General features: G+C 56.1%; 48 protein-coding genes (2 of these 48 cut by a window edge). 29 read left to right on the top strand and 19 right to left on the bottom strand.

What is annotated here, in order from left to right; genetic code table 11:
• A protein-coding gene (fucO, locus tag K6R05_RS21380) for a lactaldehyde reductase (RefSeq protein WP_161735424.1) crosses the window boundary here: on the bottom strand, positions 1-208 show its 5' end (the start). The gene continues 941 nt to the left of window position 1, outside the view; 208 of the gene's 1,149 nt are visible here — the first part of the coding sequence; its start codon is at positions 206-208; the stop codon falls past the left edge of the window.
• Between the two features lie 251 nt (positions 209-459).
• Here fucO and K6R05_RS21375 point away from each other — a divergent pair, with 251 nt between their 5' ends.
• Positions 460-2,103, top strand: a complete 1,644-nt coding sequence (locus tag K6R05_RS21375; protein ID WP_222925823.1) for a dihydroxyacetone kinase subunit DhaK — start codon at positions 460-462, stop codon at positions 2,101-2,103.
• Between the two features lie 5 nt (positions 2,104-2,108).
• Here the strand turns inward: K6R05_RS21375 and K6R05_RS21370 are convergent, their stop codons facing one another.
• Positions 2,109-2,987 (bottom strand): LysR family transcriptional regulator, encoded by an 879-nt coding sequence (locus tag K6R05_RS21370; RefSeq protein WP_222925822.1) that lies wholly within the window; start codon positions 2,985-2,987, stop codon positions 2,109-2,111.
• Between the two features lie 244 nt (positions 2,988-3,231).
• Between K6R05_RS21370 and K6R05_RS21365 the strand changes: the two genes are divergently transcribed.
• Positions 3,232-3,780 carry a YbhB/YbcL family Raf kinase inhibitor-like protein gene (locus K6R05_RS21365; RefSeq protein ID WP_222925821.1) on the top strand — a complete coding sequence of 183 codons (549 nt, stop codon included), beginning with the start codon at positions 3,232-3,234 and terminating at the stop codon, positions 3,778-3,780.
• A 52-nt stretch (positions 3,781-3,832) separates the two neighbouring features.
• Here K6R05_RS21365 and K6R05_RS21360 read toward each other — a convergent pair whose 3' ends face one another.
• Positions 3,833-4,699: an alpha/beta fold hydrolase gene (locus K6R05_RS21360; RefSeq protein WP_222925820.1), complete on the bottom strand. Its 867-nt coding sequence runs from the start codon at positions 4,697-4,699 to the stop codon at positions 3,833-3,835.
• Positions 4,700-4,876: 177 nt separating this feature from the next.
• On the opposite strand from K6R05_RS21360, the gene K6R05_RS21355 reads away from it, so the two are divergent.
• Positions 4,877-5,464 carry a CGNR zinc finger domain-containing protein gene (locus K6R05_RS21355; protein WP_222925819.1) on the top strand — a complete coding sequence of 196 codons (588 nt, stop codon included), beginning with the start codon at positions 4,877-4,879 and terminating at the stop codon, positions 5,462-5,464.
• A gap of 53 nt (positions 5,465-5,517) precedes the next feature.
• On the opposite strand, the gene proP is transcribed toward K6R05_RS21355, so the two are convergent.
• Positions 5,518-6,984: a glycine betaine/L-proline transporter ProP gene (gene proP / locus K6R05_RS21350; protein WP_095708080.1), complete on the bottom strand. Its 1,467-nt coding sequence runs from the start codon at positions 6,982-6,984 to the stop codon at positions 5,518-5,520.
• 295 nt (positions 6,985-7,279) lie between these two features.
• On the bottom strand, positions 7,280-8,473 hold the full coding sequence (locus K6R05_RS21345; protein WP_222925818.1) for an aminotransferase class I/II-fold pyridoxal phosphate-dependent enzyme: 1,194 nt from the start codon (positions 8,471-8,473) through the stop codon (positions 7,280-7,282).
• Positions 8,474-8,691: 218 nt separating this feature from the next.
• On the opposite strand from K6R05_RS21345, the gene K6R05_RS21340 reads away from it, so the two are divergent.
• The 11 genes from K6R05_RS21340 to K6R05_RS21290 all read left to right on the top strand — a co-directional run bounded on the left by K6R05_RS21340 (position 8,692) and on the right by K6R05_RS21290 (position 19,310).
• Complete coding sequence (locus K6R05_RS21340) at positions 8,692-9,504, top strand: MetQ/NlpA family ABC transporter substrate-binding protein (protein WP_222925817.1); 813 nt, start codon at positions 8,692-8,694, stop codon at positions 9,502-9,504.
• Complete coding sequence (locus K6R05_RS21335) at positions 9,501-10,526, top strand: methionine ABC transporter ATP-binding protein (RefSeq protein WP_222925816.1); 1,026 nt, start codon at positions 9,501-9,503, stop codon at positions 10,524-10,526. The genes K6R05_RS21340 and K6R05_RS21335 overlap by 4 nt, the downstream gene beginning before the upstream one ends.
• Positions 10,519-11,187, top strand: coding sequence for a methionine ABC transporter permease (locus tag K6R05_RS21330; RefSeq protein WP_222925815.1), 669 nt, complete (start codon positions 10,519-10,521; stop codon positions 11,185-11,187). The genes K6R05_RS21335 and K6R05_RS21330 overlap by 8 nt, the downstream gene beginning before the upstream one ends.
• A 3-nt stretch (positions 11,188-11,190) precedes the next feature.
• The gene (locus tag K6R05_RS21325; protein WP_222925814.1) at positions 11,191-13,506 is read left to right on the top strand and encodes a molybdopterin-dependent oxidoreductase; all 2,316 of its coding nucleotides are present in this window, start codon (positions 11,191-11,193) and stop codon (positions 13,504-13,506) included.
• A gap of 130 nt (positions 13,507-13,636) precedes the next feature.
• Positions 13,637-14,656: an isopenicillin N synthase family dioxygenase gene (locus K6R05_RS21320; RefSeq protein WP_161735443.1), complete on the top strand. Its 1,020-nt coding sequence runs from the start codon at positions 13,637-13,639 to the stop codon at positions 14,654-14,656.
• A 35-nt stretch (positions 14,657-14,691) separates the two neighbouring features.
• On the top strand, positions 14,692-15,495 hold the full coding sequence (locus K6R05_RS21315; RefSeq protein WP_033785173.1) for a MetQ/NlpA family ABC transporter substrate-binding protein: 804 nt from the start codon (positions 14,692-14,694) through the stop codon (positions 15,493-15,495).
• Positions 15,488-16,276: a methionine ABC transporter ATP-binding protein gene (locus tag K6R05_RS21310; protein ID WP_161735445.1), complete on the top strand. Its 789-nt coding sequence runs from the start codon at positions 15,488-15,490 to the stop codon at positions 16,274-16,276. Before K6R05_RS21315 ends, K6R05_RS21310 begins: the two co-directional genes overlap by 8 nt.
• Complete coding sequence (locus tag K6R05_RS21305) at positions 16,264-16,932, top strand: methionine ABC transporter permease (RefSeq protein ID WP_013196174.1); 669 nt, start codon at positions 16,264-16,266, stop codon at positions 16,930-16,932. The genes K6R05_RS21310 and K6R05_RS21305 overlap by 13 nt, the downstream gene beginning before the upstream one ends.
• A gap of 9 nt (positions 16,933-16,941) precedes the next feature.
• A complete protein-coding gene (locus K6R05_RS21300) occupies positions 16,942-18,012 on the top strand; it encodes an iron-containing alcohol dehydrogenase family protein (protein WP_161735449.1) in 1,071 nt (356 codons plus the stop codon).
• A gap of 97 nt (positions 18,013-18,109) precedes the next feature.
• On the top strand, positions 18,110-18,727 hold the full coding sequence (locus K6R05_RS21295; RefSeq protein ID WP_161735451.1) for an NAD(P)H-dependent oxidoreductase: 618 nt from the start codon (positions 18,110-18,112) through the stop codon (positions 18,725-18,727).
• Positions 18,702-19,310, top strand: coding sequence for a TetR/AcrR family transcriptional regulator (locus K6R05_RS21290; RefSeq protein ID WP_161735452.1), 609 nt, complete (start codon positions 18,702-18,704; stop codon positions 19,308-19,310). The genes K6R05_RS21295 and K6R05_RS21290 overlap by 26 nt, the downstream gene beginning before the upstream one ends.
• Before the next feature lie 85 nt (positions 19,311-19,395).
• Here K6R05_RS21290 and malG read toward each other — a convergent pair whose 3' ends face one another.
• From malG to malE, 3 genes are read right to left on the bottom strand one after another with little or no spacing between them, the layout of a single operon-like run.
• Complete coding sequence (malG, locus tag K6R05_RS21285; RefSeq protein ID WP_013196178.1) at positions 19,396-20,286, bottom strand: maltose ABC transporter permease MalG; 891 nt, start codon at positions 20,284-20,286, stop codon at positions 19,396-19,398.
• A 32-nt stretch (positions 20,287-20,318) separates the two neighbouring features.
• Positions 20,319-21,845, bottom strand: coding sequence for a maltose ABC transporter permease MalF (malF, locus tag K6R05_RS21280; protein ID WP_222925813.1), 1,527 nt, complete (start codon positions 21,843-21,845; stop codon positions 20,319-20,321).
• A 58-nt stretch (positions 21,846-21,903) separates the two neighbouring features.
• The gene (malE, locus tag K6R05_RS21275) at positions 21,904-23,094 is read right to left on the bottom strand and encodes a maltose/maltodextrin ABC transporter substrate-binding protein MalE (RefSeq protein ID WP_161735456.1); all 1,191 of its coding nucleotides are present in this window, start codon (positions 23,092-23,094) and stop codon (positions 21,904-21,906) included.
• A 362-nt stretch (positions 23,095-23,456) separates the two neighbouring features.
• On the opposite strand from malE, the gene malK reads away from it, so the two are divergent.
• The 6 genes from malK (at position 23,457) to K6R05_RS21245 (ending at position 28,267) form a co-directional block, all read left to right on the top strand.
• Positions 23,457-24,566: a maltose/maltodextrin ABC transporter ATP-binding protein MalK gene (malK, locus tag K6R05_RS21270; RefSeq protein WP_150015485.1), complete on the top strand. Its 1,110-nt coding sequence runs from the start codon at positions 23,457-23,459 to the stop codon at positions 24,564-24,566.
• 43 nt (positions 24,567-24,609) lie between these two features.
• A complete protein-coding gene (locus K6R05_RS21265; protein ID WP_222925812.1) occupies positions 24,610-25,911 on the top strand; it encodes a maltoporin in 1,302 nt (433 codons plus the stop codon).
• A gap of 98 nt (positions 25,912-26,009) precedes the next feature.
• Positions 26,010-26,942, top strand: coding sequence for a maltose operon protein MalM (gene malM / locus K6R05_RS21260; protein ID WP_222925811.1), 933 nt, complete (start codon positions 26,010-26,012; stop codon positions 26,940-26,942).
• 189 nt (positions 26,943-27,131) lie between these two features.
• Positions 27,132-27,347, top strand: coding sequence for a type II toxin-antitoxin system Phd/YefM family antitoxin (locus K6R05_RS21255; RefSeq protein WP_222925810.1), 216 nt, complete (start codon positions 27,132-27,134; stop codon positions 27,345-27,347).
• Positions 27,348-27,445: 98 nt separating this feature from the next.
• The gene (locus K6R05_RS21250) at positions 27,446-27,790 is read left to right on the top strand and encodes a type II toxin-antitoxin system PrlF family antitoxin (RefSeq protein ID WP_161736173.1); all 345 of its coding nucleotides are present in this window, start codon (positions 27,446-27,448) and stop codon (positions 27,788-27,790) included.
• Between the two features lie 6 nt (positions 27,791-27,796).
• Positions 27,797-28,267, top strand: coding sequence for a type II toxin-antitoxin system YhaV family toxin (locus tag K6R05_RS21245; RefSeq protein ID WP_222925809.1), 471 nt, complete (start codon positions 27,797-27,799; stop codon positions 28,265-28,267).
• Between the two features lie 187 nt (positions 28,268-28,454).
• Here K6R05_RS21245 and malQ read toward each other — a convergent pair whose 3' ends face one another.
• The gene (gene malQ, locus K6R05_RS21240; protein WP_222925808.1) at positions 28,455-30,521 is read right to left on the bottom strand and encodes a 4-alpha-glucanotransferase; all 2,067 of its coding nucleotides are present in this window, start codon (positions 30,519-30,521) and stop codon (positions 28,455-28,457) included.
• An 8-nt stretch (positions 30,522-30,529) separates the two neighbouring features.
• Positions 30,530-32,932, bottom strand: coding sequence for a maltodextrin phosphorylase (gene malP, locus K6R05_RS21235; protein WP_222925807.1), 2,403 nt, complete (start codon positions 32,930-32,932; stop codon positions 30,530-30,532).
• A gap of 282 nt (positions 32,933-33,214) precedes the next feature.
• Here malP and malT point away from each other — a divergent pair, with 282 nt between their 5' ends.
• The 4 genes from malT (at position 33,215) to yfiB (ending at position 38,524) form a co-directional block, all read left to right on the top strand.
• On the top strand, positions 33,215-35,917 hold the full coding sequence (gene malT / locus K6R05_RS21230) for an HTH-type transcriptional regulator MalT (protein ID WP_161736169.1): 2,703 nt from the start codon (positions 33,215-33,217) through the stop codon (positions 35,915-35,917).
• Between the two features lie 360 nt (positions 35,918-36,277).
• Positions 36,278-36,838 carry a regulatory sequestration protein YfiR gene (gene yfiR / locus K6R05_RS21225; RefSeq protein ID WP_161736168.1) on the top strand — a complete coding sequence of 187 codons (561 nt, stop codon included), beginning with the start codon at positions 36,278-36,280 and terminating at the stop codon, positions 36,836-36,838.
• A 1-nt stretch (position 36,839) separates the two neighbouring features.
• On the top strand, positions 36,840-38,048 hold the full coding sequence (dgcN, locus tag K6R05_RS21220) for a diguanylate cyclase DgcN/YfiN (protein WP_222925806.1): 1,209 nt from the start codon (positions 36,840-36,842) through the stop codon (positions 38,046-38,048).
• A 2-nt stretch (positions 38,049-38,050) separates the two neighbouring features.
• Entirely contained in the window at positions 38,051-38,524 is a 474-nt protein-coding gene (gene yfiB / locus K6R05_RS21215; RefSeq protein ID WP_222925805.1) for an outer membrane lipoprotein YfiB, read from the top strand.
• A gap of 136 nt (positions 38,525-38,660) precedes the next feature.
• Here the strand turns inward: yfiB and iolG are convergent, their stop codons facing one another.
• From iolG to K6R05_RS21195, 4 genes are all read right to left on the bottom strand, one after another.
• Complete coding sequence (iolG, locus tag K6R05_RS21210) at positions 38,661-39,671, bottom strand: bifunctional inositol 2-dehydrogenase/D-chiro-inositol 1-dehydrogenase (RefSeq protein WP_222925804.1); 1,011 nt, start codon at positions 39,669-39,671, stop codon at positions 38,661-38,663.
• Between the two features lie 9 nt (positions 39,672-39,680).
• Positions 39,681-40,508 (bottom strand): TIM barrel protein, encoded by an 828-nt coding sequence (locus K6R05_RS21205; protein WP_285088712.1) that lies wholly within the window; start codon positions 40,506-40,508, stop codon positions 39,681-39,683.
• 98 nt (positions 40,509-40,606) lie between these two features.
• Positions 40,607-42,049 (bottom strand): sugar porter family MFS transporter, encoded by a 1,443-nt coding sequence (locus tag K6R05_RS21200; RefSeq protein WP_161736163.1) that lies wholly within the window; start codon positions 42,047-42,049, stop codon positions 40,607-40,609.
• Between the two features lie 320 nt (positions 42,050-42,369).
• Positions 42,370-43,272, bottom strand: coding sequence for a LysR family transcriptional regulator (locus K6R05_RS21195; RefSeq protein ID WP_222925803.1), 903 nt, complete (start codon positions 43,270-43,272; stop codon positions 42,370-42,372).
• A gap of 100 nt (positions 43,273-43,372) precedes the next feature.
• Here K6R05_RS21195 and K6R05_RS21190 point away from each other — a divergent pair, with 100 nt between their 5' ends.
• Positions 43,373-44,440, top strand: coding sequence for an SDR family oxidoreductase (locus K6R05_RS21190; RefSeq protein ID WP_222925802.1), 1,068 nt, complete (start codon positions 43,373-43,375; stop codon positions 44,438-44,440).
• A gap of 89 nt (positions 44,441-44,529) precedes the next feature.
• Entirely contained in the window at positions 44,530-45,186 is a 657-nt protein-coding gene (locus K6R05_RS21185) for an SDR family oxidoreductase (RefSeq protein WP_222925801.1), read from the top strand.
• A gap of 384 nt (positions 45,187-45,570) precedes the next feature.
• Here the strand turns inward: K6R05_RS21185 and fumA are convergent, their stop codons facing one another.
• Together fumA and K6R05_RS21175 are read right to left on the bottom strand one after the other, a co-directional pair.
• Entirely contained in the window at positions 45,571-47,217 is a 1,647-nt protein-coding gene (gene fumA, locus K6R05_RS21180) for a class I fumarate hydratase FumA (RefSeq protein ID WP_222925866.1), read from the bottom strand.
• A 156-nt stretch (positions 47,218-47,373) separates the two neighbouring features.
• Positions 47,374-48,882 (bottom strand): anion permease, encoded by a 1,509-nt coding sequence (locus tag K6R05_RS21175; RefSeq protein ID WP_161736158.1) that lies wholly within the window; start codon positions 48,880-48,882, stop codon positions 47,374-47,376.
• Positions 48,883-49,472: 590 nt separating this feature from the next.
• Between K6R05_RS21175 and K6R05_RS21170 the strand changes: the two genes are divergently transcribed.
• On the top strand, positions 49,473-52,253 hold the full coding sequence (locus K6R05_RS21170; RefSeq protein ID WP_161736157.1) for a flavocytochrome c: 2,781 nt from the start codon (positions 49,473-49,475) through the stop codon (positions 52,251-52,253).
• A 62-nt stretch (positions 52,254-52,315) separates the two neighbouring features.
• Positions 52,316-53,278: an FAD:protein FMN transferase gene (locus K6R05_RS21165; RefSeq protein ID WP_161736156.1), complete on the top strand. Its 963-nt coding sequence runs from the start codon at positions 52,316-52,318 to the stop codon at positions 53,276-53,278.
• Here the strand turns inward: K6R05_RS21165 and dcuR are convergent.
• The gene (dcuR, locus tag K6R05_RS21160) at positions 53,272-53,991 is read right to left on the bottom strand and encodes a two-component system response regulator DcuR (RefSeq protein WP_222925865.1); all 720 of its coding nucleotides are present in this window, start codon (positions 53,989-53,991) and stop codon (positions 53,272-53,274) included. The two genes, K6R05_RS21165 and dcuR, sit on opposite strands and share 7 nt — an antisense overlap.
• The gene (locus K6R05_RS21155) at positions 53,988-55,622 is read right to left on the bottom strand and encodes a sensor histidine kinase (protein ID WP_161736155.1); all 1,635 of its coding nucleotides are present in this window, start codon (positions 55,620-55,622) and stop codon (positions 53,988-53,990) included. The genes dcuR and K6R05_RS21155 overlap by 4 nt, the downstream gene beginning before the upstream one ends.
• Before the next feature lie 306 nt (positions 55,623-55,928).
• Here K6R05_RS21155 and mqo point away from each other — a divergent pair, with 306 nt between their 5' ends.
• Complete coding sequence (mqo, locus tag K6R05_RS21150; RefSeq protein WP_222925863.1) at positions 55,929-57,578, top strand: malate dehydrogenase (quinone); 1,650 nt, start codon at positions 55,929-55,931, stop codon at positions 57,576-57,578.
• A 71-nt stretch (positions 57,579-57,649) separates the two neighbouring features.
• Here the strand turns inward: mqo and K6R05_RS21145 are convergent, their stop codons facing one another.
• A protein-coding gene (locus K6R05_RS21145) for a VF530 family protein (RefSeq protein ID WP_222925870.1) crosses the window boundary here: on the bottom strand, positions 57,650-57,671 show its 3' end. The gene runs 290 nt beyond the window's last position; the window shows 22 of its 312 coding nt (coding positions 291-312); its start codon lies beyond the right edge, outside the window — the gene reads right to left on this strand; it ends in the stop codon at positions 57,650-57,652.

The following is a 57,671-nucleotide window of genomic DNA, read 5'->3' as shown; positions in this document are numbered from 1 at the left end:
TCGGAACGACCTCATCAAAGACCGCCCAGGCAAGCTGATGCTGTTCCAGCAGGTCAGTTACCCGCTTCAGCGCACCGGCCGCAACCAGCGCTTTGTCAGTGACAATAAGCGCTTTACGCATCCCGCGACGCTGTACCTCTTCAGGCAAATGACGTAATGCGCCAGCACCAAACCAGGCGGTTTCATTCAGAATCATACGTTGGGTCATCAAAACATCCTCTGTTAAAAATGGTTTTCTACGATCCGTTATCCGCTTTTCAGGTTCTGCGTATAACCTCTCAGTTTCAGGTAAGAACATTTGATAAAAATCAATGAATTAGTAAAAAGTACTGCGCGCAATTCATTCAGGCAGGGCTTTCGTCTGGTGGGTATGCGGTGAGAGGCGGTGGATTATGCCCATCGTCAGTTGTGTGCAACACTTCTTTATTACAAACCTGTCCGTCCATGAGGAATGAAGACATGACCCGATTCGTAATGAATAAAAATGATGAACTCGTCGACAGCGCGCTGGATGGCATGATTTACGCCAGTCCGTGGCGCAATCTGGTGCGGCTGCAGGTCGATCCCCACATTCGCATCGTGATGCGCAGAGACTGGAAAAAACAGCAGGTCGCACTGATCTCCGGTGGCGGTTCCGGCCATGAACCGGCGCACGTCGGTTTTATCGGCAAAGGAATGCTGACGGCGGCCGTCTGTGGCGATGTGTTCGCCTCACCCAGCGTTGATGCGGTTTATAACGCCATCATCAACCTTACCGGTGACGCGGGATGTCTGCTGATTGTGAAAAACTACACCGGCGATCGACTCAACTTTGGGCTGGCGGCTGAAAAAGCCCGCAAGGCAGGATTCAGCGTCAATATGGTGATTGTCGGTGATGATATAGCCTTACCGGACAATCCTCAGCCACGCGGCGTGGCAGGCACGTTGCTGGTGCATAAAGTGGCAGGCTTTGTCGCCGAACGCGGTGATGATCTGACGGCGGTAACGGAGGCCGCAGAGGCTGCCAGTCGTGCTATCGCCACCATGGGGGTAGCGCTTTCCAGCTGTCATCTGCCGGAAGAACAGACCGGCCAGCGGGTGCCCGACGGCAGCGTGGAAATGGGGCTGGGGATTCATGGTGAGCCGGGCGTTGACGTCATGCCGACTCAGAACAGTCAGCAGATTGTGCAGCATTTGCTGGAGAAGGTGATGCCTGGTCCAGACAAGGATCTGCCCTGCGCGCTGCTGGTGAATAACCTTGGCGGGATGTCTGCGCTGGAGATGAGTCTGGTCACACGTGATCTGATTGAGTCGCCGCTGAGCCGGGGAAGCTGTTATCTGATTGGCCCGGCACCGCTGATGACCGCGCTGGACATGAAAGGGTTTTCCGTTACCTGCATGACGCTGACGCCGCTGTTCGAAGCGGCGATCTGCGCCCCGGTTGAAGTGACCGGCTGGGTTCCGGCGGTTAAGATCACATCGCTTCAGCCGGTTAACGCGACCCGAGAGGCGACAGCGCATTCGGTGCAACCCTCAGAAAATCCGGTAGTCGCAGCCTTTGTTAACCGCATTTGTGAAACGCTGATCGCCAGTGAAAGCGAGCTGAATAAACTCGATGCTCAGGTGGGTGATGGTGATACCGGCTCGACCTTTGCTGCTGGCGCGCGTCAGATCCAGCGTGAATGCGCAGATAACCAGCTGCCACTGAATGTTCTGCCCGACCTGCTCGCGGTAACGGGTGAGCGACTGGCCACGGTCATGGGCGGATCCAGCGGCGTGTTGATGGCCATCTTCTTCACCGCCGCGGCGCAGCACCTGTCGGAAGGAGATGACCTGCCGGTCGCCTTACAGCAGGGTCTGGAAAAAATGAAGCAGTATGGTGGGGCTAAACCGGGCGATCGCACACTGATTGATGCGCTCCAGCCCGCTATTGAGGCGCTGGTGGCGGGCAAACCGCTGGCAGCCGCAGCGGTTGCAGCGCAGCAGGGCAGCGATGCAACAGCGAGCATGGGAAAAGCAAAGGCGGGCCGATCATCTTATCTCAACAGCGCGAACCTGAATGGCGTGCCCGATCCCGGTGCGGTTGCCGTCGCCCGCGTTTTTGCGGCATTAAAAACGCTTTAGCTCAATTACGGCGCTAAATGCGTCTGTAAAAAGGCCAGTAACTGGCGGTTTACTTCGCTGCGCTGACGGTGCTGTGGGTAAACCGCATTCAGGGAGAGTGGGGGCGGCTGGCAGCCGTCCAGCACCGTCACCAGTTCACCCCTTTGCAGGTCTGTCTCTACGATAAAAGCGGGAAGCAAGACCAGTCCGAGTCCCGCCAGGGCGGCATCACGCAGCACTTCGCCATTGTTACTCACCATGGGGCCCTGAACCGCCAGCCATTTCGCTTTGCCATTGACCTGCAGTTCCCAGCCATTCAGACCTTCCCGTCCGTAGCGCAGACAGGCGTGTTGCAGCAACTCCTCGGGCTGCTGCGGCGTGCCGGCCCGCTGCAGGTAACCGGGACTGCAGCAGATTACCCGTTTCAATTCACCCAGCGGACGGGCAATCAGCGTGGAATCTGCCAGGGTGCCGATGCGAATCGCCATATCGACGCCTTCGCCAATCACATCAACATAGCGATCCGCCAGCTCAATCTGAAACTGCAGTGCCGGATGATGACTCAGAAACTCCGCAATCAGCGGTGACAGGTGGCTCATGCCAAACGACATCGGCAGATTGATGCGGAAGGTACCGCGCAGCGCCTGCTGCTGCTCCGACACCGCCAGTTCGGCTTCCTGAATCTCATCCAGAATGCGCTGAGCATGCTGCGCAAACAGCAGACCCGCATCCGTCACTGACAGCTTGCGGGTGTTACGTATCAGCAGACGTACGCCTAACGACGCTTCCAGCGCGGCCATGCGGCGACTGACATACTGCTTCGATAACATCAGCTGCTCAGCGGCTGCAGTGAAGTTACCAGCATGTATTACGGCGATGTAAATCCGGAGATCTTCGATCTGCATAGTGTCCACTTATCGGTTACAGTGACGGGGTGTCTGGCGAAAACTCAGCCGCAGGCGTTAACTTATATCGGGTATTGGGTCACAGGGCAACGCGTCAGCACCCTCAGCCAGCGCGACAGGGATCATAGATTTACCGTTCCGTAATGTCTAAACGGGCTGTCAGCCGGGCTAATCGCGTTAAAGCCGTTATAGTAAGCAGGCAGTGATGCAATCCATCCGGAACTAACCTGATAAGGAGTGGCTGGTGAAAAAATTACTCTGCGCAACGGTGCTGGCTGTTTTGCCAATAACCACGCTGGCAGCATCGGTGTTTACGCTGCAATCACAGGATTTCAGCGATAATGCCCTACTGGATAAAAAGTTTGCCGGTGCTAATAAAAGTAATCCTTCCTGCACCGGTGAGAATATCTCTCCCGAACTCAACTGGTCTGCGATTCCGGCGGGCACCCGCAGTCTGGCCCTGCTGATGACCGATCCGGTCGGGGCCAAAGGGCTGGGCGTGACTCATATGGTGGCCTATAACATTCCGGCCAGCCGTTCGTCGTTCGCGCAGGGGGCGCTGACAAAGGGCAAGGACTACACCGGCGGAAAAAATACACCCGGGACACTGCACTATTATGGACCTTGCCCGCCTGCAGGCAGCGGCCTGCATCACTATAACTTTGTGCTGATCGCCACCGATTTGCCGGTGGGTCAGTTGAAAGCAGGGTTAACACAGGCCGAGCTGGTGGCACAGCTGAAAGGCCATGCGCTGGGCGCGGCCAGCACCGTTGGCCGCTTTAGCAATGAATGACCTGCACGTTTGCAGAGGCAGCGCTGAATAGCCTGCCTCTGCGCGCTACGGATCAGTCGCCACTGAACATCTCGCGGATGCGCGACGCAATGTGATGCGTGTGTGTCTCCAGCGCGAAGTGACCGCTGTCCAGCAGCTCGACCACCGCCTGCGGATTATCGCGCTGCCAGGCCAAGGCGCCGGGTGGAATAAAGAAAGGATCGTGTTTGCCCCAGATCACCAGCGTCGGGAGCTGCTGCTGGCGAAAGAATGCCTGAAATTCCGGATAGCGTTTGAGATTGCTGGCGTAATTGAGAAACAGGGCCTGCTGAATATCTTTGTTACCGGGGCGCTCCATCAACAGAGTATCCAGGGTATAGGTTTCCGGTGCGATCTGCTGCGGATCGCTTACCCCATGCAGATACTGCCACTTCACCCCTTCCAGCGTCAGGATAGCGTCACGGATCACCTCACCATTTGCTTCGCTGGGATCGTCCCAGTAGGCGCGAACCGGTGCCCAGGCGTCTCCCAGTCCCTCCAGATAGGCATTACCGTTTTGCGATATCAGTCCGCTGACACGATCCGGGTAGGCCAGCGCCAGCCGCAGACCTGCGGGAGCACCATAGTCGAAAACATACATTGCGTAGCGTTTCAGCCCGAGTGCATCGACAAACGCGGTCAGCGTCTGGCCGAATGCGTCGAAAGTCCATGAATAGTTACGTTCGGCGGGGACGTCAGTAAAACCAAAGCCAGGCAGATCGGGCGCGATGATATGGAACTTATCGGACAGAAGCGGGATGAGATTGCGAAACTGATGAGAAGAGGTGGGAAAACCGTGCAGCAGTAGCAACACCGGCAGTAATGGATCGCCCGCTTCTCGATAGAAAACATTAACGCCGTCGGCCTGCTGATAACGATAAGAAACAGAGTGTGTATTCATGATATTTTCCTGTAACTGGTTAAATGGCATTTATAGGGTTACAAGGGCTTATTATGCAGTGATAATGTAACCTGTCAAATTGATATTTAGTGGTTACATCAGGCCGTCTGTAACTACTCATCTGCTTTTTTATCGGTTACAGTAGCGTCAGAAGATTTCAATAATGAGGGCGACATCATGGCGGAAACGCAATCACACTCCGGCCAGGGGCCGTGGTTTCTGGCCGATCATCCGGCGCTGGATTTTATCAACACCGAAGCTATCGCAGAGGGGCGGCCATACGATTTCTGGCAAAGCGATCAGGATGTTGAAGCCTGGCTGCAACAGGCCGGACTACTAACCGACGGATCTGCGCCGCAGTATGAGCCGGGCGCGCTGGTGCAGGCCGCTCGTCAGTTACGTCAGATTGTTCGTGACGCTGTGCAGCAGCATAAAGCAGGTGAGAATGTGAGTACTGAGGCGCTGAATGTCTGGCTGGGCCAGGCAACGAGTCACCTGCAACTGAGCGTGGAGTCGGGTTCGCTGACTATCCGGCGCGTTTACGCCAGCCAGAACGTGAGGCAACGGCTGGGACAGGTTGCAGAACAGGCTGCAATGCTGCTCACGCAGGAAGATTTCAGCAGAGTCCGTGCCTGTGAACATCCCGACTGCACCCTGTGGTTTTACGATCGCACCAAAGCGCATCGCCGCCGCTGGTGCAGCATGGCGCTGTGTGGCAATCGGGCGAAAGTTGCGCGTTTCAGGGCAGTAAAATCAGGTGGGTAGAGCGTGCGTCTGCCAGATAAAAAAACACCCTGCAGAGCAGGGTGTCAGAAACGTTATTTAGCCGCGGTCGTGGCGGGCTTTTGCCGTTTACGCAGCTTATCGATCAGTCGATGCGCTTCCGCTTTGGTTGCTACCGCAGGCGATGAACCGGTCAGCGGCTGACGCGCCGTTTCCCGCACCGTCAGAATGGTCAGCAGGCCGATCACGCCTGCACCCATCATGTAGTAGGCCGGCATCATGTTGTTTTTGGTGGTATCTACCAGCCACGCGGTAATCAACGGTGTCGTACCGCCGAACAGCGACACCGACAGGTTGAAACCGATAGCCAGTGCGCTGTAACGAATATCCGTGGTAAACAGGGCAGGCAGCGTCGACGGCATGGTGCCGCTGAAGCAGGTATGCAGCACGCCCAGAATCAGCAGGCCGCCAAATACCGCCCACATATTACCGGAGCCAATCAGCATAAAGCTCGGAATGGCAAGCAGGATCAGGCCTACTGCACCAAAGCCAATCACCGGACGACGACCAATGCGATCGGTCCAGCGCCCCCACAGCAGCGTCAGCGGCATCATCACGAACATTGCCACCATCACTAGCAGCAGACCACTCAGCTCTGGCAGACCCAGCACGCCGGTCAGGTAACTCGGCATATAAGAGGTCAGCATGTAGTTAGAGACGTTGAACAGCAAAACCAGACCGATACATTTCAGCATGGGCGCACGATATTTGCTTAGCATCTGCATCAGCGTCAGACGCGGTTTACTCTGTTCCAGCGCTTCCTGCTTTTCCATGTGCTGCTGGAATGCCGGAGTCTCTTCCAGTTTCAGACGGACATAAAGGCCGAACAGACCCAGCGGCGCGGCAATAAAGAACGGCACGCGCCAGCCCCAGGACATCATCGCCTCGTTCGACATCACCGTGGTCATCACCGTGACCAGGCTGGCACCCAGAAGGTAGCCGCCAATGGTACCAAACTCCAGGAAGCTGCCCATAAAGCCACGGCGTTTGTCGGTGGAGTACTCCGCGATAAAGGTCGCTGCGCCACCATATTCACCGCCAGTCGAGAAGCCCTGAATCAGGCGTGCTACCAGCAGCAGAATCGGGGCCATAATCCCGATCGACGAATAGGCCGGGATCAGGCCGATGCAGAATGTCCCGATCGACATCATGATCATCGTCATCGCCAGCACTTTCTGGCGGCCGATGCGGTCACCCAGCGGGCCAAACACCAGGCCGCCAATCGGACGCACGAGGAAGGCCGCCGCAAACGTACCAAAGGTGGCAATCAGCTGCACCGCGTTGTTGGCATCCGGGAAAAAGACTTTGCCGATGATGACGGCAAGATAGCTGTATACGCCAAAGTCGAACCATTCCATCGCGTTACCGAGCGCCGCTGCGCCAACTGCGCGCTTCAGCATGTCGTTATCAATAACGGTAATGTCGTCAACAGTCAGCTCTTTGGGCTTCCTGTTCCAGAAATGTTTCTTTGGGTGTTCAGACGATGTGTTTCTGGTGTCCATATTCTCCTCAGGTACTTCAATGAAGGAGTCTTATAGCTTTCGCAGCCGCAAATAATGTTCAGAAGAAACCGTGGAAATGAAAGCTATAAGAAGCCGAATAATTTTTAAGTGAAGCGGCAGAAACCGCAGCCGGTAAACCTTAGACTACGAATGTAAGGTTTTGCAAGTTTTCAGCCGAAATAACTGGCTTTGCTGACAAAACTAGCACACTGCACTTAATCATGCCTGCTTACGCTCATAAACATTTGGTCATATCCCGCGTTTATGGCTCAGATGCTGTCTGGCTCAGATTTCATCAGCTACGCCTGCGCTCATTAATCAGCTTCAGGCCGTCAATACGATCCAGCGCCTGCAGCAGCTGTTCCGTGCTGGCGGTCAGGCTGATACGGATATAATCCCGCCCGGCGGGGCCAAAGCCGTGACCTGGTGCCACCAGCAGATGACACTCTCGCAGTAACAGGCTGGCGAACTCCTCGCCGGTAAAACCGGGTGGCGCAGGCAGCCAGAGGAAAAAGGTGCCCTGACGAGCGCGCACCGGCCAGTGCATCGCTGCCAGCCTGGCGAGTACCACGCGACGCCGCTGGTGATAAGGATCAGCCAGACGGTTAAGTTGCTCAGCAGAGAGCGACAAGGCGGTGATGGCGGCATCCTGCACCGCACCAGACACCGTGCTGTAGCTGTGAGTATGCAGTTTTTTAAAAGCCGTAATAATCGAGGCGTTTCCCACAGCAAAGCCCACACGCCAGCCTGCCATCAACGCGCTTTTCGACAGGGTGTAAATTTCCACCCCCCACTCTTTGCCATCGGGCTGGGCCAGCAGACTTAGCGGCTGCTCGTCCGGCTCACTGCCTAGCGTAGCGTAGGCGAAGTCATGTATCAGCGGAATAGGGTGCTGGCGGGCGAAAGCCAGCGCGTCGGCGAACAGCGCGGGCGTCGCCAGTGCGCCGGTGGGATTATGGGGATAGTTGAGCATAACCAGACCGGCGCGCGCGGTAATCTCATCCGGCACCTGAGTAAAATCGGGCAGGAAAGCGTTACGCGCCTCCAGCGGGATGCCATAAAAATCGGCACCGGCTTGGCGTGCTGCTGAGCGATAGATTGGATAACAGGGATCGGTGGAGATTAACACCTGGCCCGGGTTGAGCAGGGCGCGTGGAAAGCCGTTGACGCCAATGTGCGCGCCCTGAAACAGCGCAACTTCGGTATCGGGATTGAGCGTGACCCCATAGTGACGCTGGTAAAAGTCAGCGATAGCCTGACGCAGGGCGGGCTTTCCCCAGAAGGAGGGATACTCATGGTTTTCAGGCTGCGCCGCCGCAGCCTGAAAGGAGGCGATGACCGCAGGCGGCGTAGGCTGACGTGGGCTGCCCGATGAGAGATCGATAAGCGGTAACTGCGATGCATCCAGTTCTGCTGCCTGCTTCTCGAGTAAGCTGAAAAGATTCTCTTCCAGCCCTGCGACCAAATCTGAAGCTGCAAACTCCGCCATAACCGTCCCGCAATAAAGAGTGTGAAGCGGAAAAGAATGACACAGCCGCGTTTCATTTCTTTAGCAGAAATAACGCTGAAGATTGCCGCTATCTGGATATTCAGACTGTGGCTATCGTTAGCATAAATAAGCCAAAGTCGGGATCGGTTTTGCCTGTTCCTGATTGTAAGGGCTGTGATTAAATCGATTGCTCTCACAATAATGAATCAGGAAGTACTATGCGCATTACATCACGGGGAATTATTTTTTCACTGACGGCTGTTTCAATTTTTATCTCTGCTGCGCAAGCCGCAGACCAGAAAAAAATACGCATTGGTTTTAATCCGGGTCCCTATAAAGAGCAGTTTGAAAAAGGCGTGGCACCTCTGTTAATTAAGCAGGGCTATACGCTGGAATATAAAGATTTCAGCGATGGCATACAGGTTAATGATGCTGTGCATCGCGGCACGATTGACGCCAATATCATGCAGCATCCGGTCTATCTGAAGTCGGTTAACGATCGGCTTGGCATCGATAACGTCGGTATTGTGCAGGTGCCGACCCCGCCAATGGGACTCTATTCTGAACGCGCAAAAACGCTCACGCAGCCTACGCCAGGCAGCACGGTCTCTGTGCCGAACCAGCCCTCCAATGAGTATCGTGCGGCGCTGCTACTTCAGAGTATCGGCTGGCTGAAAATCAGCCCTGAGAGCGACGCCGCAACCTTCTCGCAGAAAAACATTACGGAGAACCCCTACAAAATCGTGCTGAAAGAGATGGATAACGCCCAGCAGGTGCGCGCACTGCCTGATGTGGATTATGGTGTCATTCAGGGTAACTTCGCGGTCTCCAGTGGCCTGAAACTCAATTCCGCGCTGAAACTGGAGGCACCAACCAGCCAGTTTATTAACGTAGTAACGGTAGCGGGTAAAAATAAGCAGGCTCATTTTGCCCGTGACATTATTGCCGGCTATCACTCGCCGGAATTCAAAGCGTATATCACCGGTAATGCGCAATATGCGGGCTATCTGTTGCCAGACTATTTCAAATGAGTCAGGCGGCTATCGCGTTTCACCAGGCCAGCAAAACCTTTGCACGTAATGGGACAGAAGTGCAGGCGCTGCAGGATATTAATCTGCGCATCAACCAGGGCGATATTTTTGGCGTTATCGGCACCAGTGGTGCCGGAAAAAGCACGCTGCTGCGCCTGATTAATCATCTGGAAACGCCGACGACCGGCACGGTAGAGGTGCAGGGTGAAGCGTTACAGGGGATCAGCAAAAAGCGGTTAATTGAAGTCAAAAAGCAGATTGGGATGATCTTTCAGCACTTTAATCTGCTCAATGCCCGCACCGTATTTCACAACGTGGCCATCCCGCTGATATTGCAGGGGCGGAGTAAAGATTTTATTGCCACCCGCGTGGCGGAACTGCTGGCGTTTGTGAACTTCAGCGACAAAGCCCACAGCTACCCGGACGAACTCTCTGGCGGTCAGAAACAGCGCGTCGGGATTGCCCGTGCGCTGGCGACCAACCCTGCCATTCTGCTGTGCGATGAGGCGACGTCGGCGCTGGATCCCCAGACCACGGTACAGATTCTGCTGCTGTTGCAGGAAATCAATCAGCGTTATGGCATCACCATTGTGCTGATCACCCACGAGATGTCAGTGGTGCAGAAAATCTGCAACCGGATGGCGGTAATGGCCCACGGGCGCATTGTTGAACAGGGCGATGTCCTGACGCTGTTCGCCGAACCGCAGCAGGCGGTGAGCGCCAGCTTTGTGCAGTCGGTCATTCACGATCGCCTGCCACAGCAGACGCTTGAATTGCTCAGCGAGCATCCGGCAGCCGACGCGTTACGGCTGGAGTTTGTCGGCAGCACGGCACAGCAGCCGGTGATCAATCAGCTGATCCGCAACTATGAGGTGGAGGTGAATATTCTGTTCGCCAGCATGACGGAGGTGCAGCGCACCATTCTGGGTTTCATGATTGTGCAGATCAAAGGCGAACCCGCGCAGCGCGAGGCGGCGATTCAGTTTCTCACCGCGACCGGAGTAAAAATCAGTGATGTCTGAACTCTTTGAAACGGCTGTAACCGGCGATCAGTTCCTGACGGCGATGCAGGACACGCTGATTATGGTGGGGCTGTCGCTGGGCTTTGGTTCGCTGCTGGGGCTGCCGCTTGGCATTATTCTGGTGGTCTGCCGTCCGGGCGGGATACAGCCCCAGCGTCTGGTGCATCAGCTATTGAACCCTGTCGTGAATATCATCCGTTCGCTGCCGTTCATTATTCTGCTGATTACTATCCTGCCGCTGACGCGCCTGCTGGTGAACACCACGATTGGCACGGCGGGGGCCATTGTACCGCTGGTGATCTTTATTGCGCCTTATATCTCGCGGCTGGTGGAAAGCGCGTTGCTGGAGGTCGACGAAGGCATTCTGGAGTCAGCCAACGCGATGGGGGCTACTACGCTGCAGACCATCTGGTATTTCATGCTGCCGGAAGCGGCTTCCTCGCTGGTGCTGGCCCTGACCACTGCCACCATCGGACTGCTGGGCGCCACGGCGATGGCGGGCACGGTGGGTGGCGGCGGCATTGGCGACCTCGCCATTACTTACGGTTATCAGCGCTTTGACGCCTTTGCCACGATTTCCACTGCGCTGGTTCTCATTGTGATTGTCCAGCTTCTGCAAACCCTGGGTACGCGTATTTCACGTCGTATCCGACGCGAGTAAACCATGAAGAAGAATGATTTAGCGGTAATGCACTGGGGCACCTATCACGTCACCACCGACGGTGACACGCTGACGTCGGTCAGGCCGGTGGCGTGGGACCGTAATCCGTCCGCTATCGGTCAGTCGCTGCCGGGCGCGGTGCAGAGTGAAACCCGGGTCAGAAATCCGGCTGTCAGGCTCGGCTATCTGCAGAACAGAAGCGCTTCACGCAGCGGACGCGGTAAAGAGCCGTTTGTCGAGGTGAGCTGGGAAGTGGCGCTGCAACTGGTGGCTGAAGAGCTGGCGCGGGTGAAAACCGGGCACGGCAATGAAGCGATCTATGCCGGTTCATATGGCTGGTCCAGCGCCGGACGATTTCATCATGCCCAGAGCCAGCTGCACCGCTTCTTTAACCACTACGGCGGCTACACCGCCAGCACCAATACCTACAGCATTGCGGCCGGTGAACGCACGCTGCCGCACATCATCGGTAATCTGGATGAGTTACAACGTCACCATACTCACTGGCCGGTACTGGCGGAGCATTGTGAGCTGTTTGTGGCGATTGGCGGATTGCCGCTGCGCAATGCGCAGGTCAATGGCGGTGGGGCTAACGATCATGCGCTGGCTCACTGGCTGACCACACTGCGGCAGAATGGCACCCGCTTTATTAACATCAGTCCGGTCAGAAACGATCTCGCCGGGGTGGCCGATGCGGAGTGGCTGGCGATAAAGCCCGGCTCCGATACGGCGTTACTACTGGCCATCGGGCAGGTATTGATTGCGGAATCCCTGTATGACGCGGCCTTTGTGGCGCGCTACACCGTAGGCTTCGATATCTATGCGGCGTATCTGTTGGGTGAACACGATGGCATCGCCAAAACGCCCGAATGGGCTGCGTCACTAACCGGGCTGGCAGCCGATCAGATTCGCGGATTAGCACGGCAGATGGCGGCTCACAAAACGATGGTCAATATTGCCTGGTCAGTGCAGCGTGCGCGGCAGGGCGAGCAGGCGTTCTGGGCCACTGTCGCCACCACTGCGCTACTGGGGCAGATTGGCACGCCCGGCGGCGGGCTGGGGTTTGGTTACGCCTCAACCAATCTGGCGGGTGCCGCCCGGCGACAGTTCTCTGGCCCCCGGCTGCCTGCCGGCCATAATGCCGTACAGCAGACTATACCGGTGGCACGTATCGCTGACATGCTGCTTAATCCCGGCGGTCTCTACGCGTTTGACGGCCAGCAGCGAACCTATCCCGACATCCGGCTGGTCTACTGGGCTGGCGGCAACGTCTTCCATCATCATCAGGATATCAACAAGCTGATACGCGCATGGCAGCAGCCGGACACCGTGATTGTGCATGAGCAGTTCTGGACGGCGCAGGCCAGATTTGCCGATATCGTCCTGCCCGCCACCACTTCGCTGGAGCGCGAGGATATCGGCAGCGCCAGCAACGACGGCTTTATTATTGCCATGCCGCAGCATCTGCCGCCGTTTGGGGCGGCAAAATCGGATTACGCCATCTTTGCTGAGCTGGCGCAGCGGCTCGGTTTTGCTGATGCCTTTACTCAGGGACGCGGTGAGCGCCAGTGGCTTGAAGCCATTTACGCAGACTCCCGGCCACGCGCAGCGGCGCAGGGCATCGAACTGCCGCCCTTTGAGGCCTTCTGGTCACAGGGCGTGGTGGAATATCCCGCGCCTGACACACCACAGATCCTCCTTAAAGCGTTTCGCGATAACCCGGAGTCGGCCCCGCTCAGCACGGTATCGGGAAAAATCGAACTCTTTTCGCAGCGGGTGGCTGACTTTGGCTATGAAGAAGCGCCCGGCTTTGCCTTCTGGTATCCGCCGGAATATCAGGCTCAGCAGCAGGAGAAGCAGCAGTGGCCGTTGCATCTGCTCTCCAGCCAGCCGCGAACCCGGCTGCACAGCCAGTACGATCATGGCCGGGTCAGCCGGGCCACCAAAATTGCCGGGCGCGAGCCGCTCTGGATGCACCCTGAGGATGCGGCTGCGCGTGGCATTGAGGAGAACAGCATCGTGAAAGTGTTTAACGGACGCGGCGCGCTGCTGGCGGGCGTTCATCTGACACAGGATATCCTGCCGGGGGTGGTGCAGATGTCGACCGGGGCCTGGTATGACCCGCTGGAACAGCAGGAGGGCAAGCCGCTGGATAAACATGGCAACCCTAATGTGCTGACCCAGGATCGCGGCAGTTCACGACTGGGCCAGGGGTGCAGCGCGCAGACCTGTTTTGTAGAGATTGCGCTTTACCACGAGACCCTGCCTGAAATCACAGCGTGGTCGCCACCGGAATTTGTGATCCCGACCACAGAGTAATCTGCGGGCGGGGACTTAAGGGGCGGTGGGATATTCCCATCCGCCGCATATCCATAGCAGGATTAGTTGGTAGTTAACGCATAACTGAAATGGCAAGGTAAAACGATTCTATGCCAACAGAGTGTTAATCATGAGTGCGTTAACCCCATCAGAATTGCCGGTCATTGATTTCGCATTATTGTCAGGTCATCAACAGCAGCAGCGACAGGTTCTGGAAAAATTAAGCCAGGCCGCGCGTGATGTCGGTTTCTTCTACTTAATTAATCACGGTATCGACCGTGAATTACTGGATGAGGTTCAGCGGGTCGCACGGACGTTTTTTGCTCTGCCGCAGGCGGACAAAACGGCGGTCGCGATGGCCAACTCACCGCATTTTCGTGGTTACAACCTGGCGGGCGTGGAAATCACCCGCAGCCAGCCCGATTATCGTGAGCAGTTCGATATTGGCGCAGAGCGCGAAGCGCTGCCCGTCACCGCCGATTCCCCGACCTGGCAACGCATGCAGGGGCCGAACCAGTGGCCTGAAGCCTTGCCTGAATTGCAGACGGTGGTGACCCGCTGGCAGCAGCAGATGACTGCCGTGGCGCTGGAGCTGCTGCGCGCCTTTGCCGAAGCGCTGAACCTGCCACGTAACGCCTTCGATAACCTTTACGGCGACTATCCCAACGAACACATCAAACTGATCCGCTATCCGGGCCGCACCGAGGGTGAATCACGCCAGGGTGTAGGTGCACACAAGGATTCGGGTTTCCTGACCATGTTATTACAGGACGACCAGCCGGGCTTGCAGGTTGAAGTGACGCCGGGCAACTGGATTGATGCCTCACCTTTGCCGGGCGCGTTTGTGGTCAACATTGGCGAACTGCTGGAGCTGGCGACCAACGGCTATCTGCGCGCGACGGTACACCGCGTGGTGTCGCCGCAGCAGAACAATGAGCGCTTATCCATCGCCTTCTTCCTTGGCGCACAGCTCGACGCCGTCGTGCCAATCTATCAGCTTCCCCCGCAGCTGGCTGAGCTGGCGCAGGGACCGAGCAGCGATCCGCTTAACCCGCTCCTGCGAGAAGTTGGCTGGAATTACCTTAAAGGCCGGCTGCGTTCGCATCCGGAAGTTGCCCAGCGTTTCTATCCCGAACACAACACCCACTAAAAACTACGACTGATAACGATAAGAGATAAATGATGATGATTAAAAAGCGCTTTCTGGTTCTGGCTGGTCTTTCACTGCTGATTGCTCAAAGTTTACAGGCGGCACCGCTGCGCGTGGCGGCCGATCCGCTGCCGCATGCGGAAATCCTTGAGTATGTCAAAACTCTGGATCCGAAACTGGATATCAAAATTGTTGAGCTGAGCGGGGGCGTGAATGCCAATGAACTGCTGGCATCCGGGGATGTCGATGCCAACTACTTCCAGCATCTGCCTTATTTAAAAGATCAGGAGAAAGCGCTGGGAAAAACCTTTGCCGTGGTCGCCAGTGTGCATATTGAGCCGCTGGGGATCTACTCGCGTAAGGTGAAATCGCTGGCAGCGTTGCCAGAGGGCGCAAGCATTGCCGTGCCGAACAACACCACCAACCTGAGCCGCGCACTCTGGCTGTTGCAGGACAAAGGGGTGATTAAACTTAACGCGCAGGGCGAGGCGGGTTCGACGCTGGTGACGCCGAAAGATATCAGTGAAAACCCGAAGAAAATTAAAATTGTTGAGATCGAATCACCGCAGCTGCCACGGTCACTGGATGACGTTGATGCCGCCATTATCAACGGCAACTATGCCCTGGAAGCGGGTCTGAATCCGGCAAAAGATGCGCTGGGGCTGGAGTCCGCGGCGCATAACCCTTACGCCAACCTGCTGGTGACCACGCCTGAACTGGCGAAAGATCCGCGAGTGATTCAGCTGGCGAAAGATCTGCGCTCGCCGCAGGTGGCAGAGTTCATCCGTAAAACCTATCAGGGCTCTGTGATTCCGGTTGCGGACCAGCAGCATGATTAAGCTCAGTCATCTCAGCAAACACTACGCTGGCGCACCTGCGCCAGCGTTAGACGATATCTCTCTGACCATCGAAGAGGGCACCATCTTTGGTATCCTGGGCCGGAGCGGGGCGGGCAAAAGTACGCTGCTGCGCTGCCTGAACCGGCTGGAGAGTCCTTCCAGCGGGCGGATTGAGATAGATGGTCAGGATCTCGCCACATTGAGCCTGGCGCAGCTGCGTCAGCAGCGCCAGCAGATGGGGATGATCTTCCAGCACTTCAATCTGCTGCATTCCCGTAACGTGCAGGACAATGTCGATCTGGCGCTGGAGATTGCGGGTGTGCCTAAGGCGGCGCGCCGCCAGCGGGTCACCTCGCTGCTGAAACTGGTGGGGCTGGAGTCCTTTGCGGCCGCCTGGCCGTCGCAGCTCTCAGGTGGACAGAAACAGCGCGTCGGCATTGCCCGCGCGCTGGCCGCCCGACCGCGTTATCTGCTGTGCGATGAGGCGACCAGCGCGCTGGACCCCGAAACCACCACCTCGATTCTCGATCTGCTGGCCGATATTCAGCAGCAGCTCAATATCACAGTTGTGTTGATTACCCATGAAATGGCGGTAGTAAAGCGTATCTGTGACGGTGCGGCGCTGCTGGAGAATGGCCAGCTGGTCGAGAGCGGAACGCTGAGCCAGATTATGGGACGCGAAGAGGGACGCCTGCGCAAAATGCTGCTGAAGGATGGCGAAGCGGACCGGGCGTTTATTGAAAAATATCAGCGAGAGGCATTAACCCGATGCGTAGCATGAGTAGCGATCGGTTTCAGGAACTGCTGTTGAACGCCACAGGCGAAACGTTATATATGGTGCTGCTGGCGGCACTCTTTACGGTAGCGATAGGTTTACCGGTGGGCGTGCTGCTGTTCCTGACCCGTCCCCAGGGCATTCTGCCTAACCGCGCGATTTCACTACTGCTCAATGCGCTGGTCAATACTGGGCGCGCGCTGCCGTTTGTGGTGCTGCTAATCGCACTGATCCCTTTTACCCGCCTGCTGGTCGGCACCACGCTCGGCAGTACCGCCGCGATTGTCCCGATTACGCTGGGCGCCTTTCCCTTTTTTGCCCGCATCGTGGAGAACGCGCTGGATGAGGTCGATCGCGGCCGCATTGAGGCGGTAGTCTCAATGGGCGGCACGTTGTGGCATATCGTCAGCCGCGTATTGCTGCCGGAAGCACTCCCTGCGCTGGTGGCGGGCATTACCCTGACTATTGTGATGCTGATTGGCTTCTCGGCGATGGCGGGTGTGGTCGGCGGCGGCGGACTAGGCGATCTGGCGATTCGCTACGGCTATCAGCGCTTCGATAACCAGATCATGGCGGCCACCATTGTGGTGCTGCTGGCGCTGGTGATGCTGATTCAGAAACTCGGTGACCGCCTGGTGCGTTCGCTGGCTTATCGGCGTTAAGGGGCAGCGATGTTTCGTGTAATGTCGCCAAAAGGCTATCTGCAACGGCCAGGACTCCGGTCTGAAGTGGGTGAGATTATCCGGCCGCTGACCTCGCATATACATATCCTCACCTCGCCGCACGCCTGGCAGGCGGTGAATCCGGCACTGACCATCAGCCTGGAACAGGCAGGCATTCGCTGGCAGCTCGACATGCTGACCGGTGAATGCACCGATGCGGCGATAGCTTCACTGCAACAGCGGGTGCAGACGCACGGAGCCACCCTGATTCTGGCCGTCGGGGGCGGGCGGGTGCTGGACTGTGCCAAAGCGGTCAATGATGCCCTGCCGGATGTGCGGCTGGTCAACTTCGCTACGCTGGCTGCCACCTGCGCAGCCTGGTCTCCGCTGGCAATTATTTATAACAAGCAGGGCGGGCATCTTCGCAGTCAGCCACTTAACGCCATGCCGGAATGGATTCTGGTGGACAGTGAAGTGATTGCCCATAGCGACGTCCGCTACCTGCGATCCGGTATTGTGGACGCGCTGGCGAAATGGTTTGAGTTTGAACCTTATCAGCGACAGACGCCGCACCGGATGGCGCTGGATCTTAAAGTCGCCGCCGCCTGGCAGGCGGTGACGGTGCTGAGACAGTGGGGTGAAACGGCGGTGGCCGATAACCTAGCGCAACAGGTCACCCCGGCGCTGGAGAAGGTGATTGAAGCCAATATTGTACTGGCAGGGCTGGCGAACAGTATTCAGGACGCAATGGCGACGCCCGGCTTTGCCCATGTTATCCACGACCGTCTGACGCACCAGCCAGAACTGCATCACTGGCTGCACGGCGAAAAGGTCGGTTTCAGCCTGCTGATCCAGTCCTGGATTGAACAGCAGGGCAAACAGGTCGAGCCGGAACTGCTGTCGCTGCTGCGCCGTTTCCACTCGCCCCTGACGCTACCTGCGGCTATCGACGCCGACACCGTGCATCAAATCGCGCAGCAAATCCACTTTCCCGCCGCCAGCCTGGCGCATCTTCCCTTTACGTTTGACCCTCATCAACTGGAGAAGGCTCTGCTGGCGACGGCCGCGTTTAAACCGTAAATGCGGTGAGTCAGAAGAACAGACGTTGCCGCTTGATAACCTACCAATAGTAACTTACCTTTAGTAGCTTAATGGCTAATCAGGTAAGGTGACAACGATGCATGCACTCATAGTGACTTCCCATCCTAATCAGGATGCGCATTCCCACCACGTGGCGGACCAGCTGGCGCAGGGCATAATCTCGACAGGGCACCACACGGTTGAAAAGGCGGATCTGGCGGCAGAAGGGTTTGATCCACGCTTCACGCTCGATGATCATCGACGTTTCAACGGTCAGGCTATGGCATCGCCCGAAGTGCTGGCGGAACAGCAGCGACTGGACCGCGCCGATGCGCTGGTACTGGTCTATCCGATTTACTGGTGGTCATTCCCGGCACAGCTCAAAGGCTGGATCGACCGGGTGTTTATCCAGGACTGGGCCTTCAGCGAACAGGATGGCCGGGTAATTAAACGCCTTGGCCATCTGCCTGTGCATCTGCTGGCCATTGGCGCGGCGGACACCCGAACCTTTGTGCGGCGCGGCTATTTCACCAGCATGCGTAATCAGATTGAAAACGGCATCTTTGACTACTGCGGTGCGCCGGTGGTGACCAGTGAGCTGTTACTGATCGGCGATGAAGGTTATCCTGAGTCGCACTATCAGCTGGCGCAGGCTCTGGGCCAGCGTCTGTTCGCCCATCAGGAAAAACATGACCGTAGAAAAAACACCCCGTAAGCGTCTGTCACGTGAGGCCCGACGCAGGCAGTTGTCAGACGTCGCGTGGCAGATAATGCAGACGGAAGGCAGCGAGGCGCTGACGCTGGCGCGGGTCGGCGACGCGGCAGGCGTCAGTAAACCGGTGGTGTATGACCATTTCACTACCCGTCATGGGCTGCTGGCGGCGTTGTATGACGATTTTGATCGCCGCCAGAGCGAGCGGATGAATGCGGCGATGGATGCCGCGCCGATGCAATTACCAGAAAAAGCGGACGTGCTCGCGGCCTGTTATGTCGATTGTGTGATGACGGAGGGGCGCGAAATACCCGAACTGCTGTCCGCGCTCAGTACCTCACCGGAACTGGCCGCCGTCAAACGCCACTATCAGCTCGATTTTATTGCCCGCTGTCAGCGCTGGCTTGCGCCTTTTGCTGGCAGCAGCGGTATTGCGGAAGCCGGCATGTGGGGGCTGCTGGGGGGCGCGGATGCCATCGCAGGCGCGGTGGCACGCGGCGATATCAGCAAGCCTGAAGGTCAGCAGGCGATAGCGGCTATGGTGATGGCGCTAGTGGCGGGCAGTCTGGCGTCAGAAGCGGATTAGGATAAAAAAGGCGGCCCGCAGGCCGCCGAATCATTCAACCACAACAGGCGTTGTGTAAGCAGTGGCAACGTACAATGATGATCGTCTAGCCTTTCACCCCGCCCGCGGTTAATCCGCTGACCAGCCAGCGCTGTGCCAGCAGGAAAACCAGGGTGATCGGAATCGCGGAGAGCACCGCCGCCGCGGCAAAATCCCCCCACAGGTAGTTCTGCGGATTGAGGTACTGCTGCATCCCCACCGCCAGGGTATAGCTGTTGACGTCGCGCAGCAGCAGCGAGGCCACCGGCACTTCAGTTACTGCAGCGATAAACGCCAGAATAAACACCACCGCCAGAATCGGCACCGACAACGGCAGCAGCACCAGCCGGAACGCTTGCCACGGCGTTGCGCCATCCAGCGCGGCGGCCTCTTCCAGTGACCCATCGATGGTTTCGAAATAGCCCTTAATCGTCCAGACGTGTAGCGCAATGCCGCCCAGATAGGCGAAGATCACTCCACCGTGGGTATTCAGCCCGATAAAGGGCAGATACTGGCCGAGACGATCAAACAGCGCATAGAGCGCTACCAGCGACAGCACCGCCGGGAACATCTGGAAAATCAGCATCCCTTTCAGCAGGCTGGCGCGACCGGTAAAGCGCATACGGGCAAACGCATAGGCGCAGGTGGTGGAGAGCGCCACGATGCCCAGCGCGCTGATTGCCGCAATCTTGATCGAATTCCATAACCACAGCAGCACCGGGAAGGGCGGCGGTGTAACCCGTCCGTCGGCATGTTCAACGCTAAAGCCCAGCGCCAGCCGCCAGTGCTCCCAGGAAATCTGCTCCGGGATCAGGCTGCCGGTGGCAAAGTTACCGGCTCGCAGGGAAATCGCGATCACCATCAGCAGCGGAAACAGAATCGCGGCAATAAATAACAGCAGCAGCAGATGCGTGGTCAGCAGACGCAGCCGTTGCGATTTGGGTTGTACCATAGCCATAACAACTCCTTAGCGCCTGGTCCATCAGGCTATTAATCGAATTTCATCCGCGAGGCTTTAAGGTTAATCACCGCCAGCGCACCCACCAGCAGGAAGATCAGCGTGGCAATGGCGGCCGCCAGACCAAAGTCCTGCCCGCCACCGCCTTCAAAGGCGATACGCCAGGTGTAGTTCACCAGCAGGTCGGTATAACCGGCTGGTGTGGTAGTGCCCAGGCGATCCGGCCCGCCGTTGGTCAGCAGCTGCACCAGCACAAAGTTATTAAAGTTAAAGGCAAAGCTGGCAATCATCAGCGGCATCAGCGGTTTCAGCAGCAGCGGCAGCGTAATCAGGAAGAAGTTCTGTAGCGGGCCGGCACCGTCCATCGCCGAGGCTTCATAGAGGTCGTCGGGAATGGCTTTCAGCAGCCCCATGCAGAGGATCATCATGTAGGGATAGCCGAGCCAGGTGTTGACGATAATCAGCATGGTGCGTGCCAGCGTCGGATCGCTGAACCAGGCGGGTTTTACACCAAACAGCGCGCTCAGCATCACGTTGATCTCGCCAAAGCTCTGGTTAAACAGCCCCTTGAAAATCAGGATCGAGATAAAGGCCGGCACGGCATAGGGAAGAATCAGCATCACCCGATAGACCGCTTTGCCGCGCAGCGCTTCCCACTGCACCAGACAGGCCAGCACCATGCCCACAGCCACGGTCAGCACCACTGTGATCAGCGAGAAGAGCAGCGTCCAGCCAAATATCGCCAGGAACGGCTTCTGAATCCCTTCATCGGTAAAGACCCGTACGAAGTTTTTCCAGCCGGTATTCACGGTAAAGCCGGGACTCAGGGTTTCGTTGCCCCAGTTATCGTCTGCGTTGATGGCCTGATAAAAACCGGTCTGCGGATTGGCGCGGTAATGCGTGCCGCTCTGCTGATTAATCAGCTCATCCTGCGCGCCAACCCGATAAAGCGGCTGGGTACCAGAGTACTGACGCAGCGAACTCATCCGCAGCTGACGGCCATCCGGCAGCTCGGCGCGGATCTGGCTCAGCGCCTGACGGTGGGTGGTGATCACCCTGAAGGTGGCACGTTCGGCTGCAGGGAGTGCCGCGGGAGCCATTTTCAGCGTCTGATCTGCGCCAAATGTAAAGGGAGGGGAGACAAAATTATCTTTGCCATCGTTCAGCACCAGCTGCCAGCGATCACCCGCCGGGAAGAGTGAAAAATTCACCGCCTCACCCGACTGGAACGTGCGGCCCAGCAGCACCTGCTGCGCCCGCTCAAAGGTAAGCTGGTTACTGCTGCTGTAGTTGGTAAAAGCGATGGCGATAGTGCAGGCGAGGGGGAACAACACAAACAGCGCCATTCCGGCGACACCAGGATAGACATAGCGCCACGCATAGGCGCGACGGTTGGCAAAAATCCACAGTCCGGTCGCGCTGAGGATCAGCGTCAGCAGCGCAAAAAGATATTCGCCCTGCGCGTACATCAGCACCAGCAGATAGCCGACCAGCAGACAGCAGAGCGCGATGAGAACGCTTTTCAGCAGCAGACTGCGCGTTTTCGGTTTTCCTGACATGATGCGGTTTTCCTTAACGATCACTCAAGCCGGGTTGCCCCGGCTGCAAAAGGGAGAATTACTTCTTCAGACGGGCCTGGGCATCTTTTAGTGCGGCGTCAACGCTCTGACGACCGCCCAGCGCATTCAGGGTCGCTGTGCGCATCGCGTACCAGAAGGCCGCCATCTGCGGGATGTTCGGCATGATGTCGCCCTGTTTCGCGTTGCTCATGGTGGCGGCGATACGTGGATCTTTCTCCAGCGTCTGCTGATAAGATTTCAGCGCCACGGCACCCAGCGGCTTGTCTTTGTTGACCGTTTCCAGTCCGGAATCGGTCAGCAGATAGTTCTCCAGGAATTCCTTCGCCAGTTCCTTGTTTGGACTGGCGGCATTGATCCCGGCGCTCAGTACGCCGACAAAGGCTTTAGACGGTTTTCCCTTCAAGGCAGGCAATTCTGTGACGCCATAGTCGATGCCGCTCTTATCCAGATTGCCCCATGCCCACGGACCATTGATGGTCATGGCAGTCTCACCTTTGTTGAAGGCGGCTTCGGCAATGGAGTAATCGGTATCCGCATTCAGCGTTTTGGCTTTGACCTGATCGACCAGGAACTGCATGCCCGCTTTCGCCCCGGCGTTATCGACGCCGACATCCTTCACATCATAGTGCCCATCGCTCAGCTTAAAGGCGTAAGCTCCGCCAGCGGCCAGCAACGGCCAGGTGAAGTAAGGCTCCTGCAGGTTAAACATCATGGCACTTTTGCCTTTGGCGCGCAGTTGCTTGTCGAGCGCGGCCATCTCTTCCCAGGTTTTTGGCGGAGTTGGCAGCAGCTTTTTGTTGTAGATCAGTGACAGCGACTCCACTGAAATCGGATAGCCGATCAGCTTGCCGTCAAAGCGCACCGCGTCCCAGGTGAAAGGGAAGATTTTTTCGCGGAAGCTGGCATCCGGTGTCACCTCAGCCAGCAGGCCCGACTGCGCGTAGCCGCCAAAACGGTCATGCGCCCAGAAGATAATGTCCGGGCCATCGCCGGTCGCCGCGACCTGCGGATACTTCTCTTCCATTTTGTCAGGATGTTCGACCGTGACTTTGATACCGGTCTCCTGCTCAAATTTCTTACCCACTTCGGCAAGGCCGTTATACCCCTTGTCACCGTTGATCCAGATGACCAGTTTACCTTCCTCGATTTTTGCCATCGCGCTTGCTGAAAAGAGCACAGCAGAGAGGGCAGAAAGGGCCAGAATTCGTGCTCCGGTTTTCATCGTCATAAATCCATCCTGTTAGCGGAAGTGGTGAATGCTCTGTCGGCATCATTGTGCGGATCCACACCGCCATCTCATCCTCCTGCGCTCTACGCCCCTGGCGTAATCGCTGTGATCGCACGTGCAAAAAGCGCCTTAAGCGCGTGCTGAAGCGGTAAAAAATCCTGCAGGTCTGCGTCAGCGATCACAAAAAAGCGCAGCAGCGCGCGGCCTGCCGAGTCAGCCCGCATTTCTCCTCCTCCCGCCTCCTCCCCCATCAGATTGCGTCGCGGCGGAGGATGTTACTCCCTGTTTCCTCTCGCATAGTGAGCCCCGGAACCCGTCTGCCGCCCGGCAGACACGAATGTGCAGCTAAGAGGGAAGGGATCATGGCGAGCGTTGTGCTACGCAATGTCACAAAAGCCTGGGGCGATACGGTGGTGTCGAAAGATATTGATCTCACTATTCGTGAAGGGGAATTTGTTGTTTTCGTCGGCCCGTCGGGCTGTGGCAAATCGACGCTGCTGCGCATGATTGCCGGACTGGAAACCATCACCAGCGGCGAACTGTTGATCGGCGACCGGCGCATGAATGAGGTGCCGCCCGCCGAACGTGGCATCGGCATGGTGTTTCAGTCTTATGCGCTCTATCCCCACCTGTCGGTGGCGGAGAATATGTCGTTTGGCCTGAAGCTGGCCGGGGTGAAAAAAGCGGAGATCCATCAGCGCGTCAATCAGGTGGCAGAGATTCTGCAACTGGCGCACCTGCTCGATCGCCGGCCTAAAGCCCTCTCTGGCGGTCAGCGTCAGCGCGTGGCGATTGGCCGCACGCTGGTGGCGGAGCCGCGCGTCTTTCTGCTGGATGAACCGCTGTCGAACCTCGACGCGGCGCTGCGCGTCCAGATGCGCATTGAGATCTCCCGTCTGCATAAGCGCCTGAAGCGCACCATGATTTACGTCACCCACGATCAGATCGAAGCGATGACGCTGGCAGACAAGATCGTGGTGCTGGATGCCGGGCGCATTGCGCAGGTCGGCAGGCCGCTTGAGTTATATCACTATCCCGCCAACCGCTTTGTCGCCGGGTTTATTGGCTCACCCAAAATGAATTTCCTGCCGGTCAAAGTGACCGCCACCGCCATTGATCAGGTCCAGGTGCGGCTGCCGAATCAGCAGCTGGTCTGGCTGCCGGTGGACAGTGCTGGCGTCCAGGTCGGCAGCAATATGTCACTGGGTATTCGCCCGGAACATCTGCTCTCCAGCGATATCGCCGACGTCACCCTGGAAGGGGAAGTGCAGGTGGTGGAACAGCTGGGGCATGAAACACAGATTCACATCGAGATTCCCGCTATCCGTCAGAACCTGGTCTACCGCCAGGAGGACGTCGTGCTGGTAAAAGAGGGCGCCATCCTCGGTATTGGCCTGCCGCCCGAGCGTTGTCACCTGTTCCGCGAGGACGGGAGCGCGTGCCGCAGGCTGTATCAGGAGCCGGGTGTATAGCCCTGCCAAAAACAATAAAAGCAATGACCTCAGGAGATAGAAAATGTTAACTCTGCGCAAACTTCCCATTGCCGTTGCCGTCGCGGTGGGCACCCTCTCCGCCCCGACGATGGCGGTTGATTTTACCGGTTACGCCCGTTCCGGCATTGGCTGGACCGGCAGCGGTGGCGAGCAGCAATGTTTTCAGGCGACCGGCGCTCAAAGTAAGTACCGTCTGGGTAACGAGTGTGAAACCTACGCCGAACTGAAATTAGGCCAGGAAGTGTGGAAAGAGGGCGACAAAAGCTTCTATTTCGACACCAACGTGGCTTACTCCGTGGCACAGCAGAATGACTGGGAAGCGACATCCCCCGCTTTCCGCGAAGCCAACGTCAAAGGTAAAAACCTGATTGATGCGCTGCCAGGTTCAACCATCTGGGCCGGTAAGCGGTTCTATCAGCGTCACGACGTTCATATGATCGACTTCTACTACTGGGATATCTCCGGTCCGGGCGCGGGTCTGGAAGATGTCGATTTGGGCTTTGGTAAGCTCTCTTTCGCGGCAACCCGTTCGTCTGAAGCCGGCGGCTCTTATACCTTCTCCAGCGATCGTATCCGTGACTTCGCCACCAGCACTGCCAACGACGTGTTTGATGTGCGTCTGGCCGGTCTGGAAACTAATACGGATGGCGTGCTGGAACTGGGTGTCGATTACGGTCGTGCCAATGTCCGTGACGACTACCGTCTGGAGGATGGCGCGTCGAAAGATGGCTGGATGTTCACGGCTGAACATACCCAGAGCATGCTGAAGGGTTACAACAAGTTCGTGCTGCAGTACGCCACTGATGCGCTGACCTCGCAGGGCAAAGGCGTGCCGCAGGGTACCAGTCTGAATAACAATGGTGACATGTATCGTATTCTCGATCACGGCGCGATCTCGCTGGCGGAACGCTGGGACCTGATGTACGTCGCCATGTATCAGAACATCGATCTGGACAACAACCGCGGCACCGAGTGGTACACCGTGGGTGTGCGCCCGATGTACAAATGGACGCCGATTATGAGCACGTTGCTGGAACTGGGCTACGACAACGTCAAATCGCAGCAGGCTAACGAGCGCAACGGCCAGTACAAAGTGACGCTGGCGCAGCAGTGGCAGGCGGGCGACAGCATCTGGTCTCGTCCGGCACTGCGTCTGTTCGCGACCTACGCCAAATGGGATGAAAAGTGGGGTTACAACAAAGATAACTCAGGCGATCTCACCACCTTCGCCTCTGCGGACACCAGCGGCAACGGCATCCTGACTAACAGCCGTGGCAACAACGACGAAGTCACCTTCGGCGCGCAGATGGAAATCTGGTGGTAACCCTTTTCTGACAGGCGCGGCGTCGCGCCTGAGGGATCTCTTTGGTCGTGGTGTGCCATTGCCTGGTTCACATCGCGACCTGTAATAAGGTACGCATAATGAAAATGAAAAAACTGGCTGCACTCTGTCTGAGTGCGGCGCTGCTGACAGGGCACACTCTGCCTGCCCTGGCCGATGTTAATCTGGTGCCACAGGATCTCTCCGCTGCACCCGTCGTGGCACCTGAATCGCTACAACGTCTGAGCTGGCAACCGCTGGCGGCCTCTCAGACCCAGACCACGACACTTTCGAACAGCGGCCAGACGCTGAACGCGCCACACATTGCCGGGTCGGTCGCGGCCTACAGTCTGCCCGCCAATATCGGCGAACTGACGCTGACGCTGAGCAGTGAAGTGGCGAACGGTCAGGTTTTCGCGCCGAACGTGCTGGTGCTGGATGAAAACCTGCGTCCCGCGGCCTGGTTCCCCAGCCGCTACTTTACCTATCAGAAGCCGGGCGTGATGGCGGCAGATCGACTGGAAGGGGTGATGAAGCTAACCCCGGCGCTGGGTCAGCAAAAAATCTACCTGCTGGTGTTCACCACCGACAGCGATCTGACGCAAACCACCACGCTGCTCGACCCGGCCAAGGCCTACGCCCAGGGCACCGGTCATGCGGTACCGGATATCCCCGATCCCGTCGCCCGCCACAGCCGGGAAGGCACGATCAAGCTGAAGATGCAGACCAGCTCCGGCTCATCCATTCTGGTCGGGCCGCTGTTTGGTTCATCCGGCCCGAGCGCGGTGACCGTCGGCAATACCGCACCTGCGGCAGCGTACAGCGCAGCACCGGCACCCGCCGCAGCGCCCGCGCCCAAAGCCCGCGCGGAACCGATCATGAGCGACACCGAGCGTTACTTTAATCAGAAGATCACCGAGGCGGTGAACAGCGGCAATATCGACAAGGCGCTGAAACTGCTGGATGAAGCCGAGCGGCTGGGTTCCACCTCTGCGAGGCAAACCTTTATCAGTAGTGTTAAAGGCAAGGGGTGATGCTGCCCCGACGCTATTGATGTTGTTCCATCTGGTGCGCTCTGGCGCACCTTTTTTTTGTTGCAGAGATCCTGATTGCATGATTTTTTTGCGTGGTTTTACGCATTGCGTAAGTCATGCTGTGGGCAATAGCGTTTGATGAATATAGGCTAACTAAGCTGTTTCAAGGATGACTTTTCTGGAGGCTAAATGCGAAGTTACACGACAACACAGGCCCGAAAATATCTTGCTGAAATCATGGATATCGTGATGGCGCGTGAGCCTGTGATTATCACCCGCCGGGGCGGCTCTGCTGCTGTGCTTATCAGTCGCGAAGAGTTTGATGTCTGGCAGGAAATAAAACAGGGTGCCAATTTTTCAGTCGATACGGAAAAGCGTAATCAGAAGCTTTTAATGAAGACTTAGTAACAAAACATTCGCTCTTATCGCGAACAATGCATTTGCATTGCCAATGCACTTGCATTACTGTTGCGCTATCTTGTTTCTTCTAGTGAGAATCCGCAATGGGAACTCTGACTCATGCAAACATCTCTCTGCGTGCTTCATCAAAACTGACAGCCCGCAGCCAGACCACTATCCCTGCCGCAGTTCGTGATGCGATGAATCTGCAACCTGGTGAGAATATCGAATACGCTGTTCTGCCGGGCGGCAAAGTCCTTATTGCCCGTCAGGAAACGGTGACTGATGATGATCCAGTGATGGCGAGCTTTCTGAGTTTTCTTGCTGCTGACATACGCAACACGCCTGCAAATATTAAAACGCTGGATCGAGGATTATTAACTCGCATTACATCGTTGACCGAAGGTATGGACGTTGATTTGGATGCTCCACTCATGGACGATGAGTAATTAAGTATGGAAGACAGCACGGTTATAAATGGATGGCACGTTTATGTTCATCCCTGTTTTGAATCGCAGCTGATTGCGCTGACCAATGAAGTGGAGTTACTCAGGGCTAAATATCCTGAAAGTTACCAGCGAAAAGCGACGACTAAGCTTTTAGCCGCTGTGTTTAAAGTTATCAATAGTGAGATTTGCACCGATCCACATCAGGCAAAGTTTCGCCAGGGCGATACGCTGGGAGAACAAAATAAGCATTGGTTCCGTGCAAAGTTTTTGATGCAGTATCGTTTGTTCTTTAGATTCAGTGAGCAACATAAAACCATCATCCTTGCATGGATGAATGACGCTGAAACCAAACGTGCTTATGGCAGTAAGCGTGACGCCTATAAAGTATTTTCAGGAATGTTGCATAACGGCTATCCACCTGACGACTGGGCATTGCTGTTAAAGCAATCTCAGGATTGGGCGAATACAAATTCTTAAGTTGATTAAATCCTGAACAGCATCCGGTGTGTTTTTCAGATGCTCGTGCTCAGGGTGATCTTATCACTGTTGAGAGGCGCTGATTACAGTAGCAGCGTGCGAGCCGTTGCCGGCCCGCACGCTGTAATAACTGAAAATTATGTAAAACAGGCTGCGTCAGTCACGAGTCTGCGTCGCGCGTTAACTTTCAGTCGCGCAGTAGCCGCTTACGTCGTGCCGTCAGATCACGCAGCAGCGTGTCAGTGGCAGGATCGCTGAACAACGTTTCCAGCGGTACGCTCAGTTTGCGTCGCCAGTTCGGATATTCATCGCGGGTGCCCGGTATATTGACCGGCGCCGCCATATCCAGCCAGTCCTCTGGTTGCAGTCCCAACAGGGCGCTGTGACTGTCAGCCAGATAGTGCTGCATCGCCCGGTTTAATGCCTTGCTCATGCCGGTGCGACGTGCATCGCGTCCGGCACGTTTCGGCAGGGCACCAACGCGATGCAGACTCTGCAGCAGTGCCTGCTTCGCCCGCAGCCGATCCTGATATAGCCCGGCCAGCATCACCTTGTCGGGATAGAGGCCGAGTTGTGCGCCGGTGGTCAAATCATCGCTCTGCCACCAGCCACGCAGCGTCGGAAGATCGTGAGTGGTCGCCACCGCCATTGCCTGCCGTGGCCATTCGGCGGGCGGACGAAAACCATGGGCTGACTCCTGCTCAAAATAGAGCACCTTATAGGAGTAGACCCCGCCGTCCCTCAGCTTATCGACAATCGCCTCCGGCACGGTGCCGAGATCTTCGCCAATTACCATGCAGCGGTGACGCTGACTTTCCAGCGCCAGAATCGCCAGCAGATCGTCGATGGGATAGTGCACATAGGCACCGTGCATCGCGCTATCACCGGCCGGAATCCACCACAGCCGCATCAGCGCCATCACATGGTCAATACGCAGCGCGCCGCAGTGGCGCATACTGGCGCGCAGCAGGGCGATCCACGGCTCCCAGGCGCGCTGCCGCATCACCTGCGGATCCATGGGCGGCAACCCCCAGTCCTGGCCGCGCGGACCAAGAATATCGGGTGGCGCACCGATGCTGGCCTCCATGCAGTAGAGATCGCGCTCGCTCCAGGTCTCTGCGCCACCCTGCGCAACACCCACCGCCAGATCGCGGTAAAGGCCAATCGGCATCTGCTGCTGCTGGCAGATGTCCCAGCAGTCGGCAAACTGCTTCGCGGCCAGCCACTGCAGCCAGAGCCAGAAGCGCACCTGATCCTGATGTTGTTTCAAAAATGCCTGCACAGCCGGGGTGCCGGGATTCTGCAACGCCTCCGGCCAGACTGGCCAGCCCCAGCGCCCGCTATCCTGTGCCATCTGGTCGGCGTGCAGCGCATCAAACAGCGCCTGATGCTGCAGGCTTTCGCCACCCTCCCGGATAAACACATTAAACGCCTGTACCTCTGAATCGGCGGCGTCACGCTGGGTGAACTGCGACCACGCCAGGCTCAGTGCCTGAATCTTCAGCCGGGTTACCGCCGCATAATCGACCCATTCGGCCGCGCGAGCCTGCTCCAGCGCCTGCTGCGTCTCCGGCAACTGCCACCATTCCTGCGCGGTGGCGCTCTGCCGGAAGTCAGTGACCGCGCCTACATCGATGTAGAGTACATTGAGCCAGCGTCGGGACGACGGGCTGTAAGGGCTTGCGCTCTCGGGGCAGGAAGGAAAGAGCGCATGGACAGGATTAAGACCGATAAACGCGCCGCCGCGTGCGGACACCTCTGGCAGCATCCTGCGCAGATCGCCAAAGTCGCCAATGCCCCAGTTTTCCGCCGATCGCAGGGTATAGAGCTGCACGCAGGCTCCCCACAACGACTCACCCGCCAGCAGTGCAGGGGGTTCATAACAGCGGGCCGGCGCAATAATCACCCGGCACGACCACTGCTGTGCGCCCTGCTGCAGCGTCAGCTGGTGATAGCCTTCGGGCAGCGGCGGCAGATGCAGCGGCTGGGCGGGCTGGCAGCGACCTGAGCTGATCTCACCCGCCTCGCTGGTAAGATGCCAGTGGGCATTGTCGCTCAGCTGTGGCGACAGACTCAGCAGGTCGCCGCTGCGAAAAATGACTCCTGGCGGCAGCGGCGTGTTCAGCGGATGGGGAGGCTGCATCACCGCCAGCAAACGCTGGCGGGTCAGGGTCGGGATCGCCTGCGGCTTACCGTGCGCATTGATATACTCTGCGGCGATGCCTGCCAGCGAAAAATCGTCCAAAACTTTCATCGCGTTCCTTAGCGTTTCGCTTGCCAGATGCGCTGCTGGTAATCGCGGATCGCACGATCGGAGCTGAACATGCCACAGCGCGCGGTATTGAGGATGGTGGCACGGGTCCAGGCCTCCTGATCGCTCCACAGCAGTTCCACCTGCGCCTGCGCGTTCAGATAGGGCTGGAAGTCAGCCAGCACCAGATAAGGATCGCCGCCTTCCGGACCGAGGCTGTGCAGCATCGCGTCAAAGGCGTGGAGGTCACCCTGGCTGAAGGTGCCATCTTCCAGCGCCTGTAAAACCCGATTGAGCTGCGGATCTTTTTTGCGCCACTGCGCCGGGGCATAGCCATCGGCTTTTAACGCCTTCACCTGTTCCACGGTATGTCCGAAGATAAAAATGTTCTCGCTGCCGACCTGCTCAGCGATCTCAACGTTCGCCCCATCCAGTGTGCCGATGGTCAGCGCTCCGTTAAGCGCCAGCTTCATGTTACCGGTGCCGGAGGCCTCTTTACCGGCGGTAGAAATCTGTTCGGAGAGATCGGCGGCGGGAATCAGTCGCTCGGCAACGGAGACGTTGTAATCGGGAATAAACACCACTTTCAGGCGGTTGCCGATGCGCGGGTCCTGATTGATCACCCCGGCCACTTTATTGATGGCGTAGATAATGTTTTTCGCCAGCGCATAACCGGGCGCTGCTTTGGCACCAAACAGCACCACACGCGGCGCACGGTTTGCCTGCGGATCGGTGACCAGCGTCTGCCACAGCGCAATGATGTGCAGCAGGCTCAGATGCTGACGTTTGTACTCATGCAGGCGTTTGATCTGCACATCAAACAGCGCAGTGGGGTCGATTTCGATATCGGTACGGTTTTTGATCCAGCCGACCAGCGCCTGCTTATTCTGCTGCTTGATGGCGCGATATTCCGCGCGGAAGGCGGCGTCATCCGCAAAGGCTTCCAGTCCCTGCAGGGCATCAAGATCGTTCAGCCACGGCTTGTTGAGCGTTCGGGTGATCAGCGCACTTAGCGCCGGGTTGCACTGATTGATCCAGCGGCGCGGTGTGATGCCGTTGGTCACGTTATGGAATTTCTCCGGCCACAGCTGGTGATATTCCGGGAAGAGATCCTGCACCACCAGTTTCGAGTGCAGCGCCGCCACGCCGTTAACTGCAAAGCCGCTGGTAACGCAGAGGTTAGCCATCCGCAACTGGTTATTATGCACCAGCGCCAGTTTCGCCCATTTTGCTTCATCATCCGGCCAGCGCGCCGTGACAGCTGTTTTCAGCTGCGCGTTCAGGGTGTTGATAATCATCATATGGCGCGGCAGCAGGCTGCGCACCAGCCGGACATCCCAGCACTCCAGTGCTTCCGGCATCAGGGTATGGTTGGTATAGGCGAAGGTCTGTTGCGTAATCTGCCACGCGCGATCCCAGCTCAGCTGATGCTCATCCAGCAGCAGACGCATCAGTTCCGGGATTGCCAGCGTCGGATGGGTGTCATTCAGCTGGATCACTTCGTAATCGGCCAGGGTTTCGATGCTGCGTCCGGCCCGATGATGACGACGCAGAATATCAGCCAGCGCGCAGGCGCACTGGAAATATTGCTGCATCAGACGCAGCTTTTTACCGTTCTGGTGATTGTCATTGGGATAGAGCACTTTGGTCAGTTTTTCTGCATCAATGCCCTGTTGCTCCGCGCGCAGAAAGTCACCGTCATTGAAGCGACTAAGATTAAACGGCTGCGCATGTTTCGCCTGCCACAAACGCAGTGGCTGACTGATGCCATTCTCAAAACCAACGACCGGCAGATCCCAGGCTTCACCAACCAGTTCAAACGCCGGCTGCCACTGCTGCTGCCCCGCAGCGGTCAACACTTTACCGCCCAGTCCAACGCTGACGTTGAGCGCAGCATTATGGTTAAACCACGGGTAGCAATCGCGTTGCCAGTCATCCGGGCCTTCAATCTGTGCGCCCTGTTCAAAGCGCTGGCGGAACAGTCCGTACTGATAGTTCAGACCATAGCCCGTCGCAGGCTGCCCCACATTCGCCATGGAATCCAGGAAGCAGGCGGCCAGACGACCGAGGCCGCCGTTGCCCAGCGCCGGATCCGTTTCGTTTTCCAGCACGTCGGTCAGTGAAATGTTCCAGGCCGACAGCGCGTCGTTAACCGCGTCATACCAGCCCAGGTTCAGCAGGTTGTTGCCGGTCAGGCGACCGATCAGAAACTCCATCGACAGGTAGTTAACATGGCGGAGATCTGTCGGGGCCGGGCGAGCGGGTTGTGCGGCCAGCATATCGGCCAGCGCACCGCTGAGTGCCTGCCACCATTGTGCGTGGGTCATCTCCTGCGCATTGCGCAGGCCAAAACGCTGCCACTGACGGGTCAGGGCAGCGTTGAACTGAGTCGGGTTGAAATCGGGCTGTGTCATGGTTGATGTCCTGTAAAAACAGAAAATGGATCAATGTGCCGACAGTCTGCCCAGGCGAAAATCATTGCTCATCCTCCTGAAAAGAATTAGGGCAGGAGGATAGGGAGGGTGGAGAGGATGAGGCTAATCCGAAATCGTCGCAGGAGTGTGATTGCGCACGCTTTTGTAAAGTTTAATTAATGGGTTTGCTTGCATTCATCTGACGAAATGCTGAACCTGTGTAAGGAATAATTACGAAGCGTAAAATAATGATGCGCTCGACAAATGGAGAAACGTGCGCCCATGTTAATACCCGCCAAACTCAGTCGCCCGGTGCGTCTTGAAGGCACCGTAATCCGCGAGAGATTGCTGCAAAAGCTCACCGCTGCCGGTAACTATCGGCTGGTGCTGGTGACCAGTCCGGCGGGCTACGGTAAAACCACACTGGTATCGCAATGGGCGGCGGGGAAAAGCGACCTGGGCTGGGTTTCTCTGGATGAGGGCGATAATCAGCCGGAACGCTTCGCCGATTACCTGATCGCGGCACTGCAACAGGCGACGCACGGCGGCTGTCCCCGCAGTGAGCTGCTGGCGCAGAAGCGGCAATATGTGAATCTCAATGCGCTGTTTTCACAGCTCTTTATCGAGCTGGTGGAGTGGCAGCAGCCGCTTTGGCTGATTGTTGATGACTACCATCTGATCACCAACCCGGTCATTCACGACGCGATGCGCTTTTTCCTGCGTCATCAGCCTGAAAATCTGACCCTGATTCTGATGTCACGTAACCTGCCGCAGCTCGGTATCGCGAACCTGCGGGTGCGTGAGCAATTGATCGAACTGGGCAGCCAGCAGCTGGCGTTCACCCATCAGGAAGCGCGCCAGTTTTTTGACTGCCGTCTGGCGGCCCCGCTTGAAAGCGAAGAGAGCAGTCGCCTCTGTGATGATGTCGCAGGCTGGGCAACGGCGCTGCAGCTGATTGTCTTGTCGGCACGTCAGGGAGCCAGTTCGGCTCAGCATTCCGCCCGACGTCTCTCGGGCATTAATGCCAGCCATCTCGCCGACTATCTGGTGGAAGAGGTGCTGGATAACGTCGATCTGCCGACCCGCCATTTTTTATTGAAAACCGCGCTGCTGCGCTCAATGAATGATGAACTGATCGCCTGCGTGACCCGTGAAGAGAACGGTCAGATGCGGCTGGAGGAGATTGAGCGACAGGGACTGTTTCTGCAGCGTATGGACGATTCCGGCTGCTGGTTCAGCTACCATCCGCTGTTCGGCAACTTCCTGCGTCAGCGCTGTCAGTGGGAACTGGCGGCGGAGCTGCCTGCGCTGCATCGAGCCGCAGCCGAGAGCTGGATGGCGCAGGGCTTTCCGGGCGAGGCGATTCACCATGCGCTTGCCTCAGGCGACGCTACCATGCTGCGGGACGTGCTGCTGAAGCACGCCTGGACGCTGTTTAATCAGAGCGAGCTGCCGCTGCTGGAGAACTCTTTAAAAGCGCTGCCGTGGGAGATGATGCTCGACAACCCGATGCTGGTGCTATTGCAGGCGTGGCTGATGCAGACTCAGCATCGCTTTTCAGAAGTCGACAGCCTGCTGGCGCGTTTTGAGCAGGCCAGCCACTGCGAGATAGATGCGGCACTGCGCGGTGAATTTAATGCATTGCGCGCTCAGGTGGCGATCAACGATGGCAATACCGATGAAGCGGAGCGGCTGGCGAAAGTGGCGCTCGATACTCTGCCCACCAGCCGTCACTACAGCCGCATTGTGGCAACTTCGGTGCATGGCGAGGTGATGCACTGCAAAGGCGAACTGGACGACTCACTCAAGCTGATGCGGCAGACCGAACAGATGGCGCGTCGCGATGAAATATGGCACTACGCGCTCTGGAGCCTGATTCAGCAGAGCGAAATCCTGTTTGCGCAGGGCTTTTTGCAGGCCGCCTGGGAGATCCAGAGCCGCGCCTTTGTGCTGGTGGAAGAGCAGCATCTGGCACAGTTCCCGCTGCATGAGTTTCTGCTGCGCATTCGCGCTCAGCTGCTGTGGGCCTGGGGCCGTCTGGAAGAGGCGGAACAGGCGGCGCGCGAAGGCATCAAGGTGCTGAATGGTTACCAGCCGCAGCAGCAGATTCAGTGTCTGGGATTGCTGGTGCAGTGCTCGCTGGCGCGCGGCAATATTGATAATGCCCGCAGCTATCTGAACCGGCTGGAAAACCTGCTGAACAACGGCAACTGGCACAGCGACTGGATCGCCAATGCCGATAAAGTCCGGGTGATTTACTGGCAGATGACGGGCGACAGTCAGAACGCCCGCGACTGGATGCGGCAGACACCTAAACCCGCCTTCGCCAACAACCATTTTCTGCAGGGACAGTGGCGTAACATCGCCCGCGCGCAGATTCTGCTGGGTGATGTCAGCCAGGCGGAAGTGGTGCTGGAGGAGCTGAATGAGAATGCCCGCGCCCTGCGCCTGATGAGCGACTTAAACCGTAATCTGCTGCTGCTCAATCAGATCTACTGGCAGACTGACCGCAAAGCGGAGGCGCAGCGCGTGCTGATTGAGGCGCTGAAACTGGCGCGCAGCACGGGCTTTATCAGCCATTTTGTCATTGAAGGCGAGATGATGGCGCAGCAACTGCGGCAGCTGATACAGCTTAATACCCTGAATGAGCTGGACAACCACCGCGCCCGCCGCATCCTGCTGGAGATCAACAAATATCACCGTCACAAGTTCGCCCATTTCGATGAAGGTTTTGTCAGCCGGTTGCTTAACCATCCTGACGTGCCGGAGCTGATTCGCACCAGCCCGCTGACGCAGCGCGAATGGCAGGTGCTGGGGTTAATCTATTCGGGCTACAGCAACGATCAAATTGCCGGTGAGCTGGCGGTAGCGTCAACCACGATCAAAACCCATATCCGTAATCTCTATCAGAAACTGGGCGTGTCACATCGTAGCGAAGCGATGAATCAGGTGCAGTCGCTTCTGAAAATGATGGGGTATGTTTGAGGGTATTGGTTGGACAGGTTAATTGCGGAATATCGCTGGCGATGCATTATCAGCATCACGTTATTACAGGCGTCTTTATCCAGTCTGCGCCTTGAAACGAAAAGCCTGGCGAATTGCTTTACCAAAAGAGAGACGTTATCACCCACCAGAAAAAGCCGGTGAAGTAAGGTAATTCTCCGTCGGCGTTCGCTATCAGAAGCTGTTACGACCAACGAATATTCCGTGAATGAACCTGTCTGAAAGTATAAGCAGAATGATCTATAGCTAAGAAAATTCTGTGTGCAAGCGTAACCAGCGCTATGTTAATATTTGCGCGCTTATTCAGCTCTCCTGCCGTGCGTAGTATTACCGGAACGCAGTATGACCCATAAATATCACCTGCATCATAATGTCGATGTGCTGCTTCTGCTGCGCCGCATCTGCCAGCTCGCCCTGGCGCTACTTATTCTGCTGTTTCTTCATCCCCCTATTGCGCTGGCCGGGACAAAAGATGACAAAGCTAATCGTATCGTTAGCGGCATCATCAGTTTCACTCACTGGCAAAATTTAAACAGGCCGCCTGAATTATGTGTTTTTACTTCAGCACGCCATCTCTCTTTGCCGGAAAATAGCGCCGCTGCGGCCGCGACATTCACCGTTCTCTATCTTGCGGGTGCAGGTGATTCTGCAATGCATCGATGCGATGCCATTTATTTCGGCGATCAGACACCGCAGCAGCAGGTGGACATTATTGAGAAGCTGAAGGGAAGAGCGGTGCTTACCCTTGCAGAGAACAATGCGGAATGCACGCTGGGCGCCGCTTTTTGTCTGATTTTTCAACCGGACCATACGCATTTTTCCGTTAATCTCGATTCACTTGCCAGAAGCGGTGTCAGAGTGAATCCGGATGTGCTTTTGCTCTCCCGCGAGGGAAGTGAATGAAATGAAATTCGATAAACTAAAGCACGATAAATCATCCATCCGCAATAAACTGCGCAAAATAAGCACCATCAATTCGGCGGTGATATTACTGTTGTGCTGGCTGTTGCTCTCATCGACGTCGCTGCTTTTTATTAAAAATTATGAGAAACGAAACCTCGAATTAATCGGCTCGACGCTAAGTACCACGCTCACCGCGGCAACCGTTTTTGCCGATAGCTACGATGCACGTAATAAAATCGAACGGCTTGGCAATGAAGGCATGTACGCTTCTGCGAAGCTGGTTACACGGGATCAGCTGGTTCTGGTCCAGTGGAATGCACAGCGGGAACAGACGGGCTGGTTTTCGCGGTTGCTGCGTGAGTGGATTTATCACAAACCACTTAACGTTGAGATTCTTCATGCTGACGTGGCTGTTGGTACGCTAATGCTGGAAGGGACCGTAACCGGCGCGGTGAGTTTCCTTCAATACTCATTCATGATTCTCTCCATAGGGATGCTCTGCGTACTGATTATCTCGCTGATGCTGAGTGAGTTTCTGCATCGGGGTATGATTGCGACACTGCGTACCATTACCAGTTCGATTCACTATGTCATTCATTCGGGTGATTTTTCCCTGCGTATTCCGGGTGGCCCAATCAGAGAATTTCAGCTCTTTTCAGATGACCTCAACTCCCTGCTGATGGAAATGCAATCACTGAAGGCGTCGCTGATGCGTGACAATCGCTCGCTGGCAGCTAAAGCCCTGTCCGATCCGCTGACCGGTCTTGCCAACCGCAGCGCCTTCTCTGCTCGCCTGACACAGCGCCTTGACCAGCCAGACGATCACGAGCGCTTTGCGCTGTTGTTTCTGGATGGCGATCGCTTCAAGAGCATCAATGATAACTGGGGCCATGCCGCCGGGGATGAGGTATTAAAAGCGATAGGATCGCGTCTTTTATCGCTGGCGACTGAACAGGATGTAGTCGCACGATTAGGGGGCGATGAATTTGCCATGCTGGTCAACAGCCGGACGAGTGAGGCGCAGTTACAGCAGCTCATGCAGCGCATTAATGACACCATTGGGGAACGCATCCTTATTACGGATGACATGCCGGTTACAACTTCGGTGACTATTGGCTACGCCTGGTCACGACCTGGCGATACGGTTGAATCGATCCTCGAACGTGCCGATATGAATATGTACAAAAACAAGCGAATAAATAGGGCGTAAATATGAAGAAAAACCTTTCCCTGCTATTGGTTACTCTGGCGCTGGTCGGTTGTCAGTCGAAAGCGCGTTTTAGCGACGCGCAAATCGCAGCGATGAAAAGCGCCGGATTCACGCAGAACCTGGAAGGCTGGGGATTAGGCTTATCTGATAAGATCCTGTTTGGTGTAAATGAATCAGAGCTGACACCCTCGAGTAAGCTCACCATTCAGGGAATGGCGAAAAGTCTGGCGTCGACCGGTATTGAGCATGTGCGCATCGACGGGTATACCGATAATTACGGCAAGCCGGATTATAATCAGCAGCTGTCGTTGAAAAGAGCAAACGCGGTCGCGGCTCAGTGGGCGGAAGGCGCGGCGATACCGCGTGAAAATGTTATGACGCGTGGCCTGGGCATGAGTGCACCGGTTGCCAGCAACAATAGCGCGCAGGGACGTGCGCAGAACCGGCGCGTGGCTATTGTCATCACCGCGCCGTAATTATTCAGCGGCCGCGTAATTTTGCGGCCCGCATTAAACATAGCGGATCGCCTGATTACCTATAGCGGGAAGCGTCGCTGAAAAGGGGGGGCGGGATAGGGACGTGCACGGTGGGATCCACCGTGCATTTTGCCTGTCAGCAATAAAAGGCTGGTCTGGCTGGCATAGTTACCGGCACGATCCCGCCAGACGTTTGCGCCACGACGCAGGCATCGGCGGCGACGGCAGCGGCATAGCCATCCCACGCGGAGGGACCGGTCATCTCGCCGCTGATGACGTTGTTGATAAAGGCCTGTAACTCTACGTCATACGCATCAATAAAGCGCTTTTTCCAGTCCGTCAGAATGGTGGTGGAGAGCTTAGCCGCGCTGCGCAGTTGCACCGAAACCGGCTCCGGCAGGCGGGCAATGCCGCTTTCACCCACTACTTCACACTGAATGTCGTAACCATATTCACAGTTCACGAAAATTTCGACATCAATGCGTGCGCCTTTGGTAGTCTCCAGCAGCACGATCTGCGGGTCATGCAGGTGGGACGACGCCTTACGGGTTTTACGCGGGAAGATCACCTGCACGCTGGCATAGTCATCATTCAGCAGCCAGCGCAGCACATCAAGTTCGTGGATCAGCGTGTCAGTGATCGCCATGTCGGTGGTGTAGCTGTCGCCCACTTCCGGATTACGGTGCGCGCAGTGCAGCATCAGCGGCTCACCAATCTCGCCGCTGTCGATCACCGCTTTTAGTGCGCGATAGCCGCTGTCGTAAGGGCGCATAAACCCGACCTGCACCAGCTGACGTCCTGCCTTAATTTCTGCTTCCACAATGTTTATACAGCCCTGCGCGGTGACCGCCAGCGGTTTTTCGCAGAATACTGCTTTACCCGCCTCAATACAGGCCAGCACAAAGGCTTCATGCGTCGGACCCCAGGAGGTAACCAGCACCGCGTTAACCTGTGGGTCGTTGATCAGATCAATCGCATTGTCATAAATGCGCGCTTCCGGCGTCAGTTCGTCAATAATCTGCTGGCAGTTGTCACGGTTGATATCGTTGAGTGCCACCACGCGCGCATTCTGTAAAACGGTACTGCAACGGCGGATATGTTCGCGGCCGATTGCGCCGGTGCCGATAACACCAATATTAATGGTCATAATGATTCCTTACGCTGAGTGGTTTAACAGCTGGATGCTGTTGCGAATTTCGCGGGTGATGTCCGCTTCCTGCCAGCTATTCATCACGGAGGAGAACGGCTCAAAGGCGTAAAGGCCGGTGTAGCCCATCTTCTCCAGGCGTTCGACCTGCTGTTTACTGCGCAATCTGTCATCTGCGCTGAGCATGATGCGCTCTTCGTCGGTCAGTTCGCTGACCGGGCGCGGGTCGGTGACGCCGGAGAGGTGAACCAGACCGATTTGCTGAATGTCGATTTCCTGCTCAAAAGTCTGTTCGGCCTCTTCAAACAGATGATGATGAAAGGTGTCGATCAGCAAGCGGAAAGGCACGGCCGCCTCGCGGATCAGCGTCTGCGCCTGAGTCGCCGAACGCAGCGAGCTTTGCGGGAAACCCAGCGGTTCCACCAGCCCCTGAATGCCTGCCTCAGCGAACAGCGGGGCCAGGGTTTTCAGCGCGCTTTCGCTGTCGGCAGCGCTGATGGGCGTGCCGTCGTTGAGCGGGCAGAGCACCAGCGATTCGGCGCCGACGGCCTGCGCATCGCTTAACAGCTGGCGGGCGCGTTGCAGCACCTCTTCATTCAGCTGGTTGAACGGGTAGAGCGCATTGATGGTAACAATCCGGATGCCTGACTCATGCGCCAGCGCTTTTACCTCATCGCCGCTGAGATCGTCGGTAACGCGTCCGCTGGGCATATCATTGCGCAGTTCGACATTATGAATACCGAGCTGGCTGACCAGTTTAAAAAACTGCGGGATACTCAGGCTGGGCGCTATTTTACGATTAACGCAAAAGCGCGCATTGGGAATATTCAGGCTCATAACGATTTCCTTAAATTATTGGTGAGGTGCTAAGGGCGGTCGGGTCGTCATGCCTCATGACACGGGCCGTTATTTATTTAACACAGAGCATGCAAAGGTTATTTTTTGCCGTTATAAAGCGCATAGAAATAGTGCTCGACCTGCTCAAGACTTCTTCCCCGGGTCTCGGGAATAAACTTCACAACAAATACAGAGCCGCCGATGCCAATCAGGGCGAATATAAAGAAGGCACCGGCCAGACCAAACGCGGCTAATAACAGCGGGAAGGCCATGGAGATGGCGAAATTGGCGATCCACAGTGAGAAGACCGCGCCACCCATACAGATGCCACGCATCCGGGCGGGGAAGATTTCCGACAGCAGCAGCCAGGTGACCGGTGACAATGCGCCCTGCTGGAAGCAGAGAAACATCAACATGCCCGCCAGCACCAGATAAGCCCGCAGCAGGTTGACCGTGCCGTTGAGGTATTCCGGCATCAGCCAGCAGACCAGCCCGATAAAGAACAGGCAGCAGGTGCAGCCCATCTGACCGATTAATACCAGCGGGCGACGTCCCGTTTTGCCGATTAACCAGATACCCACCAGTGTCATCACTACCGAAATCACACCATTCGCAATGGTGGCAAACAGCGCGGCATCGTTGCTGAGTCCGGCTGCGGTCAGCATAGTAGGTGCGTAATACATAATGGTATTGACGCCAGTCAGCTGCTGAATCGCAGCGATGCCCACGCCCAGCAGGAAGATTTTCATCAGCCATGGCGTCGCGAGATCGCGCAGGCGGCCTTTACCTCGCTGCCGGTTCTCTTCGATGGTTTCTTCAATCTCTTCCAGTTCCCACTCCACATCTTCAGCGGCGCGGGTTTTTTCCAGCACCTCACGCGCTGCCTGACTGCGGCCTTTCATTACGTGCCAGCGCGGGGTTTCAGGCATAAATATCATGCCGATCCAGAGCAGAGCGGCGGGGACAATCGACAGCGCCAGCATCCAGCGCCAGGTATTTTCGCCGCCCCAGATATCGTTAAAGGTGGCGTTGGAGATATACGCCAGCAGCTGACCGCTGACGATCATCAGTTCCTGCAGGGTGACCAGCTGGCCACGTTTATTGGCGGGGGCGATTTCTGCGATGTAGACCGGCACGGTCGCGGCAGCACCGCCCACGGCAAAGCCCAGGAACAGGCGAGAAGCGATCATCCAGGTGACATCAGGCGCCAGCGCCGAGCCGACAGCGCCAAAAGCGAAGATCAGCGCCAGCGCAATGATGATGCGGCGTCTGCCCAGACCATCCGCCAGATGACCGGCAGCCAGCGCGCCGAAGGCGGCACCAAACAGCAGGGAGCTGGTGACCAGCCCGGTGGTAAACGGGGTAAGATGCAAATCGCCGCGCATAAACAGTAACGCGCCCGAAACCACGCCGGTGTCATAACCAAACAGCAATCCACCCAGGGTAGCAACCAGCGCAATAATCTTCACAAAAGGCTCGGTGCGGGTGGCGCTATTTGGACCGGAGGCCGGGTTCGACGAGATATAAAGTTCTTTTTCCATGAATACTCCTGGCAATAACAACAAAGACAAAACGTCAGAACATGAAGAAGCCATCACCCTACTGATATTTTTATTTCGGGTTAAATTATATTTGAAACTTAGTTTTCATTATGTGAGCTCAAGCCTTTCGCGTTTTTTATTTTGATGGGATTCCATCAAATCCCAAATAAGCCCTTTGAAGTTAAAGGGATTATTTGGGGGAATAACAGATTGGGGGTATTTCAGACGGGGCAGAACAGTCAGGAATGCACGGCGGCAAAAAGAAAATAAAAAGGGTCAGGATGAAACATCCCAACCGCAGTCAAAAAAACAGGCCGGTGTCAGCGAATGGCCAGGGCGTTTAGCGCTGATAATAGCGCGTCCACTTTTGGCAGGAACTGTTTGCGGCGTGGCCACACCACGCTCAGCGTCAGCCCGTCGGGCTGTAACTGCGGCATAATAATTTCCAGTTCACTGGCGGCCACGGCGCGCTGAATCAACCATGAGGGCATCTGCGCGACACCCAGCCCGGCAATGACTGCCTGAAGCTGTGCATCGACGTCGCCCAGCGCCAGCCGGTAGGGCACGTCGCGCCAGTGGGGCTGTCCATCTTCGGTGGTAAATAGCCAGGGTTTGGTTGTGCCATCCACACGCTCATAAAGAATGGCGGGATGGTTCAGCAGCGCTGCTTCATTTTCAGGACGGCCTTCCCGGGCCAGATAAGCGGGAGAGGCACAGAACTGCATCTTCTCGCGACCCATGTTACGCCAGCCCAGCGACGCGGGAAGGTCGGGTGCACCGCCGATCCGCACCGCCACATCCACGCCTTCCTCAAACAGGTCAACAAAGCGATCGGACAAACTCAGGCTCAGTGCCAGCTCTGGATTTTGCTGGCAGAAGGGCATCAGCAGCGGCATGACGTTGAGGCGGCCATAGGTGGTGGGCACCGCCAGACGCAGCCGGCCGGAAGGAATGGTGCGCTGAGCCGCCAGTACCGCCTCGGCTTCGGCCAGATCCTCCAGCACCCGCAGACAGGTCTGATAATAGGCGCTGCCCGCGTCGGTCAGATTCAGTCTACGCGTGGTGCGCTCCAGCAGCCGCGAGCCTAAGCGCGCTTCCAGTCGGCTGATGCTCTTGCTGACCGCCGAGCCGGTCACGTGCAGACGTTCAGCCGCGGCGGTAAAGCTGCCACACTCCACGCTGGCGACAAACGGGAGAATATCTTTAAGGCGATGATCGTGCATCGATTAGTGAACTCAGGTTGAGAATGCTGTGAATAAATGCCAGAGATAAGAACTGAATTCTCTATTAGGCTTAGCATTACGCAAAACGAGGAGAAATCAAATGAAAAAGCACGCTTTAATTGTGGGCATCAGCGGCGTTATTGGTCGCGCACTGGCAGATAAATTACAGCAGGAAGGCTGGCAGGTCAGTGGCCTGTCACGCGGACGTGGTGCCGTACCTGAAGGCGCAACCAGCCTGACAGCCGATCTGACCGATGCAGAGGCTGTCCGTGAAGCACTGAAAGAGGTAAAACCGGATGCGCTGTTTTTCAGCGTCTGGGCGCGTCAGGAAAATGAGAAAGAGAATATCCGCGTCAACGGCGGCATGGTTCGCAATGTGATTGAAGCACTCGGTGAACGCCTCAAAGGTTCGCATGTCGCGCTGGTGACCGGACTGAAGCACTATCTGGGTCCGTTTGAAGCCTACGGTAAAGGCGCCGTGCCGGTTACGCCGTTCCGTGAGGAGCAGGGGCGTCAGCCGGTCGATAACTTTTATTATGCGCAGGAAGATGAAGTGTTCGCGGGCGCAGATAAGTATGACTATCGCTGGAGCGTGCACCGTCCGCATACCATCATCGGCTATGCCGTAGGCAATGCGATGAACATGGGACAGACGCTGGCGGTTTATGCGACGCTGTGCAAAGAGAAGGGCTGGCCGTTTATCTTCCCGGGTTCGCCAGAGCAGTGGAATGGTGTCGCTGATATGACCGATGCGGGTCTGCTGGCCGAGCAATTGCATTGGGCGGCAACGTCACCAAACGCCGCTAATCAGGATTTCAACGCGGTAAATGGCGATGTGTTCCGCTGGAACTGGATGTGGCCAAAACTGGCTGACTATTTCGGTATCGAAGCTGCAGACTACCCGGCGAAGATGATGCCGCTGGAAGATCGCATGCAGGAAGCTGAGAGCGCATGGCGGGCAATAGCAGAGCAGCATCAGCTGCGTGAGGCCGATGTGACTAAGCTGGCCTCGTGGTGGCATACCGATGCCGACCTGGGTCGTCCGATGGAAGCCTTTACCGACATGAGTAAGAGCCGAAAAGCGGGCTTTACCGGTTATCGCAGTACGCTGGACTCCTTTACACAGCTGTTTGATAAGCTGAAAGCGGAAAAAGTCATCCCGAAATAAACCCAGCAGGCGCCGCATCAGGCGCCTGTTTCGTTTCTGGCAGATAGCTATACTCTGACACCTAATCAGTGAATGGAGGAGTGAATCCTATGGCGACATGTTTCATTATCGGGGCGGCAGGTAAGGTTGGCCAAAAGCTGACCCGTCAGCTGAGCAACAAAGGCCACACTGTCACGGCAATGCACCGCAAGCCGGAACAGGCTGAGTCCCTGCAGGCCGCAGGCGCTAAGCCTGTCGCGGGCGATATTCAGCAGCTGAGCGTGACGGCGCTGGCAGAGCTGATGGCCGGTCACGACGTGGCGGTCTTTACAGCGGGTGCGGGCGGTGCCGGTATCGCGCTGACCAATGCCATTGACGGTGAAGGGCTGAAGCTGGCAGTCGCCGCCGCAGAGCAGGCTGGCGTGTCGCGCTTTATGCTGGTATCCGCTTTTCCGGATGCGGGCCGCGGTAAAACGCCGTCTGAGGGATTTGAGAACTATATGCGGGTGAAACGCCTGGCGGATGTGGAACTGGTGGCGAGCAAGCTGGAGTGGGTGATCCTGCGGCCTGGCACGCTGACCGATGAGGCTGGTACGGGTCGGGTGCATGCAGATCTGGCGATCCCCTATGGTGAGATCCCGCGCGAAGATGTGGCAGCGACGCTGGTCGGTCTGATTGAGAATCCGGCGATTAAGTATCAGATTATCGAACTCACCAAAGGTGAGGTGCAGATCGATATGGCGTTGCAGCGGTTGCAGCGCGGTTAACAGGGTCCGATAGCGGCGCTTTAGTTTACCTGGGAAGGTAGGGCTGGGTTAGCGCTTTGATCGAGGCTGCTCAGGAAACGCGGTCAGATCGGAAAGACGCAAAAGCCGCCATCCATGGCACGCTCGGCCCGCGCCGTCCTGGCGCGGGACGCTTTCCTCCTCTGACCGTGTTTCCTGCGCGTTAAGCTAAGGTGTTGCTGTCAGATTTATGCTGCTTTCATTGTCGCTATGCGCCGGGCTAAAAAGTTGCTGCTGGATTTATATTGAGTCGGGATTCCGTTCCCTGCGCATGCTTACTCTTACAGCCATCCGCTCCTTAAATCTGTCAGTCCGCATCACAAAAAAGCCCCGAGACCGGGGCTTTTTTCTTATCTGACGCAGCTTTTACTTCACGCATTTCGCGCAGTGCGCGCGCTCAATGTGCTGGAAGAAGTCGTTACCTTTGTCATCGACCAGGATAAAGGCAGGGAAGTTCTCCACCTCGATTTTCCAGATCGCTTCCATTCCCAGCTCCGGATACTCCACGCATTCCAGACTTTTGATGCTCTGCTGCGCCAGCACCGCGGCCGGGCCACCGATGCTGCCCAGATAGAAGCCGCCATGTTTATGACAGGCATCCGTCACCTGCTGGCTGCGGTTGCCTTTTGCCAGCATGATTTTGCTGCCGCCGTGAGCCTGCAGCAGATCGACGTAGGAGTCCATGCGGCCTGCGGTGGTCGGGCCGAGTGAACCAGACGCATAACCTTCGGGCGTTTTGGCCGGACCGGCGTAATAGACCGGATGATCCTTGATGTACTGCGGTAATCCTTCGCCGTTATCGATGCGCTCTTTGAGTTTGGCATGAGCAATGTCACGCGCCACGATAATGGTGCCGGTCAGTGACAGGCGGGTAGAGACCGGATACGCAGAAAGCTGCGCCAGAATCTGCTCCATTGGACGGTTAAGATCAACCTGCAACACCTCACCTTCACCCTGCTGACGCAGCGCTTCCGGGATCAGGCGACCTGGGTTGGCTTCCAGCTTCTCAATCCAGATACCTTCGCGGTTAATCTTCGCTTTAATATTACGGTCAGCCGAGCAGGAGACGCCCATGCCGATCGGGCATGACGCGCCGTGACGCGGCAGACGCACCACGCGGATGTCGTGCGCGAAATATTTGCCGCCAAACTGCGCGCCAAGGCCGAGCTGCTGCGCCGCTTCCAGCAGCTCCTGCTCAAGCTGAACGTCACGGAAAGCCTGACCGTGCTCGTTGCCTTCAGTCGGTAAGCCGTCGTAATAGTGCGTCGAGGCGAGCTTAACGGTTTTCAGGGTGCTTTCAGCCGAGGTGCCGCCGATAACAAACGCAATATGGTAAGGCGGGCAGGCTGCGGTGCCGAGGGTACGCATCTTATCCACCAGGTAATTTTTCAGCTTGCCGGGGCTCAGCAGCGCTTTGGTTTCCTGATAGAGATAGGTTTTGTTAGCGGAGCCGCCACCTTTGGCGATACAGAGGAATTTATACTCATCGCCATCGACGCTGTAGAGGTCGATCTGCGCCGGCAGGTTAGTGCCGGTGTTCACCTCTTTGTACATATCCAGCGCGGCATTCTGTGAATAGCGCAGGTTATCTTCGATGTAGGTGTTGTAGATACCCTGTGACAGCGCGGCCTCGTCGCCACCGCCGGTCCAGACGCGCTGGCCCTTTTTGCCCATGATGATCGCGGTGCCGGTATCCTGACAGGTCGGCAGCACGCCTTTGGCGGCAATTTCAGAGTTTCTTAAAAACTGCAGGGCGACATATTTGTCATTGTCGCTGGCTTCCGGGTCATTAAGGATAGAAGCCACCTGCTGCTGGTGGGCCGGACGCAGCATGAAAGAGGCGTCGTGGAACGCCTGCTGGCTCAGCAATGTCAGCGCCTGCGGGTCGACTTTAAGGATCTCCTGACCCTCAAACTCGGCGACCGAGACATGCTCCCGAGTCAGCAAGTAGTATTCAGTATCTTCGTGGGACAGCGGAAAAGGGTTCTGATAGACAAAAGGTTTGTTCGACATTTTTTCTCACTTAATGACCGGCTGAACCTCCGCGGGCAGGCTGCGGGGCGCAACATCATAGGCGAATTCATTGTTTATTATGCTTCCCCGCTGCGGGTGCAGCGGGGAAGTGAAGGAATGGTATCTTATAACGCGTTGATCTGCATGTTGTATCCGTCAGAACATCCACACCATCCACGGATAAGCAATCACCATCATAGAGACCAGGAAGATGGCACCGAAGATGGTACCCAGACGCCAGTAATCTTTTGTCGGCAGATAACCGCTGCCGTAATAAATCGGGCTTGGGCCAGTACCGTAGGGCGTGATGATGCCCATCACACCCAGAGAGGTACACAGCATCAGGCAGAAGACTGGCATATTGATGCCCGGGATTGACGCTGCAATGGTCAGCATGGCCGGTAACAGGGCAGTAGTATGTGCCGTGGTACTGGCAAACAGGTAGTGGAGCAGGAAGAAGGCGATTAATAGCACCACGGCTGAAATCTGTGGGTCATAGCCCTGCAGCAGCATGCCTCCCTCTTTACCTAGCCAGGCGATGAAGCCGACGCGGGCCAGGCCATCAGCCAGCGCCACCAGCGTTGCGAACCAGGCGAATGTATTCCAGGCCGGCTTGTTGCTGGTAATGTCGTTCCAGTTCAGGACGCCGGTCCACAGCATCAGTACCACCACCAGCAGCGCAGCCATCGCAGGTTCAATCCACGAGGTGGCGAAGATCCACATCAGCAGGGCACAGACCACAAACACCAGCAGCAGGATTTCATTGCGTGTCAGGCGGCCCAGTTTCTCCAGTTCAGCGATAGCCCATTTCGGCACTTCATCATTGATTTTGACTTCTGGCGGATAGAACCAGTAAGCCAGCAGCGGCATGGTCAGAATCAGCAGCACGCCCAGCGGCAGGAAGGCCAGGAACCACATACCCCATGAGATATCAAAACCGATGATGCTTTTCACCAGCGCCAGTGCCAGCAGGTTAGGTGCCAGCGCTGAGAGGAACATCGAACTGGTGATACAGGCTGCGGTGATCGCGACCCACATCAGATACGAACCGATCTTACGGGCGCTCGGGTCGTTGGGTTTAGAGCCGTAAAGCGGAGGCAGGTTAGCAATAATCGGATAGATAGTACCGCCACTGCGCGCGGTGTTTGAGGGGGTAAACGGTGCCAGAAGCAGGTCAGCGAAGGTAATGGCATAGCCCAGCGTCAGGCTGCGGCGACCCAGATATTTCACCAGAATCAGGGCCAGACGACGACCAAACTGCGTCTTGTCATACCCGGCGGCGAACATAAAGGCACCGAAGATGAGCCAGACCGTGGAGTTACCGAAACCGCTGACCGCCCACTTAAAGGACTCACTGGCGACTTTGAATTTCGGGTTAGCCAGTTCCTCCGGGCTGAAGAGGACAAACTGACTGAACAGCGCGATGGCCACGACGCCGGTCAGGCCGATAACGGCACCGGGCAGCGGCTCAAAGATCAATCCGACAATCACGCCGACAAAGATGGCGAAGAAGTGCCAGGCATAGGGTTCGAGACCGGCCGGTGTTGGCACCAGCAACAGCAACACAGCAACGATGACTGGCAGAGCCAGCATGATAGCTTTCTTTTTACCCGCCGCCGCAGGGGCAGCTTTAGGGGGTTCAGTTACAGCTGAGAGTGGTTTCATAGTATTTTATCTGCACGTTGAGAAGAATGCGATTTGCGCCCCGGACCTTCACTGATGACTTTCTTATTTATTCTTAATAGTGTGAATAAACCGCGATGCAATGATTTTATCAATCTGCTGCTGGACTATTGAGCAGCATTTTTAAATCCATGTAAATATGATGCGATTTTTGCAAATATAGATTTTGATCCAGATCAAAGAAATTTATTCATTATTCCCCCGTTTTTAACATTTATTTTTTATTTATATTTTTGACATCGACATTCTGACAGTTTTGTGAAGCTGATCGACAAATCCTGGGAAGGTCCCGGTCGACCCATTCATCTTAACACTATGATCATAAAGGTTAAATTGTTTATGTAAATCAATGGTTGATTTTTAGTTACCCATGGTTAACAATTAATATAACTACACTTCCTGAATTCAGCAAATAAAAACTCTGAATCGTTTAAAAGTTAAAAAAGTAAATTTATCACTTATGAAAGAAAAGATAAGGGTATATTAGACGCATGACATCGGACCACTTAATAAAGCGATAATTTGCGTCCGCTAAAAAATTTCCAGACTTTTAAATCTTGGAGTTTATCGCAATGAAATCTCTCACCCCCATCCTTAATCCACTTACCCTGCCTGGCGGCGCTGTGTTAAAAAACCGACTGGTGATGGCCCCCATGACCACCTGTACCGGTTTTTATGACGGAACGGTCACCAGCGAACTGGTCGAGTATTACCGCGCACGTGCAGGCAGCATCGGAACTGTGATCGTTGAGTGCTGCTTTATTGATAACCGCGGCCCGGCGTTTCCGGGTGCCATTGCTATCGACAGTGACAACAAAATTCCTGGTCTGAAACGCATCGCGGACGCGATTAAATCGGAAGGCTCCACGGCCATTCTGCAGATCTATCACGGTGGCCGCATGGTCGAGCCGGAACTCATCGGCGGGAAAACACCGGTTGCGCCGAGCGCCATTGCCGCACCACGCGAAGGTGCCACTCAACCGCTGGCGCTGAGCGCTGAAGAAGTCGAAACCATGATCACCAAATTTGGTGATGCGGTGAACCGTGCTATTAAGGCCGGTTTCGACGGCGTCGAAATTCATGGTGCGAACACCTATCTGATTCAGCAGTTCTATTCTCCGAATTCTAACCAGCGCGATGACAAGTGGGGCGGCAGCCGCGATAACCGCGCGCGCTTCCCACTGGAAGTGCTGGAAATCACTCACAAAATGGCGGAGCGCTTCGCCCATAACTCGTTCATCATCGGCTATCGCTTCTCGCCAGAAGAGATCGAAGTGCCCGGCATCCGCTTTGACGACACCCTCTATCTGCTGGAAAAACTGGCCGCGCGCGGACTCGATTATGTTCACTTCTCTGTCGGCCAGCTGCTGCGCCCGTCCATTGTCGATACGCAGGACCCGACGCCGCTGATCGAGAAATTCGTTGCGATGCGCTCGCCAGTGCTGGCAAAAGTGCCGGTGATTGGTGTCGGCGGCGTGGTGAATAAAGCCGACGCCGAACTGGCGCTGGAAAAAGGCTATGACCTGGTGGCCATTGGTAAAGCCTGTATCGCCTATCCGAACTGGGCTGACCGCATCATCAATAACGAACATCTCGAACTCTACATCGACAGCAATAAACGCGAAGAGCTGCAGATCCCGGAACCGCTGTGGCGCTTCTCGCTGGTCGACGCGATGATCCGCGACATGAGCGAATCGGGCCGTAAATACAAAGCGGGTGTTTATCAGGAGAAAGTGGAAGCCGAAGCGCTGAAGCTGAAAATCAACGTCACACTGGATACCGACCGTATTACCGACATCTCGCTGGTGCCGGACGATACACTGGATGTGGACTTCACCACCACCTTTGAAAGCCTGCGTAACCGTATTCTGGTGGCGAACAGCCCACACGTTGATGCAATTACCGGCGCGACCACCCAGAGTGAAGCGCTGAAAAAAGCGGTTTCCCGTGCGCTGACCACCTCCAGCAAAGAGCATGTGATTGAAGAGGGCGGTAACCCTAATGCCCCACAGAATTACGATGTGGTGATTGTGGGCAGCGGCGGTGCCGGTCTGGCGGCGGCGATTCAGGCGCACGATGAAGGCGCACGTGTGGTTATCATCGAGAAGATGCCGACCATTGGCGGCAATACCATCAAAGCGTCTGTGGGTATGAACGCCGCCGAAACCCGTTTCCAGAAACTCAAAGGCATCGAAGACAGCAAAGAGCTGTTCTACGAGGAGACGCTCAAAGGCGGCCAGTTCAAAAACAACCCGGTATTGCTGCGCGAGTTTGTGGACCTGGCGCCTGAGGCGATTGAGTGGCTGGCGAATCACGGCATTGAACTGAATGACATCACTATTACCGGTGGGATGAGCATCGACCGTACTCACCGTCCGGCTGACCGTTCAGCGGTAGGTGGCTTCCTGATCAGCGGCCTGGTGAAAAATATCAACAGCCGCAACATCGAAGTGCTGCTGGAAACCTCTGTTGCAGAAATTCTTTATGAGAACGGTGCTGTAACGGGTGTGAAAGTGGTCGATGAATACAACGACAGCCGTATCCTTAACGCCAGAAGCGTCATTGTAGCGACCGGCGGATTCAGTGCGAACCGTGAGCTGGTGGTGAAATATCGCCCTGAACTTGATGGCTTTGTCACCACCAACCACAAAGGTGCGACCGGTAGCGGTATTGCGATGCTGGAGAAAATTGGTGCCGGAACGGTGGATATGGGGGAAATTCAGATTCACCCGACTGTTGAGCAGACCACGTCTTATCTGGTCTCTGAATCGATTCGCGGCGGCGGCGCTATCCTGGTCAGTCAGGCCGGCAAGCGTTTCTACAACGAGATGGAGACCCGCGACAAAGTCTCAGCGCAGATTATTGCCCTGCCAGAGAAGAGTGCCTGGATTGTGTTTGACGAGCAGGTGCGCATGAATAACAAAGCGGCTGACGAGTACATCGCCAAGGGCTTTGTGGTCAGCGCGCCAACCGTGGCGGAACTGGCGGTGAAACTCAACATGAGTGAGCATCACACGCTGGAAGCGACGCTGGCACGTTACAATAACTTCGTAATAATGCAGAAAGACGAAGACTTTGGTCGCCAGACCGCGCTGCGTCATCCGCTGAGCGAAGCGCCATTCTATGCGATTCGTGTTGCACCAGGCGTGCACCACACCATGGGCGGTGTCACCATTGATACCACCACCGCGGTGCTGGACAGCCAGAAACAGGTGATTAACGGTGCCTGGGCATGTGGCGAGGTGGTTGGCGGCATTCATGGCGCGAACCGTATTGGCGGTAACGCCGTTGCAGATATCATTATCTTCGGTATCCTGGCTGGCGGTAACGCCGCCGCCTACGCCCGACGTTAACGGCAGTCTCCGGCATCCGCATCCTGCGGGTGCCGGTTTTCCCCTTTAAAGCAGAGTCGCCTATGTTAACTGATGCGCGTGTCTATGCTTATTCCGCTGTATTAATGGGTTCGCCCATCCTGCTCAAACTCTTCGAAGACAACCAGACGCTGGCCAGGCAGGTTTTTCGCCTGATCAAACAGCAGGAGAATCTCTTCACGGTAAATCGCGCGGCGTCGGAAGTCATGGCGATTAACCACGCGGCAGGAGAGCATGCGGTGGTCGTCAGTCAGCCCGTGTTTGATGTGATCGCCTGTGCGCATGCGGTGAGCCTGTTGCCCGACAGCCTGTTTAATCTGGCCATCGGTCCGCTGGTGAAGTGCTGGAAAATTGGCTTTCAGGGCCACAGCGTTCCGTCAGAAGCCGATCTTCAGGCGCGCATGACGCTGATCAATCCACAGGACGTTATCCTTGATGCTGCCACCCGCAGCGTGATGCTGGCACGGCCAGGAATGGAGATTGACCTGGGTGCCATCGCCAAGGGCTATATCGCCGACGTAGTCCAGGCTTTTTTGCGTCAGCAGCAGGTCAGCAGTGCGCTGATCAATCTGGGCGGCAACGTTCAGACGGTGGGCGCGCCACCAGAATCCGCGGGCTGGGCAATCGGTCTGAAAAAGCCGTTTGGTGAGGCCGATGCGCTGATCGGTGTCATCGGTGTGAACAACCGCTCGGTCGTGACGTCCGGTATCTATGAGCGCTACTTCGAGCTGGATGAGGTCTGTTATCACCACATCCTGAATCCACAGACCGGTTATCCGCTGGATAACGAGCTGCTGAGTGTAACTGTAATTTCCGATCGCTCGCTGGATGGCGACATCTATACGACGCTGCTGTACGGACTGGGCGTTGAAAAGGGCATCGCCTGCCTGACCGACAAACCGGGCATTGAAGCTATCTTTGTGACCCGTGACAGGCAGATAATCTGCTCGTCACAACGTCACTTTTCGTTTCAGTTACTCGACACGGACTACCGGCTGGTTCACTGACAGTATTGTTTGAGTAAGGTGTGATACTCCGGCTGCAGGCGATAGCGGTAAACCGGACGGCCCGTAACCCCATAATGAATGCTGGTGAACAGAATATTAATCTGCGCCAGCCAGATCAGGTATTTACAGCACGAGACGCGCGAGATATTGACTTCCGTCGCCAGTTCGTCGGTAGAAAATTCCGTGCCGGGATGGGCGTCGATCCACAGGCACAGTGTACGTAGCGTCTGCGGCGTTAACCCTTTCGGCAGGCGTTTCTGTTCGCTGGCACCAGGCGGATTACCATGCAACAGCTGATCAACGTCCGACTGCTGATAGAACTGATGATTATCCATGAGCGATTTTTTCTGACGCCAGCCGGTCAGCGCCTCTTCAAAGCGGGCAAACTGGAAAGGCTTAATCAGATAATCCACCACGCCATAGTTGAGCGAAGTCTTGATGGTGGCGGCATCCGCCGCTGATGAGATAATAATCACGTCAACTGGCCGCCCTGCGCTGCGCAGTTCTGGCAGCAGATCGAGACCGTTTTCCTGCTGCATATAGATATCAAGCAGGATCAGATCAACCTGTGGTTCAGCCTCGGCCAGCCGCTCTTTGGCCTGCTGTAAGGTTGAGGCCGTGCCGCAGCAGGTGAAGCCAGGGATCTGCCCGATATAACAGCGATTCAGCTCGGCTACCATGGCGTCATCATCGACAACTAACACATTGATCATTGGGTAATCATTCCTCTCTCCCACGGAAGTTGCACTAAAAATTGGGTAAATACACCGGGTTCCGACTCGACACTAACGTTGCCGCCCAGGCTTTCGGTCTGCTGCTTAACCAGAAACAGTCCGACACCGCGATCGTCACCTTTTGACGAGACGCCGCGCTCAAAAATGGCGCTGAGCTGCGAGCTGTCGATACCTGGGCCGTCATCACTCACTTCACAGGCCAGCCAGCCATTCTGATAATGCAGCATGAGGTGAATTTCCCCTTCGGTTTCCGGGTCCAGCGCCTCCAGGGCATTTTCAATTAAATTGCCCAGCACGGTAATCAGAACCGCGCTCTGCTCCTCGCTGCCGCAGTCAGGCAGAAAACTCGCCTCATCGATAATCAGCTGATGACCTTCATCGGTTACCCGGTTGATTTTGCTGAGCAGGAAACCGGCAATGATCGGCGATTTGATCTTTTGCAGCAGCGAACCGATCTCCGTCTGATAGGCATTAGCGGTTTTCAGGATGTACTCTTCCATCTGTGCATAATTTTTCATATGCAGCAGGCCCAGAATCACATGCAGCTTGTTCATGAACTCATGAGACCGCTCACGTAACGCATCTACATAGTTTACCATGCCGTCCAGACGCTGCATCAGCTGGCTGATTTCGGTCTTATCCCTGAAGGTGGTTACCGCGCCGATAATGCGGTCACGACTGCGCACCGGAACGGTGTTGCTGATCAGGATGCGATTACCCAGCGTCAGCTCCTGATCGTGCCAGGCTTTGCCCGCATGCAGCGCATCCTGCTGATGACGATGCATGACGCTCTCCTCAGCAATCAGATCACCGCTTAACGGCATCCTGCGGGTGGTCTCATGCAGTAGCTGCTGAGCCGCATGGTTAATCAGGCTGACGCGTGACTGATCATCGACCGCAATCACCCCTTCTTTAATGGAATTCAGGATCGCCTGGCGCTGTTCAAACAGGCTGGAGATTTCGTGCGGCTCCAGCCCCAGCAGTATGTTCTTGAGTCGCCTGACCAGAATGAGAATACCCAGCAGGCCAACCACACCGCCAAACAGGACGGTCCAGACGATATTCCAGCGGCTCTTCGCAATCTGAGCCGCCACATCATTCAGTGCAATGCCGATTGCCACCACGCCAATCTGCTGATGCTGGGCGTTATAAACCGGCGTAAAGACCCGCAGTGCCTCCACCAGCACCCCATGATTGACCGCGACATTTTCCCGGCCGCCGAGCGTGGGATAGATGTCATTGCCGACAAAATGTTTTCCGATCACTGCGGCATTCGGATGTGAAAAGCGGATGCCGTGCATATCCGTCACCACCACAAACAGCAGGCCGTTGCGTTTGCGCGCGGCTTCCGCCAGCGGCTGAATCTGGCTGCTGCCGTCTGGCAACAGTAACCCGCGCTGCACTTCCGGGCTGTCTGCCAGCGTTCGCGCCACCGCCATCGCTTTATCTTTAAGATGCGACTGCGCAAAGTTATCAATCTGAACGAAATAGAGCAGATGGACAGCGAGCAGCACGGTAACGATCACCGCAGTCATCATCAGGGTGGTCAGGGTACTGAGTTTCATGGGTCGTTTAGTCACGGCATGTCGGTTCTGTGGTTGGCTTGTCATCGATGTTCAGCACGGGTAGGGGATCGGCTTGAAACATACGCTAACTCACCGCATCAGTACAGTTTTAGCGGTCTGCGCGCGGGCGACAGAGCAATAACAATATTTGGGTTAGGGGATTGTATAATTCAAAGGACACCCTTAATGTGTGGTTAAAATATGTGAGCAATTCAGTAAGCCTTTTGTAATTAAATTAAGGCTAAATTGCTATTTTTAATTTTATAACTATTTTCACATTAACTCACAAATAACATTATTTTAAACTTTAAGGACTTTTTTTAACCAGTACCGTCCGAGCTGTCGATTAAAATGATGAATTCAAAGAAAGTAATCCCCACCCTTTCCCTCGCGGCCTTGTTAGTTTCTTCAGCCCTCCATGCTGAAACCTCACCAGAGAAAACCGACGTCCTGTTAATTGGCGGCGGCATTATGAGCGCCTCTATGGGCACCATGCTGGAAGAGCTGCAGCCTGGCTGGAAACAGATCATGGTCGAGAAGCTGGATGGCGTGGCGCTGGAATCCTCTAACGGCTGGAATAATGCCGGTACCGGTCACTCTGCCAACATGGAGCTGAACTATACGCCTGAGCGTAAAGACGGCTCGATTGACGTGTCCAAAGCGCTGGAAATCAACGAAGCCTTCATGGTCTCTCGCCAGTTCTGGAGTTCACAGATTAAAGAGGGCGTCATGCACGACCCGCGCTCTTTCATCAACTCAACGCCACACATGAGCTTTGTCTGGGGCGACAATGTTGACTTCCTGACCAAACGCTATGCGGCACTGCAGAAAACGGCGCTGTTCCAGGGGATGAAGTTCTCTACCGATCACAAACAGATCGCGCAGTGGGCACCGCTGGTGATGGAAGGCCGTGATCCACAGCAGAAAGTGGCCGCCACCTGGACGCCAGTCGGCACCGACGTTAACTACGGTGAAATTACCCGTCAGTTGATCGGCAGCCTGAAGAAGAATGACAACTTCCGTCTGGAAACCTCTTCTGAAGTTACCGATTTCAAACGTAACGGCGACAACTCCTGGCACGTCACGATTAAAGATGCCAAAAACGGCAACGAACGTGCGGTTGACGCAAAATATGTCTTTATCGGTGCAGGCGGCGGCGCGCTGAAATTACTGCAGAAAACCGGCATCCCGGAAGCCGATAACTATGCAGGCTTCCCGGTCGGTGGTTCATTCCTGGTCACCGAAAACAGTGCCATTGCCGATCGCCATCTGGCGAAAGTTTACGGCCAGGCTTCAACCGGTGCACCGCCGATGTCCGTTCCGCATCTGGATACCCGTTATCTGGATGGTAAACGCGTCGTGCTGTTTGGACCGTTTGCGACCTTCTCAACCAAGTTCCTGAAAAACGGTTCGCTGTTTGATCTGCTGAGCACCACCACTACCCATAACATCGTGCCAATGACCGATGTGGGTATGGATAACTTCGACCTGGTAAAATACCTGATTGGACAGGTGATGCTGAGTGATGAAGATCGCTTTGAGTCGCTGAAAGAGTACTACCCGGACGCGAAGAAAGAGGACTGGAAACTGATTCAGGCCGGTCAGCGTGTGCAGATTATCAAGAAAGATGCTGATAAAGGTGGCGTGCTGAAACTGGGTACAGAAATTGTGACCGATCAGCAGAAAACCGTGGCGGCTCTGCTGGGTGCTTCTCCTGGTGCATCAACCGCAGCGCCAATCTCTCTGAGCGTGATGCAGAAACTGTTCCCGGAAGAGTTCAAATCACCGGAATGGCAGGCGAAGATCCACAAAATGATCCCAGGCTACGGTCAGAAACTGAATGACAACGTGCCGTTGCTGCAGCAGGTCTGGAATGAGACCGCAGCGACCCTGCAACTGACCACGCCGCCCGTGATCAACATGGAAGGCAAAACCGCAGACGCGCCGGCAGCACAGCCTCAGCAAGCTGCGCCGTCAGCGAAACACGACATGGCGCTGTAACAGCAGCCTGACGTGAAAAAAGCCCGCCCAGGTTTACCTGCGCGGGCTTTTTTATTGCTTCGTTGTCAGTGTTACTCCGGCGTGTTACCGCGC

The organism is Pantoea alfalfae (assembly GCF_019880205.1).
GTDB lineage: Bacteria > Pseudomonadota > Gammaproteobacteria > Enterobacterales > Enterobacteriaceae > Pantoea > Pantoea alfalfae.
This window is presented reverse-complemented; position numbering and strand designations above follow the sequence as displayed.

What these genes read in the sequence shown, in the direction of transcription:
- proP (WP_095708080.1), bottom strand. Translation starts at nt 6,984, where the DNA reads ATGGACACCAGAAACACATCGTCTGAACACCCAAAGAAACATTTCTGG.
- malK (WP_150015485.1), top strand. Translation starts at nt 23,457, where the DNA reads ATGGCGAGCGTTGTGCTACGCAATGTCACAAAAGCCTGGGGCGATACG.
- K6R05_RS21165 (WP_161736156.1), top strand. Translation starts at nt 52,316, where the DNA reads ATGTTAACTGATGCGCGTGTCTATGCTTATTCCGCTGTATTAATGGGT.
- K6R05_RS21245 (WP_222925809.1), top strand. Translation starts at nt 27,797, where the DNA reads ATGGAAGACAGCACGGTTATAAATGGATGGCACGTTTATGTTCATCCC.
- malF (WP_222925813.1), bottom strand. Translation starts at nt 21,845, where the DNA reads ATGTCAGGAAAACCGAAAACGCGCAGTCTGCTGCTGAAAAGCGTTCTC.
- K6R05_RS21200 (WP_161736163.1), bottom strand. Translation starts at nt 42,049, where the DNA reads ATGGAAAAAGAACTTTATATCTCGTCGAACCCGGCCTCCGGTCCAAAT.
- K6R05_RS21345 (WP_222925818.1), bottom strand. Translation starts at nt 8,473, where the DNA reads ATGGCGGAGTTTGCAGCTTCAGATTTGGTCGCAGGGCTGGAAGAGAAT.
- K6R05_RS21295 (WP_161735451.1), top strand. Translation starts at nt 18,110, where the DNA reads ATGCATGCACTCATAGTGACTTCCCATCCTAATCAGGATGCGCATTCC.
- K6R05_RS21360 (WP_222925820.1), bottom strand. Translation starts at nt 4,699, where the DNA reads ATGAATACACACTCTGTTTCTTATCGTTATCAGCAGGCCGACGGCGTT.
- K6R05_RS21340 (WP_222925817.1), top strand. Translation starts at nt 8,692, where the DNA reads ATGCGCATTACATCACGGGGAATTATTTTTTCACTGACGGCTGTTTCA.
- yfiB (WP_222925805.1), top strand. Translation starts at nt 38,051, where the DNA reads ATGAAGAAAAACCTTTCCCTGCTATTGGTTACTCTGGCGCTGGTCGGT.
- K6R05_RS21315 (WP_033785173.1), top strand. Translation starts at nt 14,692, where the DNA reads ATGATTAAAAAGCGCTTTCTGGTTCTGGCTGGTCTTTCACTGCTGATT.
- K6R05_RS21205 (WP_285088712.1), bottom strand. Translation starts at nt 40,508, where the DNA reads ATGAGCCTGAATATTCCCAATGCGCGCTTTTGCGTTAATCGTAAAATA.
- K6R05_RS21185 (WP_222925801.1), top strand. Translation starts at nt 44,530, where the DNA reads ATGGCGACATGTTTCATTATCGGGGCGGCAGGTAAGGTTGGCCAAAAG.
- K6R05_RS21190 (WP_222925802.1), top strand. Translation starts at nt 43,373, where the DNA reads ATGAAAAAGCACGCTTTAATTGTGGGCATCAGCGGCGTTATTGGTCGC.
- iolG (WP_222925804.1), bottom strand. Translation starts at nt 39,671, where the DNA reads ATGACCATTAATATTGGTGTTATCGGCACCGGCGCAATCGGCCGCGAA.
- K6R05_RS21195 (WP_222925803.1), bottom strand. Translation starts at nt 43,272, where the DNA reads ATGCACGATCATCGCCTTAAAGATATTCTCCCGTTTGTCGCCAGCGTG.
- K6R05_RS21250 (WP_161736173.1), top strand. Translation starts at nt 27,446, where the DNA reads ATGGGAACTCTGACTCATGCAAACATCTCTCTGCGTGCTTCATCAAAA.
- yfiR (WP_161736168.1), top strand. Translation starts at nt 36,278, where the DNA reads ATGACCCATAAATATCACCTGCATCATAATGTCGATGTGCTGCTTCTG.
- K6R05_RS21290 (WP_161735452.1), top strand. Translation starts at nt 18,702, where the DNA reads ATGACCGTAGAAAAAACACCCCGTAAGCGTCTGTCACGTGAGGCCCGA.
- fumA (WP_222925866.1), bottom strand. Translation starts at nt 47,217, where the DNA reads ATGTCGAACAAACCTTTTGTCTATCAGAACCCTTTTCCGCTGTCCCAC.
- K6R05_RS21175 (WP_161736158.1), bottom strand. Translation starts at nt 48,882, where the DNA reads ATGAAACCACTCTCAGCTGTAACTGAACCCCCTAAAGCTGCCCCTGCG.
- K6R05_RS21170 (WP_161736157.1), top strand. Translation starts at nt 49,473, where the DNA reads ATGAAATCTCTCACCCCCATCCTTAATCCACTTACCCTGCCTGGCGGC.
- K6R05_RS21265 (WP_222925812.1), top strand. Translation starts at nt 24,610, where the DNA reads ATGTTAACTCTGCGCAAACTTCCCATTGCCGTTGCCGTCGCGGTGGGC.
- K6R05_RS21310 (WP_161735445.1), top strand. Translation starts at nt 15,488, where the DNA reads ATGATTAAGCTCAGTCATCTCAGCAAACACTACGCTGGCGCACCTGCG.
- dcuR (WP_222925865.1), bottom strand. Translation starts at nt 53,991, where the DNA reads ATGATCAATGTGTTAGTTGTCGATGATGACGCCATGGTAGCCGAGCTG.
- malT (WP_161736169.1), top strand. Translation starts at nt 33,215, where the DNA reads ATGTTAATACCCGCCAAACTCAGTCGCCCGGTGCGTCTTGAAGGCACC.
- K6R05_RS21370 (WP_222925822.1), bottom strand. Translation starts at nt 2,987, where the DNA reads ATGCAGATCGAAGATCTCCGGATTTACATCGCCGTAATACATGCTGGT.
- malP (WP_222925807.1), bottom strand. Translation starts at nt 32,932, where the DNA reads ATGACACAGCCCGATTTCAACCCGACTCAGTTCAACGCTGCCCTGACC.
- K6R05_RS21255 (WP_222925810.1), top strand. Translation starts at nt 27,132, where the DNA reads ATGCGAAGTTACACGACAACACAGGCCCGAAAATATCTTGCTGAAATC.
- mqo (WP_222925863.1), top strand. Translation starts at nt 55,929, where the DNA reads ATGATGAATTCAAAGAAAGTAATCCCCACCCTTTCCCTCGCGGCCTTG.
- K6R05_RS21325 (WP_222925814.1), top strand. Translation starts at nt 11,191, where the DNA reads ATGAAGAAGAATGATTTAGCGGTAATGCACTGGGGCACCTATCACGTC.
- K6R05_RS21375 (WP_222925823.1), top strand. Translation starts at nt 460, where the DNA reads ATGACCCGATTCGTAATGAATAAAAATGATGAACTCGTCGACAGCGCG.
- malE (WP_161735456.1), bottom strand. Translation starts at nt 23,094, where the DNA reads ATGACGATGAAAACCGGAGCACGAATTCTGGCCCTTTCTGCCCTCTCT.
- malG (WP_013196178.1), bottom strand. Translation starts at nt 20,286, where the DNA reads ATGGCTATGGTACAACCCAAATCGCAACGGCTGCGTCTGCTGACCACG.
- malQ (WP_222925808.1), bottom strand. Translation starts at nt 30,521, where the DNA reads ATGAAAGTTTTGGACGATTTTTCGCTGGCAGGCATCGCCGCAGAGTAT.
- K6R05_RS21335 (WP_222925816.1), top strand. Translation starts at nt 9,501, where the DNA reads ATGAGTCAGGCGGCTATCGCGTTTCACCAGGCCAGCAAAACCTTTGCA.
- K6R05_RS21320 (WP_161735443.1), top strand. Translation starts at nt 13,637, where the DNA reads ATGAGTGCGTTAACCCCATCAGAATTGCCGGTCATTGATTTCGCATTA.
- dgcN (WP_222925806.1), top strand. Translation starts at nt 36,840, where the DNA reads ATGAAATTCGATAAACTAAAGCACGATAAATCATCCATCCGCAATAAA.
- K6R05_RS21300 (WP_161735449.1), top strand. Translation starts at nt 16,942, where the DNA reads ATGTTTCGTGTAATGTCGCCAAAAGGCTATCTGCAACGGCCAGGACTC.
- malM (WP_222925811.1), top strand. Translation starts at nt 26,010, where the DNA reads ATGAAAATGAAAAAACTGGCTGCACTCTGTCTGAGTGCGGCGCTGCTG.
- K6R05_RS21355 (WP_222925819.1), top strand. Translation starts at nt 4,877, where the DNA reads ATGGCGGAAACGCAATCACACTCCGGCCAGGGGCCGTGGTTTCTGGCC.
- K6R05_RS21155 (WP_161736155.1), bottom strand. Translation starts at nt 55,622, where the DNA reads ATGACAAGCCAACCACAGAACCGACATGCCGTGACTAAACGACCCATG.
- K6R05_RS21330 (WP_222925815.1), top strand. Translation starts at nt 10,519, where the DNA reads ATGTCTGAACTCTTTGAAACGGCTGTAACCGGCGATCAGTTCCTGACG.
- K6R05_RS21305 (WP_013196174.1), top strand. Translation starts at nt 16,264, where the DNA reads ATGCGTAGCATGAGTAGCGATCGGTTTCAGGAACTGCTGTTGAACGCC.